This is a genomic window from Pseudomonas sp. GW101-3H06 (assembly GCF_059424605.1).
Genome location: NZ_JBWKZO010000001.1, coordinates 6,193,944 through 6,249,190, shown reverse-complemented (window position 1 = coordinate 6,249,190; position 55,247 = coordinate 6,193,944). Strand labels below are relative to the sequence as shown.

Below are 55,247 nucleotides of genomic sequence, written 5' to 3'. Positions count from 1 at the left end.
TTGAAGAGTGCGAGGATTTCCAGTTCGGCAACCAACTCAGGGGTAAGCGACATAAGGACTCCAGACTTTCTAGGAATTGGACGACAGCGCCCCTAAGGTGAACCCGCCGGTGCGGCATGTCCAGTGCTCGCGACAGCCTTTTTTCGCCACGGGATGCATTCCCCGGAGTCGGGGTGGTTTTCTGTAGGAGCGAGCTCTGCTCGCGATGGTCTTGAACGATTACGCGTAAAACCAGCTGCACAGTGACGCTTTCGGGTTTTTCGCGAGCGAGTTCGCTCCTGCAGAAGGGCGGGGGTTAGTTCTTTTCCGGCGGCAACTCTGGCAGTGCACGCAGCGCAGCTTCGTACCATTCGGTGTTGAACGCGCGGTCTTCTTCGAGGATCGCGTCGATTTCTACCGCTAATACGTGGGCCATCAAGTTGAGGATTTCCTCGCGCTCATAACCCACCAGCGTCAGCTTGTTGAACGTCGCCTTCGCCGCTGGCGGGTTTTCGCTTTCGATCTGGTTTTCGATGGCTTCGATCAGCGTGTTCTCGGCGAACTCTTCTTCGTCGATGTCGTCTTGGCTGGTGCCGGGGGTTGGCTCGCTCATGGCAGGCTCCTCTAGGAAAGGTGGCCAGTTTACCTGCATTCAGGGCTGTGATGCTGCTGGCGAGAATGCCCCCGAGGTTCTATAACAGGCACTGCCAACCCCTGCATGGCCTGGAGGCTTTGTGATGCTCAAGCTTTATGGATTTTCTGTCAGCAACTACTACAACATGGTCAAGCTGGCGTTACTGGAAAAAGGACTGCCATTCGAAGAAGTGCCGTTTTATGCCGGCCAGACTCCCGAGGCGCTGGCGATCAGCCCCCGTGGCAAAGTACCGGTGCTGGGCGTCGAGCAAGGTTTCATCAATGAAACCAGCGTGATCCTCGAGTACCTCGAGCAAAGCCAGAAAGGCACACCACTGCTGCCGGGTGATCCCTTTGAGCGGGCGCAGGTGTTGGCGCTGGCCAAGGAGATCGAGCTGTATATCGAACTGCCGGCTCGCGCCTGTTATTCCGAAGCGTTTTTCGGCATGACGCTACCGGATGCGATCAAGGAAAAAACCAAAGCCGAGCTGCTGCTGGGGATTGCATCCCTGGGTCGGCACGGCAAGTTCAGCCCTTACGTGGCGGGCGACAGTCTGAGCGTGGCGGATCTGTACTTTCTGTATAGCGTGCCGCTGGCCTGTGGGGTGGCGAAGAAGCTGTTTGATATCGATCTGTTGGCGGAGCTGCCCGCAGCCAGGGAATTGCTGGATCGTCTGGGGGACAACGCAAATGTCCAACGGATTGCGGCGGATCGGGAAGCGGCGATGCCAGCGTTCATGGCGATGGTCGCGTCCAAGAAGTAGAGTCTTACAGCATTTTGAAGTCAGTCTTCGCGAGCCGGCTTGCTCCCACATTGGATTGTGTCTACACATCTAACCCTGTGGGAGCGAGCCTGCTCGCGAAGCTTTTAGCGGCTTGCGAGTAAAGCCTGGCCGCGTGCTACAGCAGCCTTCACTTGTACTGGAGCCGTACCGCCGATGTGGTTGCGGGCATTGACCGAACCTTCCAGTGTCAGCACGGCGAACACGTCCTGATCGATCTGGTCGCTGAACTTGCGCAGTTCTTCCAGGCTCATTTCCGCCAGGTCCTTGCCGGTTTCCACACCGTACTTCACGGCATGGCCGACGATTTCGTGGCAGTCACGGAATGGCAGGCCGCGACGCACCAGGTAGTCGGCCAGGTCGGTGGCGGTGGAGAAACCGCGCAGCGCCGCTTCGCGCATCATGGCGTGCTTGGGCTTGATCGCCGGGATCATGTCGGCAAAGGCCCGCAACGAGTCGCGCAGGGTATCGGCGGCGTCGAACAGCGGTTCCTTGTCTTCCTGGTTGTCCTTGTTGTAGGCCAGCGGCTGGCCTTTCATCAGGGTCAGCAGGCCCATCAGCGCACCGAACACACGACCGGTCTTGCCGCGCACCAGCTCCGGAACGTCCGGGTTTTTCTTTTGCGGCATGATCGAGCTGCCGGTGCAGAAGCGGTCCGGCAGATCGATGAACTGGAACTGCGCACTGGTCCAAAGCACCAGTTCCTCGGAGAAGCGCGACAGGTGCATCATCGCGATGCTCGCAGCCGAGCAGAATTCGATGGCGAAGTCGCGATCGGACACGTTGTCCAGAGAGTTGCCGCCGACCGCGTCGAAGCCCAGCAGTTGGGCGGTGTATTCGCGGTCGATCGGGTAGGTGGTGCCGGCCAATGCGGCGCTGCCCAGTGGCATGCGGTTGGTGCGCTTGCGGCAGTCGACCAGGCGTTCATAGTCGCGGCTGAGCATTTCGAACCAGGCCAGCATGTGGTGCCCGAAGGTCACCGGCTGCGCGGTTTGCAGGTGGGTGAAGCCAGGCATGATGCTGGCGGCTTCACGCTCGGCCTGCTCCAGCAAGCCTTTTTGCAGACGGGTGATTTCGCCCAGGATCAGGTCGATCTCGTCGCGCAGCCACAGGCGGATGTCGGTGGCGACCTGGTCGTTGCGGCTGCGGCCGGTGTGTAGCTTTTTACCGGTTACGCCGATGCGGTCGGTCAGGCGCGCCTCGATGTTCATGTGCACGTCTTCGAGGTCGACGCGCCAGTCGAACTGGCCAGCCTCGATTTCACCCTGGATGGTCTTCAGGCCATCGGTGATGCTGTCGCGCTCGGCATCGGTCAGCACGCCGACCTTGGCCAGCATGGTGGCGTGGGCGATCGAGCCCATGATGTCGTGGCGATACAGGCGCTGGTCGAAGGTGACGGAGGCGGTGAAGCGGGCGACGAAGGCGTCGACGGGTTCACTGAAGCGGCCGCCCCAGGACTGATTGGTCTTGTCAGTGCTCATGAATTCGCTCGTATCGGCTGAAGAAAGATGGCGTTAAAGCTGCCGCGGATAATAACAGGGTTGCCAAGCCTGTCGCTGACACTGGTCGACTGGTTTTTTCAGGCTGTAAGCCATGCGCTGGGCAAGTCTTGAGGGAATTGCACAATATTTTTCAATTGAGCAATAACGTCCCGGCAACCGTCTACAGTTGGACAGTAGGATCAGCGCACTTCTCGGTGCACACGCTGACTATAAGAAGAGGGGTGTTCATATTGCGTATCAGCAAACCCTGTGGCGATGTGTCGCCAATGCGGGCCTGGGCCGCCAATCGCCCGGCAGATGAAAATTTAGCCGTCGGACCAGCGGCACTTTTTGACGCTCGCGCTAGTCTTAGCGTGGATCGCGGTGACGGACGTCACTTCACCTGTCTACGCTATCCTTGTGCGAGACTCACGCAGGAATCCAGCGCAATATGAATGTCCTGATCGTTGATGACGACCCCCTTGCCCGCGAGCGCCTGAGCCGAATGGTTGGTGATCTCGAGGGATACAGTGTCCTGGAGCCAAGCGCCACGAACGGCGAAGAAGCACTGGCACTGATCGACAGCCACAAGCCGGATATCGTTCTGCTCGATATTCGCATGCCAGGCCTCGACGGCCTGCAAGTGGCCGCGCGATTGTGCGAGCGCGAAACCCCACCCGCCGTGGTGTTCTGCACAGGTTCCGATGAATTTGCCGTGGAAGCCTTACAGGCCAGCGCCGTAGGTTATCTGGTGAAACCGGTGAGAACTGAACATTTACATGACGCATTAAAAAAAGCCGAACGCCCCAATCGCGTCCAACTCTCGGCCCTGACCCGTCCGGCCGCCGAAAGTGGCAGTGGCCCTCGCAGCCATATCAGCGCCCGCACCCGAAAGGGGATCGAGCTGATTCCGCTGGATCAGGTGGTCTATTTTATCGCCGATCACAAATACGTGACCTTGCGCCACGAAGCCGGCGAAGTGTTGCTTGATGAACCGCTCAAGGCCCTCGAAGACGAATTTGGTGACCGTTTCGTGCGCATCCACCGCAATGCATTGGTCGCGCGCGAGCGCATCGAGCGCTTGCAACGAACGCCTCTGGGGCATTTCCAGCTGTTCCTCAAAGGCCTGAACGGCGATGCATTGATTGTCAGTAGGCGCCATGTGGCCGGCGTACGGAAAATGATGCAACAGCTTTGATTCGCTGATCACAGGCGGATTTCACACCCGATTGCCGGAGATCCGGGGCCAGGGAGGCCGAGTAGTTTCTGATACAAGTCAAAGTGGATTTGGCTGAGCTGTTATTATCTGCCGTATCTATTCAGTACGGATTGATCCATGTCCTCTCGCCAGATCCGCATCGCCACCCGCAAAAGTGCTCTCGCCCTGTGGCAGGCCGAATACGTCAAAGCCCGTCTGGAAGAGGCTCATCCGGGCCTGCTCGTGACGCTGGTCCCGATGGTCAGTCGTGGCGACAAGCTGCTCGACTCGCCGTTGTCGAAAATCGGCGGCAAGGGCCTGTTCGTCAAAGAACTGGAAACCGCGCTGCTGGAAAACGAAGCCGATATCGCCGTGCACTCCATGAAAGACGTGCCGATGGACTTCCCGCAAGGCCTGGGCCTGTTCTGTATCTGCGAGCGCGAAGACCCGCGTGATGCATTCGTCTCCAATACCTATGCCAGCCTTGAGGCGTTGCCGCCCGGCAGCATCGTCGGTACCTCTAGCCTGCGCCGTCAGGCCCAGTTGCTGACTCGTCGTCCGGACCTGGAAATTCGTTTCCTGCGCGGCAACGTCAATACGCGCCTGGCCAAGCTCGATGCCGGCGAATACGACGCTATTATCCTCGCGTCCGCCGGTTTGATCCGGCTGGGATTTGAGGATCGCATCACCTCGGCCATCAGTGTCGACGACAGTCTGCCGGCCGGTGGCCAGGGCGCGGTGGGGATCGAGTGCCGCAGTGCTGACAGTGAAATCCACGCGTTGCTGGCACCACTGCATCACCAGGACACCGCCACCCGTGTGACCGCCGAACGTGCCCTTAACAAACACTTGAATGGCGGCTGCCAAGTGCCGATCGCCTGCTACGCCGTGCTTGAGGGCGAGCAGGTCTGGTTGCGTGGCCTGGTGGGTGATCCAAGTGGCGGTCTGTTGCTCAGCGCCCAGGCACGTGCGCCGCGTGGCGATGCCGAAGCCCTGGGTGTGCGCGTGGCCGAAGACCTGTTGAGCCAAGGTGCCGCTGACATTCTGAAAGCGGTCTATGGCGAGGCGGGTCACGAGTGACAGGCTGGCGCCTGCTACTGACGCGTCCGGCGGATGAGTCGGCGGTGCTGAGTGGTCTCTTGGCCGAACAGGGGATTTTCAGTAGCAGCTTGCCGCTTTTGGACATCGTGCCGATCCCCGCCTCTGACACAATGCGTGACGTGATCCGAGGCCTGGATCGCTATTGTGCCTTGATCGTGGTCAGCAAGCCCGCCGCACGGATCGGCATCGAACTGCTCGACCGGTATTGCTCGCAAACACCGCGCGTGAAGTGGTTCAGCGTCGGCGCGGCGACGGCGCAGATTCTTCAGGATCGCGGCTTGGACGTGAGCTTCCCGGAGGAAGGCGATGACAGCGAAGCCTTGCTTGAGCTGGCGAATTTGCGCGAGGCTGTCGCGCGGCCTGATCCGCGTGTGCTGATCCTGCGCGGGGAGGGTGGTCGCGAGTGGCTGGCTGAGCGCTTGCGAGAGCGAGGTGCTAGTGTCGAGTATCTGGAGTTGTACCGCCGCGAGCTGCCGCCATACCCGCCGGCAGCGCTGTCGGAACTGATCGAAGCGGAACGCCTGAATGCGCTGGTGGTCAGCAGTGGACAGGGTTTTGAGCACCTGCATCAATTGGCTGGCGATGCCTGGCCGCAGTTGGCGCGGATGCCGTTGTTTGTACCAAGCCCCAGGGTCGCCGAGCTGGCACGTGCCGCCGGGGCCCTGACAGTTGTGGATTGCCGTGGCGCCAGCGCCGCGGCTTTGCTAACGGCGCTACGGGAGCATCCCGTGCCCGTTCTCTAATGCAAAGGATGGATACGTGAGCGAAACAGCCTTGCCTAAAGATGACGTCCGGCCAGTGCTCGATGCACCAGCCGATGCTCCTGTTGATGAAGTGCCGCCGCCACGTGATGCGGTACAGCGCCGAGGCAATGGGCTGGCAATCGTCGCGCTGCTGCTGGGTGCTGCCGGTGTCGCGGTAGGTGGTTGGGGTGCCTGGCAGGTGCGTCATCTGCAAGCGACCAATCAGCAGCACTTGAGACAGGTGCAAGCGTTGAGCGACGAGGCGCAAAGCCTGAAACTCAATGAGCAGCGCCTTAGCGCGCGCCTGGAACAATTGCCCGGCGCCGATGTACTGGAAGAGCGCAGTCGTCTGGTGGTTCAACTGCAGGGCGATCAGCAGCGACTCAATCAGCGTCTGGAAACCGTCCTCGGGGCCAGCCGCAAGGACTGGCGCCTGGCTGAAGCCGAGCACTTACTGCGTCTGGCCAGCCTGCGCCTGTCTGCGTTGCAGGACATCAGCAGTGCCCAGGCCCTGGTCCAGGGTGCCGACGAAATTCTCCGCGAACAAAATGACCCCGGTGCCTTCGCCGCTCGCGAACAGGTGGCGAAAACCCTGGTGGCCTTGCGCAGCACCGAACAGCCGGATCGCACCGGGCTGTTCCTGCGCCTGGGTGCGCTGCGCGATCAGGTGGTCGGTCTCACCGAGCTGGCCCCCGAGTACAAGGACCGTGGCGAATCCCTGCTGGGCCTGACCGCCGACGGCGACGGCGCCAGCCGCTGGGCGCAATGGTGGGATCAGATCTCGCGCTACATCCGTATCGATTTCAACGCCGATAAAAATGTCCGTCCGTTGCTCGCCGGGCAGAGCCTGAGCCAAGTGCGTCTGGCACTGAGTCTGGCACTGGAGCAGGCGCAATGGGCTGCGCTCAATGGCCAGGCGGCGGTTTACAGCCAGGCGCTGGACGAGGCACGGGACGTGCTCAAGGGCAACTTCAACCCGGACAACCCGCAGAGCAAAGTGATGCTTGAACAGGTGGCCGAGCTGAGCAAGCAGCCTGTCACGGTGGTAACTCCGGATCTGACCGGTACGCTGAGCGCGGTTCAAGGGTATCTGGAGCGGCGCAATGTCAACGCCGAAGACTCGATCAAACCGCTGGCCAAGCCTGCTGCGAACGCCGCACAGGAGGCCACGCCATGAAGCGCCTGTATGTGATCGTGTTTCTGGCCATTGCCGCCGCGGCGGCGCTGGGGTTGGCGATTGCCGAGCATTCCGGTTACGTGTTGATTGCCTATAAAAGCTTTCGCTTCGAGTCGAGCCTGTGGGCGACACTGGCGCTGGTCGCCGTACTCTGGCTAGTGTTCTGGGGCATCAAGGCGTTGATCGAGTTGGTGACGACGTCCGGCGGTGTGGTCAATCCGTGGTCACGGCGCAACCGCAGTCGCCGGGTACAGGTGGCGATCGAACATGGTCAGCTGGACTTGGCCGAGGGTCGCTGGGCCAGTGCCCAACGTCATCTGCATCGTGCTGCGGAAGCCGAGCGTCAGCCGCTGCTTTATTACCTCGGCGCTGCCCGTGCAGCGAACGAACAAGGGCATTACGAAGAGAGTGACAGCCTGCTGGAACGTGCGCTGGAGCGTCAGCCGCAGGCCGAGTTGGCAATCGCCCTGAACCACGCGCAATTGCAGACCGACCGAGGCGATACCGAAGGTGCCCTGACGACTCTGCAAGCCATGCACGAGCGCCACCCTCATAACGCACAGACCCTGCGCCAGTTGCAGCGCCTGCACCAGCAACGGGGCGACTGGTCGGCAGTGATTCGCCTGTTGCCGGAACTGCGCAAGGACAAAGTCCTGCCGCCGGCGGAACTGGCCGAGCTGGAACGCCGTGCCTGGGGCAAGAATCTTTCCCTGGCGGCACATCAGGAAGCGGACGGGACCGTCGGTTTGCAGTCGCTCAACCGTGCCTGGCAGCAGCTGACTGCGGCTCAGCGGCAGGAGCCGCCATTGGTGCTGGCCTATGCCGAGCAGCTACGGCAACTGGGGGCGCAGGTCGAGGCCGAGGAAGTCTTGCGCACCGCGCTAAAGCGCAGCTATGACAGTCACCTGGCGCGTCTCTACGGGCTGGTTCGTGGCAGTGATCCGGCTCGCCAGTTGCAGCTTGCCGAAAGCTGGCTCAAGGATCATCCCGCCGACCCGAGCTTGCTGCTGACGCTGGGGCGCCTGTGCCTGCAAAGCAGTCTGTGGGGCAAGGCCCGGGACTATCTGGAAAGCAGTCTGCGCGTGCAGCGCAATCCGGAAGCCTGTGCCGAACTGGCGCGGCTGCTGGCGCAGATGGGTGACACCGAGCGTAGCAATCAGCTGTTCCAGGAAGGGTTGGGATTGCTCGATGAGCGCTTGCTGGCAGCGCCGTTGCCGGTACCCGTTCGCGCTTGATTAAGTCCGAGCTTCAACCGATGACCTTGTGGCGAGGGCGCTTGTCGAAGCGCCGCACAGTCCCGCTGGGCTGCAAAGCGGCCCTCATGCCACAACGGATGCACTTCAACGTTGGATTTTTTTACGTCTGATTGCTTCTTCAGCAGAATCCTACAAAGGACTACGCCTGATCCTCCAGATGCTGTCGGGAATTCCCTACACCCCTGTTGAACTGTCCTTGTCAGCCCGTCTTGTAACGCCGGCGCGCTTTCCTCTACCGTAGCCGTCGGTCCTTATTGCTATGGAAAAGCCATGTCTTTGGCCTGCACACGCTCCTTGTTCTTCACGGTTTTCGTTGCGGGCGCCCTGGTTCTGGGCGTGTCCTACTATCTGGAGTATTCGGTCGGCCTCAAGCCTTGCGGTTTATGCCTGTTGCAGCGAATTTGTCTGGCGCTGCTGACAGGTGTCTGCCTGATGGCCGCCGTGCAGGGGCCTGGTCGTCTCGGTTCCTCTCTCTATTGGCTGCTCAGCCTGCTATGCAGTCTGGCAGGTACGGTCACGGCGTGGCGGCAAGTGCTCTTGCAAAGCGATCCGGTGCATCAGCTATCAACCTGTGCACCCAACCTGGTTGAGCTGTTCGCCAGTACGCCGTGGGTCTGTGTTGTGCAGCAGATATTCCAAGGCACCATCGATTGCGGGCAGATCTCCTGGACGCTGTTCGACTTGAGCATCCCGGAGTGGAGTTTGTTGTTCTTCGTTGCGATGTCGATTCTGAGTGTTTATCAGCTGTTGCACCTTATCTGGATCAACGTGCGCAGACCGCTCGGCGGCGACTCGTCGCCCGGGGTCCTGGCGGGCGATTAAACACTTGTATGAACTTTATCGCCTGCGTACCTTGAAGCCACCGTCGTGCGGGCATAATCTGGCCCGCACGTGTCATTGGATTTATGTTGCTCGATGACGCTCTGCCTGGGCGACTCTTGATCATCAGGAGTACGACGGATGTAGAGCAGCATGACCCACAAGGGAAGAGAGAACGCCATGCTCGAAAGTTGTCAGAATGCTCAGGAACGTTGGGGTGGAGTACATCTGCTGATCGATCGCTGGTTGCAGGAGCGTCGAGAACTGATCGGGGCCTATGACGCACTCGGCGCAAAGCCTGAGGCTCTGGGCGATAACCGCAAGCCTTTGCTGGAGTTCTGCGGCGTGCTGGTCGATTACGTGTCTGCCGGCCACTTCGAAATCTATGAACAGCTGACGGGGGAGGCCAAGGCCTTCAACGACAAACGTGGTCTGGAACTCGCCGAGACCCTCTACCCTCGCATCGACGTCATCACCGAGAAACTCCTCGCGTTCAACGATCTATGCGATGAAGGAAAGTGTGTCGCGGAGAAGTTCAAGGAGCTTGGCGGCCTGTTGCACGAACGCTTCGAACTGGAAGACTGCTTGATCGAAGTGCTGCACACCGCTCACAAGGAAACCGATTCGGTCCAGGCCTGAATCGTTCACCGCAAGACCCCGAAACGGTGCGCCAAGGCGCGCCGTTTTTCATTTGCGCGATCAGCTGGTGACGCCGCGTAATTCGACCTCAAACACCAGCGGCGTGAATGGCGCGATCAGGTCACCGGCACCGTCGGCGCCATAGGCTTGTGCCGATGGAATCACCAGGCGCCATTTGGCACCGACCGGCATGTTTTGCAGCGCGATGCGCCAACCATTGATCACGCTATCGAGACTGAACCACTGTGGCTGATTGTTCTGGTCGAATACTGTGCCGTCGGGCAGGCGTCCGACATAAAGCACCTGCACCTTTCCGTTTGGTCCCGCCTTGGCGCCAGTCCCCGGTGTCAACTCTGTCAGCAGGATCCCATCGTCCAGTTCACGAACACCGGGTTTGGCTTTTTCCCCGGCGAGAAAACGTTGCTCGTTTTCCAGAGCGAGTTCGTTTTGCGGTGCAGGTGTTTGCATGGCAATCCGGGCTTCGTGCTCGGTCAGGATCTGTTCGATCTGCTCATCTTTCAGGGCCAGGGGTTTGCCTTGATAAGCTTGCTGCAGACCTTCGACCAGCGCTTTGAGTTGAAGGTCGGGAACCTCCTGACGCAAGCGTTCACCGAGGCTCGCACCCAGGCTGTAAGCGAGATCGTGAGCGTCATTTTCCTGGGTTTTTTCAGCAGCCTGGGCCGCGGAAAAAATCACGCACAGCGATAAAAAAAGGTAGCGCGACATAGGCACTCTCCGACCTGAGATGCGGGCGATTATGCCAGTGAGAATGCGTCCAACGGTGAACTGCTTTTGTTCAAGCGCCGAACATTTTCGATCCGTTGCAACGCAACGCTTTGGATACTGTCAAGATGCCCTAGCGGCGGTAGCAGCAGAGGTCTAGTATGAGCCGCACCCACGTCAGCCAGGAGGTAAACCATGTCGGCCACCAAGAAGCCTGTAAATACCCCGTTGCACTTACTCCAACAACTCTCGGGCAGTTTGCTCGAGCATCTGGAAACCGCTTGTTCCGAAGCCTTGGCTGATGCTGAAAAACTGCTCGCCAAGCTGGAAAAGCAACGCGGAAAAGCGCAGGAAAAATTGCACAAATCCCGCACCAAATTGCAGGACGCTGCAGCTGCCGGAAAGGCCAAGGCACAAGCCAAGGCCAAGGACGGAGTGAAGCAGCTCGAAGACCTGCTTGATGCCCTCAAGGAGCGTCAGTCGGACACTCGCGCCTACATCCTGCAGCTCAAGCGCGACGCTCAAGAAAGCCTGAAACTGGCCCAGGGTGTCGGTCGTGTACAAGAGGCTGTCGGCAAGGCATTGTCCCTGCGTGCGGCCAAGCCTGCTGCGGCTCCTGCCAAGAAAGCCGCTACCAAGCCGGTTGCTGCAAAAGCTCCGGCCAAGTCTGCCGCCAAACCGGTCGTCAAAGCGCCGGTGAAAGCCGCAGCAAAACCTGTGGCGAAAAAACCGGTTGCTGCCAGCGCTGCAAAACCAGCTGCCAGAACTGCCGCCGCCAAACCGGCCGCCAAGCCAGCTGCTGCTAAACCAGCTGCTGCAAAATCGGCTGCAAGAACTGCTGCTAAACCAGCTGCTGCAAAACCAGCTGCAAGAACTGCTGCTGCGAAAAGCGCCGCTGCAAAACCAGCCGCAAAACCCGCTGCGAAAAGCGCCGCTGCGAAACCTGCAGCCAAGCCAGCCGCAAAACCTGTCGCGGCTAAAGCCGTTGCCAAGCCAGCTGCAAAAACAGCCGCTAAACCGGCTGCGAAAACGGCTGCTGCAAAACCTGCGGCCGCCAAGTCAGCCACTGCCGCAAGACCTGCCGCAGCGAAACCAGCCGCCAAGCCAGCGACTGCTGCAAAACCTGCTGCCGCGAAACCTGCCGCTGCAAAACCGGCTGCAAAACCAGTCGCAAAACCGGCTGCAAAACCTGCTGTGAAAAAACCGGCCACTGCCGCCAAGCCGACCCCAGCGCCTGCTGCCAAGCCAGCGACGCCAGCGCCATCTGCTTCGGCTGCTCCTGCGGCTGCACCAACACCAACCACTTCGACAGCCACCTCTGCGCCAACGCCAGTCGCTCCGTCGAACTCCGCCACCACCCCAACCAGCGCTTCCTAAGTGCCGGTCACCGCGACGCGCAGCTCATGCAGCGCGTCGCGGACCGAGGGGGTGACGTTCACTGCCACACCTTCCAGCCAGGCCGATTGATCGCTCACTTCATGCTGCGGCCAATCCTGTGCCGCTCGCTCCAATCGCAACAACAGATGCCGTTCGGCTTCCAGTTCCAAGGCTTTCACTTGTTCGCGCAGCGAGTGCAGCTCGGCATCGCTTGTTGCAGCGGATTTCCATTGCGTGCGTAAAGCGCGTAACGGCTTCACGACATCGGCGTCCCAAGGCTTAATCAGGCTGCGAAGTTGCAGCAAGCGTTGATCATTGCAGGCGACTCCCCGCTGATCCAGCCATGCCCCGCACAACAGCAGGCACACATTGACACCCGCCGATTGCAAGTGCAGACACGCCTGTTCGACACCCGGACGGGCGTAAAGGGCCAGGGAAAAGCTCCACAGGTCAGAGGACATAGTGCTACTCGCGCCAGTTGCGAGCGAAGCTGGTAGACTCCGCCGCCATTATGATTCGACTTCAGAACCTGACTTTACAGCGTGGCCCGCAACGTCTGCTAGAAGACGCCGAGCTGACCCTGCACGCCGGCCAGAAAGCCGGCCTTATCGGTGCCAACGGTGCCGGCAAATCGAGCCTGTTCGCCTTGCTTCGGGGTGAACTGCACCCGGATTCGGGCGACTGCTTCCTGCCGGCCGACTGGCGTATCGCCCACATGCGCCAGGAGGTCGACACCCTCGAACGCCTGGCGGTCGACTACGTGCTCGATGGCGACCTGCGCCTGCGTCAGGTGCAACGCGACCTGGCGGCTGCCGAAGCGGCCCATGACGGTGCCGCACAAGCCCGTCTGCACTCGGAGCTCGATAGCGCCGATGGCTATACTGCTGACGCTCGTGCGCGCAAGCTGCTGGCCGGCCTGGGGTTCACCAACGAGCAAATGGATCGCCAGGTCGGAGATTTCTCCGGTGGCTGGCGGATGCGTCTGAACCTGGCGCAAGCCTTGATGTGTCCCTCCGACCTGCTGCTGCTCGATGAGCCGACCAACCACTTGGACCTCGACGCCATCATCTGGCTCGAAGAATGGCTCAAGAGCTATCCCGGCACCTTGATGCTGATCTCCCACGATCGCGACTTCCTCGATGCCGTGGTCGATCACGTGGCCCACGTCGATCAGCGCAAGATTACCCTGTATCGCGGTGGCTACAGTGCTTTCGAGCGTGCCCGCGCCGAACGCCTGGCCCAGCAACAGCAAGCCTACGAGAAGCAGCAGGCGCAACGTGCGCACATGGAAAGCTACATCGCCCGCTTCAAGGCCCAGGCAACCAAGGCCCGTCAGGCCCAGAGCCGGATCAAGGCGCTGGAGCGGATGGAAGAACTGACCGCGGCCCACGTCGATTCGCCGTTCGATTTCGTCTTTCGCGAATCGCAGAAAATTTCCAGCCCGTTGATTGACCTGTCCGATGCCCGCCTGGGCTACGGCGATAAAACCGTGTTGGAGAAGGTCAAGCTGCAACTGACCCCCGGCGCGCGAATCGGGTTGCTCGGTCCCAACGGTGCCGGTAAATCGACCCTGATCAAGAACCTTGCGGGTGAGCTGGAGCCGCTGGCGGGCCGTTTGACCCGTGGCGAGAACACCGTGGTGGGCTACTTCGCCCAGCATCAGCTCGACTCCCTGGATGCTAAGGCCAGTCCGCTGCTGCACTTGCAGCGACTGGCGCCGACCGAGCGCGAACAGACCTTGCGCGACTTCCTCGGCGGTTTCGACTTCCGTGGTGCGCGGATCGACGAACCGGTGTTGAATTTCTCCGGTGGCGAGAAGGCGCGACTGGCGCTGGCGTTGATCGCCTGGGACCGACCGAACCTGTTGCTGCTCGACGAGCCGACCAACCACCTGGACCTGGAAATGCGCCTGGCGTTGACCATGGCCCTGCAGGAGTTCAGCGGTGCGGTTCTGGTGGTCTCCCACGACCGTCACCTGCTCAAAAGCACCACCGATAACTTCTTCCTGGTGGCGGACGGCAAGGTCGAAGAGTTCGACGGCGACCTCGAAGACTACACCCGTTGGCTGGTGGACTACCGTCAGCGCAATGCGCCGGTCAGCAACACCCCGGTCAACCCGGACAAGACCGACAAGAAGGCCCAGCGCCAGGCTGCGGCTGCTCTGCGCCAGCAACTGGCTCCCCACAAGCGCGAAGCGGAAAAGCTTGAGGCCGAACTGGGCAAGCTGCACGAGAAGCTGGCGAAAATCGATGTCAGCCTCGGCGACAGCGATATCTACGAACCGGCGCGCAAGAACGAGTTGCGTGATCTGCTGGCCGAACAGGCCAGGTTGAAGGTGCGTGAGGCAGAACTGGAAGAGGCCTGGATGCAAGCCCTGGAACTGCTGGAAAGCATGCAGGCGGAGTTGGAGGCGCTGTCCTGATGGACGCCTTCAAGTTGCCGCTGCCGCCGATGTGGGCCGAGCCGATCTGGCTCGGCGTGCAAATCCTGCTGATTCTGCTGGCCGGTTACATAGCCCAGCGTTTTGTCGCCAAGTGCCTGACCCGACTGGGCGAGCGCTACCCGTTTCCGCCGCAATTGCTGATGCCGCTGCGCGGCGGTCTGCGTTGGCTGATCATGGGCAGCGCGCTGATTTTCGTGCTGGAACGCCTCGGAGTGTCAGCCACGGTGCTCTGGACGGCATTATCCGGGTTTGTCGCGGTCGCTGCGGTGGCGTTTTTCGCCATGTGGAGCGTGCTCTCCAATTTGCTCTGCGCGATCCTGATTTTTACCGTCGGCCCGTTCCGCCTCGGCGATGTGGTCGAATTGGTGGACACCACCGACAAGCCTGGCGTGAAAGGCCGGGTCGTGGCGATCAACCTGCTGTACACCACGCTGATCGAGGCCGAAGAGCTCGGGACCGGCAGTGCCATGGTGCAAGTGCCTAACAGTCTGTTCTTCCAGCGCTCGGTGCGGCGTTGGCGTGGAACTGATGTGTTTCCTTCGAGCGGGTTCGAAAAGTAAGCCTTCTGGCGTCTGGCACACCGCTTTCGCGAGCCTGCTCGCGAAGAGACCCTCAAGCCGGCAGCATTGCTCGGCAACCGCAACATCCGGCAAAAAAAATGATAGTCATCCGCCCAAAGCCGCATTAGCTTAGATGTCTGTCACGAGTCTGAGTCGAGGTGTCCAATGGAGCTTCAAACATGGCTGGCGTTCTTTGCCGCCTGTTGGGTGATCAGTTTGTCTCCTGGCGCCGGCGCCATTGCGTCGATGTCCAGCGGTCTGCAATACGGTTTCTGGCGTGGTTACTGGAACGCGTTGGGCCTGCAATTGGGCCTAGCAGTACAAATTGCCATTGTCGGTGCCGGTGTGGGGGCGATTCTCACGGCGTCGGCCACCGCTTTCTATGCAATCAAATGGTTCGGTGTGGCGTACCTGGTCTATCTTGCGATCAAGCAATGGCGAGCGCTGCCCAGCGACATGAGCGATGACGCGGCCATCCGCCAGATCGGCAAGCCGATAGCCCTGGTTTTCCGTGGCTTTCTGGTGAACATCAGCAACCCGAAGGCCCTGATCTTCATGCTTGCGGTGTTGCCGCAGTTCATCGACCCGCACGCCCCCCTGCTGATCCAGTATGTAATCATCGGCGTGACCATGATCTTCGTCGATCTGATCGTTATGGCCGGCTACACCGGGCTGGCCTCCAAGGTGCTGCGACTGTTGCGTACGCCCAAGCAGCAAAAACGCATGAACCGCACGTTTGCCGGGCTGTTCATTGGCGCGGCGGCCTTCATGGCGACCCTGCGCAAAGCCGCGGTGTAAACCTTCAGTGTCTGATCCTGAAACAGGTTTGTACCTGTGTCACTCTCAAAACGCCCGATGCGCCGCATCGGGCGTTTTGTATTTCAGCGACAGATGCGGTTGCTCGTTGTTATAGATCTGCACCGACTCGTCCACCCTCCGGGTGGCATCAAAATCCTTGGGACGATGCAGTGATAACTCGTCATTCGATGATCCACTGGCGCTTTAGTGGTTCGCCTGGAAGGCGGGAGTGATACGCAATCCACAACAAAGCTTGAGTGAAAGTCATTGGGAGTGAACAATATGTTACTTCGTGTTTCCAATTGAGATTCATTCATGATTGCCCCGTCCCGATTCCTGGCCTGGCTGATGGTGCCTGTCTTTGCCTTATGCAGTTTCAAGCTGCTGGCCGACACGGTGGAAGGCGCTCCGCAAGCCCTGCATTTACTCGACTATATCGGCGCGGATTACCCGCAAGCGGTGCAAGCAGGCAAGGTCGTCAACGAGTCCGAGTACCGCGAGCAGCTGGAATTCGTCCAGGCGCTGCAAGGCATGGTGGCCGCCATGCCGGCCAACCCTGAGAAGGCCGGTCTGGAAAAGGGCATCAACACGCTGCGCAATGCGATCGCTGCGCGTCAGGATGGCGTAGATGTTGCCCGTCAGGCGCGGCAACTGGGTGCAAAACTGGCCGTGGCCTATGAAGTCAGCCAGGCGCCGATCATTACCCCGGACCCGACCCGGGGCGCACCGCTGTACGCACAGCACTGTTCAGTGTGCCACGGCGATGCCGGGGCGGGTGATGGCCCGGCGGGCGTCGGACTGACACCGCCTCCGGCCAACCTGCGCGATCACGCGCGCCTGGATCACTTGAGCCTCTACGCGATCTACAACACCCTGGGCCTCGGAGTTGAAGGCACCGACATGCCAGCCTTCGCCGATCAACTGGACGATCGCCAGCGTTGGGACCTGGCCACTTACATCGCCAGCTTCAGCGCCGATCCGGCGACCGCCAGCAACGACAAGGTCTACAACATTGCCGATCTGGCCCGTCAGACTCCGGCCGAAGTACAGGCCGCCGATGGCCCACAAGCCGCGGCGACCTTCCGCGCGCAACGGGCGCAGCCGCCACAGGTCAAGCGTGGCCCGGCGCAGTTGCTCGACTACACAGCGGCGACCCTGGACAAGAGCGTTGCAGCCTACCGTGCCGGTGACCACGATCAGGCGTATGACTTGTCGGTGGCGGCGTACCTGGAAGGCTTCGAACTGGTCGAAAGCTCTCTGGATAACGTTGACGCCAACGTGCGCAAGGACACGGAAAAGTCACTGATGGCCTACCGTCAGTCGTTGCAGGACGGTTTGCCGCTGGAGCAGGTCGAGCAGCGTCTGGAGGCGGCCAAGGTTAAATTGAAGACCTCTGCCAGTCTGTTGGGCAGCGATGGTTTGAGCTGGTCCCTGAGCTACATTTCCGGCCTGTTGATTCTGTTGCGCGAAGGGCTGGAAGCGATTCTGGTGCTGGCGGCGATCCTCGCCTTCCTGCGCAACACCGGCCAGCAATCGGCGGTGCGCAGTGTCAACGTCGGTTGGGGCCTGGCGCTGTTGGCCGGCCTGGGGACCTGGGCGTTGGCAGCCTATGTAATCGACGTCAGTGGTTCTCAGCGTGAATTGCTGGAAGGCGCGACGGCGTTGTTCGCCAGCGTCATGGTGCTGTGGCTGGGCGTGTGGATGCACGACCGTCGCCATGCCGCGGCCTGGCAGGATTACATCAAGAGCAGCCTGGTGGGCGGCGGTGGGCGTTTCGGTTTTGCGATCCTGGCGTTCTTCTCGGTGTATCGCGAGCTGTTTGAAGTGATTCTGTTCTACGAGACTCTGTGGTTGCAGGCTGGTCCTGCGGGCCACGACGCGGTGCTGGCCGGCGGTGCGACGGCGCTGGTGCTGTTGGTGGGGTTGGCGTGGGTGATCCTGCGCGGCTCGGCGAAACTGCCGTTGACGTTGTTCTTCAGCATCAACGCCGGTCTGCTGTGCGCATTGTCGGTGGTGTTCGCCGGGCATGGCGTGAAGGCGCTGCAGGAAGCCGGGATCTTCGGAACACGACCGGTGCCGTTCTTTGATTTCGACTGGCTGGGGATACATGCGGATGCTTATTCGCTGAGTGCTCAGGCGGTGGCGATCCTTGCGATCATTGTGCTGTATGGCCGCAGTCGTGTGGCCGAGAAGCAGCGGGTGACGGCTTAACAGCATTCGCTTCGCTCACATTCGCGAGCAGGCTCGCTCCCACGGGATTGTGTATAACTTGTGGGGACGAGCCTGCTTGCGAAGCTTTTTAGAGAGGAAGACCTGATGCGTGTCTGGATCGATGCCGACGCCTGCCCCCGGGCGGCCAAGGATCTGGTGGTGAAATTCGCCCTCAAGCGCCAGTTCGAAGTGGTGCTGGTGGCCGGCCAGCCGCAGAGCAAACCGGGCCTGGCGCTGGTAAAGCTGATCGTGGTGCCGAGCGGACCGGATGCCGCCGACGACTACCTGGTGGAACACGCCGTGCCCGGTGAGTTGGTGATCTGCAGCGATGTGCCGCTGGCCGACCGCCTGGTGAAAAAGGGCGTTGCGGCGTTGGATCCCCGGGGCAAGGAGTTCGATGCGCAGAACATGGGCGACCGGCTGGCGGTGCGCAACCTGTTCACCGACTTGCGAGAACAAGGGCAGATGAGTGGCGGACCGGCGCCGTTTGGCGAGCGTGAGAAGCAGGCGTTTGCCAATGCGCTGGATCGGATTTTGACCAGGCTGAACCGCAAACCCTGAGCTATGCCAAGAACCCTGTGGGAGCGGGTTTGCTCGCTCCCACATTAGATTAGTGTCAGGCGTCGTTTTCGTGGGTCAATTCGAGTACGCGGTCGACCAGTTTATTGATGCCTGACGCGGCTTCACTGATCGATTGAGCCAGCATATACGCCGGGGTGCTCACCAGTTTGCGCGCCTTGTCTTCGACGATGTCGCTCACCCCACACTCTTTGTGAGTGGCGCCCATCTTGTTCAACGCAGCTGCAGTGTCGGCGTCATTACCGATGGTGCAGGTCACGCCCGGACCGTAGATCTTCGCCGCCAGGGCCGGCGAGATGCAGATCAGGCCAACCGGTTTGCCGGCCTCGGCAAAGGCTTCGGTCAAGGCCAGGACATCCGGTTGCACGGTGCAGCCGGTGCCTTCGACGGCGAAGTTGGAGAGGTTCTTGGCCGATCCGAAACCGCCGGGAATGATCAGGGCATCGAATTCTTCAGCGTCAGCTTCGCGGATGTCCTTGATCTCGCCGCGGGCAATGCGCGCCGACTCCACCAACACGTTGCGCGACTCGGGCATTTCTTCGCCGGTCAGGTGATTGATCACATGCAGCTGCGCGATATTCGGTGCGAAACACTGCACCTGCGCGCCGCGCTGGTCCAGGCGCAGCAGGGTAATCACGCTTTCGTAGATCTCGGCGCCGTCGTACACACCACAACCGGAAAGGATCACTGCAACTTTTTTGCTCATGGGCTTTTCTCCAGATTCATGGCGTTAAATGTCCACTAATTTGTCACTCGTTGCCATAGGGTTAATTCGCGGCTAAACATAGGATCTGTCCTACAGATTCCGATCAGGGCGCGTCATGGACTTCATTTTGTATGCGGTGCCGTTTTTCTTTGTGCTGATTGCCGTCGAGCTGCTGGCCGACCGCTGGCGCGGGGTCAGCAACTATCGGGTGGCGGATGCGATCAACAGCATCAGCACCGGGGTGTTGTCGACCACCACGGGCCTGCTGACCAAAGGGGTGGGTCTGGTGACCTACGCTTTTGCCCTCAAGCACCTGGCGCTGTTCGAGCTCTCGGCTGATAGTGTGTGGGTCTGGCTGTTCGCCTTTGTCTTTTATGATTTTTGCTACTACTGGCTGCACCGCATGGGCCACGAGCGCAACATCCTCTGGGCCGCGCATTTGGTGCATCACCAGAGCGAGGATTACAACCTTTCCACCGCCCTGCGCCAGACCAGCACCGGGTTTCTGTTGAGCTGGATCTTCTACCTGCCGATGGCCGTGGCCGGCGTGCCATTGGCGGTGTTCATCAGTGTCGCCGCGCTGAACCTGCTGTACCAGTTCTGGGTGCATACCCGGCACATTCCCAAGCTCGGCTGGTTCGAGTGGTTCTTTGTCACGCCATCCAATCATCGGGCCCACCACGCACAGAACGCTCTCTACATGGATCGCAACTACGGCGGGGTGTTCATTATTTGGGACCGTCTGTTCGGCTCGTTCCAGGAAGAGGACGACAACGAGCCAGTGATTTTCGGCGTGACCACCCCACTGGCAAGCTGGAATCCGTTATGGGCGAACGTGCAGTTCTACGCGCAGTTGTGGGCGGATGCGCGGCGTGCCGAAAGCACCTGGGACAAGCTGCGGATCTGGTTCATGCGCACCGGCTGGCGACCGGCGGATGTGGCGGCCAAGTACCCGATGAGCAAACCGGACTTGAGTCAGTTCCGCAAATTCGAGGTACCACTGGATGGCCGTCAGCTGTGGTACGTGGCGTTGCAGTTCTGCGTTTACATCGCGCTGGGCAGCTACTTGATGAATCTGGAACCACAGCTGTCGACTTCCGCGCTGGTGCTGGGCTGGGGCGCGTTGGCGCTGGGTTTGTTCGTGCTGGGCGTGGCCCTGGAGAATCGCCCGTGGGCGTTGAAGCTGGAGCTGCTGCGACTGGCGGCGAATGTGCCGCTGGTGTGGCTGGCGCCGGTGGTGGGGCTATGGCCGGCCAGCGCGGTGGGCTGGGTCGGCCTGCTCAGTTACAGCCTGCTCAGTGCTATCGGTCTCTATTGCTGTAGAAACCGTTTTACTCGGCTGGCGTCTTAGGATCGCCAGTACTGGCGCGTTCAGCTTTCAGGGCCTGTTCATCGGCATAGACCTGTTTGGCCAGACGCGCATTCTTGAAGCGTCGGCGAAGCCACAGGCCCAGGCCCAGGACCAGCAGGCCGCCGAGCACCCACAGTTCGTACTTCTTGATGCTGCCGAGCATGCCTTCGAGTACCGCGCCGAAGTGGTAGGCCGCCGCGGCCAGCGCAGTGGCCCAGATCGCCGCGCCAATGCCGTTGAGCAGCAGATAACGGCCCGGTGGATAGCCTGACAGACCGATCGCCACCGGCATTACCGTACGCAGGCCATAGACAAAGCGGAAGCTCAAGACCCAGATGTCCGGGTGCTTGCGGATATGTTCCAGCGCCCGATCACCCATCAGTTGCCAGCGGGGTTTGCGCGCCAGCAGCTTGCGCCCGTGCTTGCGTCCCAGGAAGTACCACAGCTGATCGCCGGCATAACTGCCGAAGAACGCCACGACCACCACCAGGTTGATGTCCATGTATCCACGGAACGCGAGGAAGCCTGCGAGCACCAGAATGGTTTCGCCTTCGAAGAACGTGCCGAGAAACAGGGCAAAATAGCCGAAGTCATGCAGAAATTGTTGGAGCATTGTCTGGGTGCTGGCGAAATGAACGCGCAGCCTAACCCTTCGTACACATTCAGGAAAGTGTCCAAATGTGTCTCGACGTGAACATTTCCTACAAGGACAATGGAATGCGGCTACGTGTCACAGGGTGCGCACAACTGTAATGTGTTCGTCATAATGGCCGCTTATAACTGTCACGCTCGCCCGTCTGCGCGGGCTCAGGAGTCTGCCGTGAGTTTTACCCCTGCCCACCGTTTGTTCCCTGCAACCCGTCTGCGTCGCAACCGTCGTGACGATTTCTCGCGTCGGCTGGTCCGTGAAAATGTGTTGACTGTCGATGACCTGATCCTGCCGGTTTTCGTGCTCGACGGTGAAAACCGCCGTGAAGCGGTGGCTTCGATGCCGGGTGTCGAACGCCTGACCATCGATCTGTTGCTGGAAGAAGCGGCCAAGTGGGTCGAGCTGGGGATTCCGGCGCTGGCGCTGTTCCCGGTCACGCCGCCGGAGCTCAAGTCGCTGGACGCCGCCGAAGCCTGGAACCCCGAGGGTATTGCCCAGCGTGCCACCCGTGCCCTGCGCGCGCAGTTTCCTGAGCTGGGGGTGATCACCGACGTCGCGCTGGACCCGTTCACCACCCACGGACAGGACGGCATTCTCGACGAAGAAGGCTATGTGCAGAACGACATCACCGTCGACGCGCTGGTCAAACAAGCCCTGTCCCATGCCGAAGCCGGCGCTCAGGTCGTTGCGCCGTCGGACATGATGGATGGCCGCATCCAGGCGATCCGTGAAGCCCTCGAATTGGCCGGTCACGTCAACGTGCGGATCATGGCTTACTCGGCGAAGTACGCCAGTGCCTATTACGGCCCGTTCCGCGATGCGGTCGGTTCGGCACTGAACCTGGGCAAGGCCAACAAGGCCTCCTATCAGATGGACCCGGCCAACAGCAACGAAGCCTTGCACGAAGTGGCGGCTGACTTGTCAGAAGGTGCGGACATGGTCATGGTCAAGCCAGGCATGCCGTATCTGGACATCCTCTGCCGGGTCAAAGAAGAATTCAAAGTGCCGACTTTTGTTTATCAAGTCAGCGGCGAATACGCCATGCACATGGCGGCGATCCAGAATGGCTGGTTGAGCGAAGGGGTTATCCTCGAATCCCTGACCGCTTTTAAACGTGCAGGCGCTGATGGCATCCTGACCTACTTTGCCGTTCGTGCAGCTCAATTGTTACGAGAGCAGAAATAGCCCTCCCAGGAACATTCGATGAATACCGAAGGACTCACTGAAGTTGCCGTACAAGACGCTCAACCCGTGGTCGAGCAAGTCGTCGAAACCCCGCCGGAGCTGGAGCCTGCTCCACCCGCGGTGGTGACCGAACCCGCGCTGGCGGCGCCGGCGATTGCCATTCCCGGCCTGGATGACAGCAGCCTGTACATCCATCGCGAGCTCTCGCAACTGCAGTTCAACATCCGCGTGCTGGAACAGGCACTGGACGAGTCCTACCCGTTGCTGGAACGCTTGAAGTTCCTGCTGATTTTCTCCAGCAACCTGGACGAGTTCTTCGAGATTCGTGTCGCCGGCCTCAAGAAGCAGATCACCTTCGCCCGCGAACAGGCCGGCGCCGATGGCCTGCAACCGCACCAGGCACTGGCCCGCATCAGCGAATTGGTGCACGGTCACGTTGACCGTCAATACGCGATCCTCAACGATATTCTGTTGCCGGAGCTGGAAAAACATCAGGTCCGCTTCATCCGTCGCCGCCATTGGACGACCAAGCTCAAAACCTGGGTCCGCCGGTATTTCCGCGATGAAATCGCCCCGATCATCACCCCGATCGGCCTGGACCCGACGCACCCGTTCCCGCTGCTGGTGAACAAGAGCCTGAACTTCATCGTCGAGCTCGAGGGCATCGATGCCTTCGGTCGCGATTCCGGTCTGGCGATTATCCCGGCGCCGCGCTTGCTGCCGCGGATCATCAAAGTGCCGGAAGAAGTCGGCGGCGCTGGCGACAACTACGTGTTCCTGTCGTCGATGATCCATGCTCACGCCGACGACCTGTTCCAGGGCATGAAGGTAAAAGGCTGCTACCAGTTCCGCCTGACCCGAAACGCCGACCTGGCGCTGGATTCCGAGGACGTCGAAGACCTGGCCCGCGCCCTGCGCGGCGAGTTGTTCTCCCGTCGCTATGGCGACGCGGTGCGTCTGGAAGTGGCCGACACGTGCCCGAAGCACCTGTCGGATTATCTGCTCAAGCAATTCAACCTGAGCGAGACCGAGCTGTATCAGGTCAACGGCCCGGTGAACCTGACGCGGCTGTTCAGCATCACCGGCCTGGACAGCCAGCGCGAGCTGCAATACACGCCGTTCACCCCGCAGATCCCGAAACTGCTACAGAACAGCGAAAACATTTTCAGCGTGATCAGCAAGCAGGACATCCTGCTGCTGCACCCATTCGAGTCGTTCACCCCGGTGGTCGACCTGCTGCGCCAGGCCGCCAAGGACCCACACGTTCTGGCGGTGCGCCAGACCCTGTACCGCTCCGGCGCCAACTCGGAAATCGTCGATGCGCTGGTGGATGCGGCGCGAAACGGCAAGGAAGTCACCGCGGTGATCGAATTGCGCGCGCGGTTCGATGAGGAGTCCAACCTGCAACTGGCCAGCCGTCTGCAAGCGGCCGGTGCAGTGGTGATCTACGGCGTGGTCGGCTTCAAGACCCACGCCAAGATGATGCTGATCCTGCGTCGCGAGGCCGGTGAGATTGTGCGGTACGCGCATTTGGGCACAGGCAACTACCACGCCGGCAACGCCCGTCTGTACACCGACTACAGCCTGCTGACGTCCGATGACGCCTTGTGCGAAGACGTCGGCAAACTGTTCAGCCAGTTGATCGGCATGGGCAAGACGCTGCGCATGAAAAAGCTGCTGCACGCGCCGTTCACCCTGAAGAAGGGCATGCTCGACATGATTGCCCGCGAGACCCAGTTCGCCCTCGACGGCAAGCCGGCGCACATCATTGCCAAATTCAACTCGCTGACCGATCCGAAGATCATTCGTGCGTTGTACAAGGCCAGTCAGTCAGGCGTGCGCATTGACCTCGTGGTGCGTGGCATGTGCTGCCTGCGGCCGGGCATTGCCGGGGTTTCCCACAACATCCATGTGCGCTCGATCATCGGTCGCTTCCTGGAACACACTCGGGTCTTCTACTTCCTCAATGGCGGCGAGGAGCAGATGTTCCTTTCCAGCGCCGACTGGATGGAGCGCAACCTCGACAAACGCGTCGAGACTTGCTTCCCGGTGGAAGGCAAGAAGCTGATCATGCGGGTCAAGAAGGAGCTGGAGCTGTATCTCACCGATAACACCCACAGCTGGACCTTGCAGTCAGACGGTCGCTACATCCGCAACACGCCGACCGGCAACCAGAACCCGCGCAGTGCCCAGGCTACTTTGCTGGAGCGGTTGGGTAGTCCGATCCTCACCGTTCGCTGACGCCAGGAACCTGAGGGAGCAAGCAGGCTCGCTCCCTCATGAATCGCACGCACAAAAAAGGCCTTCCGCAGAAGGCCTTTTTCAGTTTCAGCGCACGTTCAGCACGATATCGACACGAGTGAGCCATTCCGCTTCGTTGGCGAAGTCGGCCTGGGTCAGTTGGTTCTCGTCCAGCCAGTTTTCCGGGAACACCACTTCCAGGCTGTTGCCATGGGCGTTCAGTTCCACCTGGGGCATTTGCTGGGTGCCGCGGATGTGGTGGAACAGGATCGCGAAGCGCAGCAACACGCACAGGCGAATCAGCTTGATGCCGTCTTCGTCGAATTCGGCGAACTTGTCCTTGGGAATGTTGCGGCGGTGGCCACGCACAAGCAGCGCGAGCATCAGCTGGTCTTCACGGGAGAAGCCGGCGAGGTCCGAGTGCTCGATCAGGTAGGCGCCGTGCTTGTGGTACTGATAGTGAGCGATGTCCAGGCCCACTTCATGGACCTTGGCCGCCCAGCCCAGACGTTCGCGCCAGACACCGTCTTCATCTTCCAGATCCCAATCCTTGGCCACCTGATCGAAGGCATGCAGGGCTTTGCGTTCCACCCGGGCGGCTTGTTCCAGGTCGACGTGGTAACGCTCCATCAGCGAGCTGAGGGTGCGTTCACGCACGTCTTCATGGTGATGGCGGCCCAGCAGGTCGTAGAGCACGCCTTCGCGCAGTGCACCTTCGCAGTGGTCCATGCGTTGCAGTTCGAGGGCGTCGAAGATGGCTTCGAGAATCGCCAGGCCCGCCGGGAAAATCGCCCGGCGGTCAGGCTTGATGCCTTCGAAGTCGATTTTTTCGACATCGCCAAGTTTGATCAGCTTGCGCTTGAGCCAGGCCAGCCCTTCGGCATTCACTTCGCCGGCACCATGACCGCCAGCCTTCAGCGCCAGACCGATGGCGCGAATGGTGCCCGAGGAGCCGATGGCTTCATCCCAGGTCAGGCGGTGCAGGGCGTGTTCGATGCTCATGATCTCCAGGCGGGCCGCCGTGTATGCCTGGGCATAGCGTGCCGGGGTGATCTTGCCGTCCTTGAAGTAGCGTTGGGTGAAGCTCACGCAGCCCATTTGCAGGCTTTCGCGCAGCAGTGGTTCAAAGCGCTGGCCGATGATGAACTCGGTACTGCCGCCGCCAATGTCGGCCACCAGGCGCTTGCCAGGGGTGTCGGCGAGGGTGTGGGACACACCGAGGTAGATCAGGCGCGCTTCTTCTCGACCGGAGATGACTTCGACCGGGTGGCCGAGGATTTCTTCGGCGCGGCGGATGAATTCGGCGCGGTTGCGGGCTTCACGCAGGGCGTTGGTGCCGACGATCCGCACGGCGCCCAGGGGCATACCGTTGATCAGTTGGGCGAAGCGCTTCAGGCAATCGAGCCCGCGCTGCATGGATTCTTCGCTGAGCTGGCGCTCTTCGTTGATGCCGGCGGCCAGCTGAACCTTCTCCCCGAGACGCTCGAGAATACGGATTTCACCGTTCTGGGCCTTGGCCACGACCATGTGAAAGCTGTTGGAGCCCAGGTCGATTGCGGCGATCAGGGACAGATTCTTGGCTTGGGATTGCGGCATGGTCAGGGGGTCTCGGTCGTTAACCTCGACATCGTGCCACGATCAAAGGCTGGCGCCAACGCGTAGGAGCTGCCGAAGGTGCGATCTTTTACCGCGGGGCAGATTTGCGGTGCTGACGCTGGCCTCTTCGCGGGCTTGCCCGCGAAGGCGGCCTTACAGCCACTGAAGATCTTTCAGACAGCCGCTTCCACTGTCCCAATGAAGTTCGCCAACTCCGTCGTCTGCGGGTTGGCAAACAACACTTTCGGATCCCCCACCTCATGCACCAGCCCTTGATGCATGAACACCAACTTATCCCCAACCTCCCGGGCAAAGCGCATTTCATGGGTGACCATGATCAATGTCATACCTTCCTTGGCCAGTTGCCGCACCACGCTCAGCACTTCGTTGACCAGTTCCGGGTCCAGGGCCGAGGTGATTTCATCGCACAGCAACACTTTCGGCGACATTGCCAGGGCCCGGGCAATCGCCACGCGCTGTTGCTGCCCACCGGACAATCGGTCGGGGAAGGCATCGAACTTCTCGCCCAGGCCAACCCGCTCCAGCATCTGCCGTGCCCGTTCGGCGGCCTGGGCTTTCGGGACTTTCTGCACCACTTGTGGCGCGAGCATCACGTTCTCGCCCACCGTCAGGTGCGGGAACAGATTGAACTGCTGGAACACCATCCCGACTTTCTGCCGCAGGCTGCGCAGGTCGGCGCGGGCGGCATCGAGGTATTCGCCGTCGACCTCGATGACGCCGTCGTTGATCGATTCCAGGCCGTTGAGCGTGCGCAGCAAGGTCGACTTGCCCGAGCCGCTTCGTCCGATGATCGCTACCACCTGGCCTTCCTCGACGCTCAGGTCGATGCCTTTGAGCACATGATGATCGCCGTAGTACTTATGCAGGGCGGAAATTCTAAGCAGAGGCATGCAGTCTCCTTTCCAGGTAGCGCGCACTGAGGGATAGGGGGTAACAGAGCAGGAAGTAACCGAGGGCCACGAGGCCGTAGACCATGAAGGGTTCGAACGTCGCGTTGGCGAGCATGCCGCCGGTCTTGGTCAATTCGGTGAAGCCGATGATCGAGGTCACGGCGGTGCCTTTGACCACTTGCACCGAGAATCCTACGGTCGGCGCCACCGCGATACGCAAGGCCTGCGGCAGGATCACGTAGCGCAGTTGCTCCAGCGGGTTCAGCGCCAGGCTCGACGAGGCCTCCCACTGGCCGTTGGGGATCGACTCGACGCAACCGCGCCAGATCTCCGCCAGATATGCGCTGGTGAACAGCGTCAAAGCGATCGCCGCCGCCATCCACGGCGAAATCTCCATCCCGGCCAGCGCCACGCCGAAGAACACCAGGAACAACTGCATCAACAGCGGAGTGCCCTGGAACAGTTCGATGTAAGTGCGCGCGAAGCTGCGAGGCAGGGATTTTTTCGAGATGCGCATGACCATGATCAGCAAACCGATCAGCCCGCCGCCGATGAATGCCACCAACGACAGCGCCAGCGTCCACTGCAAGCCCGTGAGCAAATTGCGCACGATGTCCCAGAAGGTGAAATCGCTCATCGGCTGCTCCTCGCTATGAAACGCTGGCCGATCCAGTTCAGCAATTGGCGGATAAGCAGGGCCATGCACAGGTAGAGCAGTGTGGTCAGGGCGTAGGTTTCAAAGGCGCGGAAGTTGCGCGATTGAATGAAGTTGGCGGCGAAGCTCAACTCTTCGGTGGCGATCTGCGAACACACCGCCGAGCCGAGCATGACGATGATGATCTGGCTGCTCAGGGCCGGCCAGACCTTGCCCAGCGCGGGCAGCAGCACCACATGGCGGAAGGCTTCGAAGCGCGTCATCGCCAAAGCCGCGGCGGCCTCCAGTTGGCCTCGGGGGATCGCCTGAATGCCGGCGCGGATGATTTCTGTGGAATAAGCCCCCAGGTTGATCACCATTGCCAGCACCGCTGCCTGCCATTCGGAGATCTGCACGCCCAGGGACGGCAGGCCGAAAAAGATGAAAAACAACTGCACCAGAAACGGTGTGTTGCGGATCAATTCCACGTACACCGCGAAAACTCCGGCGAACGGGCGAATGTTCCACGCCCGCACCAGCGCCCCGACGATGCCCAGGCCCACCCCCAGCACTGCGCCGATGGCCGTCAGCTCAAGGGTGAACAGCGCTCCGCGCAACAGCAGGTCGGTATTGTGCACCACGGGCAAGAAATCGAACTGATAAGCCATAGCGTGTCTCCAGCGCGCCGAATCAAAGGTCGGCCGGCAGCGGTTCTTTCAACCAGGTCAGGGCATTTTTCTCCAGCGCGCCATCGCTTTTGGCGCTGACGAGGATCTGGTTGACCTTGTCCAGCAACGCCGGCTCGTTCTTGTTCACGCCCACGTAGACCGGCGAATCCTTGAGCTTCACTTTCAGCGCCGGCACGCGTTTGGGGCTTTTCTCGCTGATCGCGACCATCACCACGTTGCCGCTGGCGATCAGATCAACCTGGCCGGCCAGGTAAGCGGCGATAGTCGAGTTGTTGTCTTCGAAGCGCTTGATGGTTACGCCCTCGGGGGCGACCTTGGTCAGCTCAATGTCTTCGATGGCGCCGCGAGTGACGCTGATGGTTTTGCCCTTGAGGTCGTCCAGGCTTTTTACGTCGGCGTCTGGCGGGCCGAACACGGCGAGGTAGAACGGAGCGTAGGCCCGGGAGAAGTCGATGACTTTTTCCCGCTCGGGGTTCTTGCCCAGGCTGGAGATCACCAGGTCGACCTTGCCGGTGGTGAGGAACGGGATGCGGTTGGTGCTGTTGACCGGGGTCAGTTCAAGTTTGACCTTGAGCTGGTCAGCCAGCAGTTTCGCGGTATCGATGTCCAGGCCGCGGGGCTTCATGTCCGGGCCGACCGAACCGAAGGGCGGGAAATCCTGAGGCACGGCGACCTTGAGGACGCCGCGGTTGACCACATCCTCCAGACCGTCGGCGTGGGCGGGTGCCTGGCTCAGCATCAGGCTGGCAAACAGGGCAGCGAGGAGGGCGCTGTAACGCTGGGTCATGGCAAATCTCCGAATCGGCGAGGAGTGATTTCTGCGATTCGACAGAGCACGGGCCATGCCAATCTGTGGGAAAGAGCTCGGCAGGCCCCGGTTTCAAAGGCTTTGTTCGGTCTTACTGGTCTGAACAGTCAGGTCTAATTTCGCACTTCGATAGCGCATCGACAGCGACCACCGAACCCCCATGGGGCACGACTTGCCGGACGCCGCGAATAGCTTTACAACTGACCGCACATTGGCCTGGCTCGTCTGGAAAACCATGAACTCGATCTCCCGCGCCGTACCTGAAGTGGCGCTGCAAGCCATCCGCAAGCTGATCACCGAGCAAGGCTTCGGCCCGGGCGATGCCTTGCCCTCGCAACGGGACCTGGCGCTGCAATTGGGGGTCAGTCGGGCGTCGTTGCGCGAGGCGTTGTCGTCGCTCAGTGCGCTGGGCGTCATCAGCATCCAGCCGGGCAAAGGTGTTTTCGTGCAGTCGCCGGTGGATCTGCCGCGAGGCGAGGCGACACCCGGTTGGCCGTTCGCGGCGCAGGCGTCGCCGTTGGATATTTTCCAGTTGCGCTATGCACTGGAGGGGTTTGCCGCGGGGTTGGCTGCCGTGACGTTGAGCACCGATGAGCTCGATGCGCTGGAAGACAATGTCGCCGCCATGCGTGGCGAACTGAAGGCTGGCGACTTCGAAGCCGCGGCGCGCCTGGACTTCGAATTCCACCGGCGCATTTTGCTGGCCAGCGGCAATCAGGCGATGCTGAGCATCCTGACCGCCAGCGCCGACATCTTCCTGGAAAGCCAGAAGCTACCGTTCATCCGGGCTGAAAGGGCCATGGAAACATGGCAGGAACACCGCAAAATCCTTCGCGCACTGGCTCGCCGGGCCTCTGGCGCTGCGCAGAAGGCCATGCACGAACACGTACGCAATGCGGCGCTGCGCACTGGAATCGCCTTCGTCGCTCCCGCCACGGCGTGACCTGGGCTATACCCAAACTCATGGACCACCATAGCGAGACTCAATCAACTGCGGCTTCCTGAACACGGGAAGGGCAGCTATGATGGGCCACGTTTTTTTGCTTACAACCCTGGAGAATTCCATGAGCAGCGATCTTATCAAACACGTTAGCGACGCTAGCTTCGAGGCCGACGTACTCAAGGCTGAAGGCGCTGTACTGGTCGACTACTGGGCTGAGTGGTGCGGCCCTTGCAAAATGATCGCTCCTGTTCTGGACGAGATTGCCGAGACCTACAAAGGCAAGCTGACCGTTGCCAAACTGAACATCGACGAAAACCAGGAAACCCCGGCCAAGCATGGCGTGCGTGGTATCCCGACCCTGATGCTGTTCAAGAACGGCAACGTTGAAGCGACCAAGGTCGGCGCACTGTCGAAGTCGCAACTGGCGGCGTTCCTCGACGCCAACATCTAAGCGTCGTTGTAACCTGTCAACCAAAAGGCCCCGCAATTAGCGGGGCCTTTTCGTTATTGAGGGCTAGACGCTCCGAAACTCAGGTGATACATTCGGCCCCGCACTGGTTTCTCCATTGCCCCCTGCTAGCCGTCGCCGACGCTCTCCTTTTCGAATAAGTACGCGATCCTGTCGCCTTCTCCGCGGCGCGGCCTCATTAAGCCAAAAGCTTAATTTCCCCCCTCCATAAATGATTACGTCATTCCTATATGAATCTGACTGAACTCAAGCAAAAGCCGATTACCGAACTGCTCGAATTGGCCGAACAGATGGGCATAGAAAATATGGCCCGTTCGCGCAAGCAGGACGTGATTTTCTCCCTGCTCAAGAAGCACGCGAAAAGCGGCGAGGAAATCTCCGGTGATGGCGTGCTGGAGATTCTCCAGGACGGCTTCGGCTTCCTGCGCTCCGCTGACGCTTCCTATCTCGCCGGCCCGGACGATATCTACGTCTCGCCGAGCCAGATCCGCCGCTTCAACTTGCGCACCGGTGACACCATCGTTGGCAAGATCCGCCCTCCAAAGGAAGGCGAGCGTTATTTCGCGCTGCTCAAGGTCGACACAATCAACTTCGACCGTCCGGAAAACGCGAAAAACAAGATTCTCTTCGAGAACCTGACCCCGCTGTTCCCGACCGTGCGCATGAAGATGGAAGCCGGCAACGGTTCCACCGAAGACTTGACCGGTCGAGTGATCGACCTGTGCGCCCCGATCGGCAAAGGCCAGCGCGGTCTGATCGTTGCACCGCCGAAAGCGGGCAAGACGATCATGCTGCAGAACATCGCCGCGAACATTGCGCGTAACAACCCTGAAGTTCATCTGATCGTGCTGCTGATCGACGAGCGTCCGGAAGAAGTAACCGAAATGCAGCGCACCGTGCGCGGCGAAGTGGTTGCCTCGACGTTCGACGAGCCGCCAACCCGCCACGTGCAGGTTGCCGAAATGGTGATCGAGAAGGCCAAGCGCCTGGTTGAACACAAGAAGGACGTGGTGATCCTGCTCGACTCCATCACCCGTCTGGCCCGTGCCTACAACACCGTGATCCCGAGCTCCGGCAAGGTACTGACCGGTGGTGTCGATGCCCACGCCCTGGAAAAACCGAAGCGTTTCTTCGGCGCAGCGCGGAACATCGAAGAAGGCGGCTCGCTGACCATTATCGCCACCGCGCTGGTTGAAACCGGCTCGAAGATGGACGAAGTGATCTACGAGGAATTCAAAGGCACCGGCAACATGGAGCTGCCTCTGGATCGCCGCATCGCTGAAAAACGCGTCTTCCCGGCCATCAACATCAACCGTTCCGGCACCCGCCGTGAAGAGTTGCTGACTGCCGACGACGAGTTGCAGCGCATGTGGATTCTGCGCAAGCTGCTGCACCCGATGGACGAAGTCGCTGCCATCGAATTCCTGGTCGACAAGCTGAAAACGACCAAGACCAACGATGAGTTCTTCCTGTCGATGAAGCGCAAGTAAGTCGATAGTCCAGCCAGAAGCCGGGGAAACCCGGCTTTTTGCTATCTGAATTTTGATGATCTGGCAGTTCGTTGTTCTGAACCGCGGGGTTCGGCGCTAAACTGCCTGCCCCCGAACGCCACGGCCAACACGAGGCTCACGCATGCAGTATCGCGACTTGCGCGACTTTATCAGCGGGCTGGAAAAGCGCGGTGAACTCAAGCGCATCCAGGTTCCGGTGTCCCCAGTACTCGAAATGACCGAGGTCTGCGATCGCACCTTGCGCGCCAAGGGTCCGGCCCTGCTTTTCGAGAAACCCACCGGTTTTGACATCCCCGTTCTCGGCAACCTGTTCGGTACCCCCGAGCGTGTTGCATTGGGCATGGGCGCCGAAGCGGTCAGCGAGCTGCGCGAGATCGGCAAGTTGCTGGCGTTCCTCAAGGAGCCCGAGCCGCCGAAGGGCCTCAAAGACGCCTGGTCCAAGCTGCCGATCTTCCGCAAGATCATCTCGATGGCGCCCAAAGTCGTCAAAGACGCGATCTGTCAGGAAGTAGTCATCGAAGGCGACGACGTCGATTTGGCGAAGTTGCCGGTGCAGACCTGCTGGCCGGGCGACGTCGCGCCGCTGATCACCTGGGGGCTGACCGTCACCAAGGGGCCGAACAAGGACCGCCAGAACCTGGGCATCTACCGGCAGCAGGTGATTGGCCGCAACAAAGTCATCATGCGCTGGCTGAGCCATCGTGGTGGTGCGCTGGATTACCGCGAGTGGTGCGAGAAGCATCCCGGCCAGCCGTTCCCGGTCTCCGTGGCGCTGGGTGCCGATCCCGCGACCATTCTTGGGGCCGTCACCCCGGTGCCGGACAGCCTCTCCGAATACGCCTTCGCCGGTTTGCTGCGTGGTAATCGCACCGAACTGGTGAAATGTCGCGGCAACGACCTGCAAGTACCGGCCACCGCCGAGATCATCCTTGAAGGTGTGATCCACCCGGGCGAGATGGCCGATGAAGGTCCGTACGGCGACCACACCGGTTACTACAATGAAGTCGACAGCTTCCCGGTGTTCACGGTCGAGCGCATTACCCATCGCATCAAGCCGATTTATCACAGCACCTATACGGGGCGACCACCGGATGAGCCGGCCATTCTCGGCGTGGCGCTCAACGAAGTGTTCGTGCCCATCCTGCAGAAGCAGTTTCCGGAAATCACCGACTTCTACCTGCCGCCCGAAGGCTGTTCGTACCGTATGGCCGTCGTGACCATGAAGAAGTCGTATCCGGGGCATGCCAAGCGGGTAATGCTCGGTGTCTGGTCGTTTTTGCGACAGTTCATGTACACCAAGTTCGTTATCGTCACTGATGACGATATCAACGCGCGGGACTGGAACGATGTGATCTGGGCCATCACCACGCGCATGGACCCCAAGCGCGACACGGTAATGATCGAGAACACGCCGATCGACTACCTCGACTTCGCCTCGCCGGTCTCCGGCCTGGGCTCGAAGATGGGCCTCGATGCCACGCATAAGTGGCCCGGCGAAACCACGCGCGAATGGGGTCGGGTGATCGTCAAGGACGACGCCGTGACCCAGCGGATCGATGCCATCTGGAATCAGTTAGGAATAGATTGATGCGTGTAACCTTGCAGCCCTCCGGAGCAGTGCTGGATATCTTGCCCGGCGAGCGGATTCTCGATGGCGCACGGCGTCTGGGCTATGAATGTCCGCAAAGCTGTCGCAACGGCAATTGCCACGTGTGCGCCGCGTTGCTGGTCGAAGGCAGTGTCGAACAGGCCGGGCATGTGCGTGACCATGGCGAGTTCTACACTTGCATAGCAGAGCCGCTGGAAGACTGCATCGTGTTGTGGGATGGCGTGCTCGCGCTGGGAGAATTGCCGGTGCGCAGTCTGTCGTGTCAGGTCACCAGTTGCACCGAGGTCGGTGGTGATACCTGGCGGGTGCGGCTGCGGGCGCCGGCCGGCAAGCCGCCACGCTACCACGCCGGACAGTACCTGATGATCCACCGGGAGAACGGCGAAAAATCGTCCTTTTCCCTGGCCTCGGCGCCTTCGGGCGGGCGTGACCTGGAAATACACGTGCTGGCGCGCGAGGCCAGTGCACAAAATTTGATCAAGCAGCTGCAGCGAGACACCCTGGTGCGAATCGACATGCCGTTCGGTGATGCACACCTGGCCGAGTTGCCGGACGGTCCATTGGTGTTGATCGCCGCGGGCACCGGCATGGGCCAGATTCATGGCCTGATCGAACATTGCCGCGCGACCGGCTTCAAACATCCGGTTCATCTGTATTGGGGCGTGCGTCGCCCTGAAGACTTCTATGAAGTCGAACATTGGGATGAGTGGCTGAAACTGCCCAATTTGTTCCTGCACAAAGTCGTCAGCGATCAATGCGTCTGGAAAGGGCGTTGCGGCATGTTGCATGAAGCGGTATGCGAAGACTTTACCGACCTCAAGGCCTTGCACGTGTATGCCAGCGGTTCGCCGGCGATGGTCTACGGCACGCTGGATGCGCTGGTCGAGGCGGGGATGGATGCGCACCAGATGCGCGCCGATGTGTTTGCGTACGCGCCGCGCTCTTGAGCCGCGCTCATCTGTTATAACTCCCTATATAGCCTATCGGTATTTATAAAATAAGATAAATATCGGTAGGTTATATGTTATTCATGTAATTAATTAAGAGTCTTGCCAAGGCACTTCAATTACTTGAAAACGTATGTGCCTTATTGCTGTAGCGGTGCGTTCTATTTAGTAACTGTTTATTCGCGGGGAGCTGAACGCTATTCGCCATGAGCGCCATTGAATCTTCGATTTTGAACCTGGCTTACCCGCCGCGGCTCGACCTGGGGCCGCAGCTCACCCATGAACAATTGCTCAGCTCGATGCAATCGACCATGGCGCGCCACAAGGGCGGGCCGGTGTGGCTATTCGCTTACGGATCGCTGATCTGGCGCCCGGAGTGCACAGCGGTCGAGCGAGTGCGCGGGCGTGTGCATGGCTACCATCGCGGTTTGTACCTGTGGTCCCACGAACATCGCGGCACCCCGGAAATGCCCGGGCTGGTGTTCGGCCTGGATCGCGGCGGCTCTTGCAGCGGATTCGCCTATCGCTTGCCGGAAGAACAACTGGACGCTTCGTTGTATGCGCTGTGGAAGCGCGAGATGCCTTTTCCATCCTACCGCCCGCACTGGCTCAACTGCCGGCTTGAAGACGGCAATCAGGTTCAGGCCTTGGGATTTGTTCTGGAGCGGCACCTGCCCAGCTACGCAGGCAACTTGCCGGATCACGTGTTGAGCCACGTGTTCGAAAACGCTTGCGGGCGTTACGGCACCACTCGCGATTATGTCGAGCAGACCGCCCACGCCCTGCGAAGCCACGCCATGCCAGACCGAAATCTGGAGGCGCGGCTCAAGCGCTGCAAATCTAAGGTTGATCAGGCGATCGCTTCGCGGCTCTGACTGGCAACTTGCTTGTGCCACAGCGTTGGCGCAAGGAAAGCCATTGCCAGCAGGCAGGCACCGATCAACAGAACGAAACCGCCGTCCCAGCCGAAATGGTCCACGGTGTAGCCCATCGCTGCACTGGCCGCGACCGAACCACCCAGGTAGCCGAACAGACCGGTGAAGCCGGCAGCCGTACCGGCGGCTTTCTTCGGTGCCAGTTCCAGCGCTTGCAGGCCGATCAGCATCACCGGGCCATAGATCAGGAAACCGATGGAAACCAGCGCGATCATGTCGACCGTCGGGTTGCCGGCCGGGTTGAGCCAGTACACCAGTGTCGCCACGGTCACCAGCGCCATGAACACCATACCGGTCAGGCCACGGTTGCCACGGAAGATCTTGTCCGACATCCAGCCGCACAGCAACGTGCCCGGAATACCGGCCCACTCGTAGAAGAAGTACGCCCACGACGTCTTGTCCACGGTGAAGCCCTTGGCTTCCTTGAGGTAGGTCGGTGCCCAGTCCAGTACGCCATAGCGCAAAAGGTAGACAAAGACGTTGGCCAGGGCGATGTACCAGAGCATTTTGTTGCGCAGCACGTATTTGACGAAGATTTCCTTGGCGCTGAATTCTTCTTCGTGGCTGGCGTCGTAGCCTTCCGGGTAGTCATTCTTGTACTTCTCGATCGGCGGCAGGCCGACCGATTGCGGGGTGTCGCGCATGGTGATGAAGGCAAACACCGCGACCGCCATGGCCACCGCCGCCGGCACGTAGAACGCCGCGTGCCAGTCGTTGAACAGGCCCATGCCGATCAGGAACAGCGGGCCGATCAAGCCGCCGCCAACGTTGTGTGCCACGTTCCACAGCGACACTACGCCGCCGCGTTCCTTCTGCGACCACCAGTGCACCATGGTCCGCCCACTCGGCGGCCAGCCCATGCCTTGCGCCCAGCCATTGATAAACAGCAGGACGAACATGATGGTCACGCTGGACGTCGCCCAATGCGTAAAACCGAAAATGAACATGACTGCAGCCGAGACCATCAGGCCGAACGGCAGGAAGAAGCGCGGGTTGGAACGGTCGGAAACAATGCCCATCAGGAACTTGGACAAGCCGTAGGCAATGGCGATCGCCGACAACGCCACGCCCAGCTCACCGCGGGTGTAACCCTCTTCGATCAGGTAAGGCATGGCCAGGGAGAAGTTTTTTCGCAGCAGGTAATAACCGGCGTAACCGATGAAGATACCGGCGAAGATCTGCCAGCGCAGGCGTCGGTAGGTGCTGTCTATTTTTTCTTCAGGCAGTGGAGCCTGATGTGCGGCAGGACGAAAGAAAGCAAACATTCAAAAGCTCCAGTTTTCTTGTTTTGACTGCGGATGCGAATATTACAGTTTCGTTACCGAAAATAGCACTGGGTCTCATCGACGAAATAGCGGAAATGTTGGAAGTCGAGCGTTCCTTTATGAACATGTCGCTCAGACATAAATGAAAGACGGTGTAGGAAGGGTTACCTGGTGCCGCAATGAGACGCCTGACGTTTCCGGCGTAGGGCAAGTTTTTGAGAAATGTCCTGCATGGCTACCGGAAGCCATGACCTTCAGCCCAAAGCCTTCAATCTTTACCCTTTTTCCTGCTGCCAGGTCTGGCAATTCAGGTGCGAAGGGGAGCGTTATGCGGTGGGTGGTTTGTGTGGTGCTGTTGCTGGTGTTGTCTGTTGAAAGCAGAGCGGGCGAGGTGTTCCTGATACCGGAATACAACCCCAAGCCGATCTACCCGCCAGCGCTGCAACGGGCCGGGATCATCGGCAATGTCCGGGCCAGGTTTGTGGTCCATGCCGATGGTTCAGTCAGCAAAGTGAGCATTTTGCAAAGCGACCACCCTGATCTGGCCGAGGCGACCCGGGTTGCGGTAGGTCAGTGGCGGTTCAAGCCCTGGACGATCGAGGGGGACAAGCCAGCCGAGCAGGAAGTGATTGCGCCGATGATCTTCGGGTTCGATTCAGCGTTGCCGATTCACCTCAATGAATGGCTCAAGGCGTTGAAATGTCGCGAACTCAACGAAATCACCGTTAACACCCCGGAACACGCCTGGGCTGATACCCCTGCGTTCTATTACACCCGTGCTTATCTATCGAACGCCTTTTCTTCGACAACGTTGCCTAACGAGCGGCGGCTGGCGCTGATAGCCAGAATGAACAGAAAAGTGCCGGTTATTGTCAGGGAGTGCCTGAATAGTCCGGTTTCCAGGTATGTGAGGTTTTTGCCGGAGGAGATTCGCAAGTTGCTTTAGTTTTGTCCGGTCTGGACAGTATCAGCGGCTGTCCAGACCGATTTTGGGGGCGTCAGCGAACCTGCACCACCACCTTACCCACCGCCTTGCGCTGGCCAAGATCATTGATGGCTTGTGCGGCATCACTCAGCGGATACACCTGCGACACCAACGGCTTCAATTTGCCTTCGGCAAACCAGCCAAACAATTGCTGGAAGTTCGCCGCGTTGTCCTGCGGCTGACGCTGGGCAAACGAGCCCCAGAATACGCCGAGCACGGCTGCGCCTTTAAGCAGGGCGAGGTTGACCGGGAGTTCGGGAATGCGGCCACTGGCGAAGCCGACCACCAGCAGGCGGCCGTTCCAGGCGATGGCGCGGATGGCCTGGTCGAACAGGTCGCCGCCCACCGGATCGTAGATCACGTCGGCGCCCTGGCCATCGGTCAGGCGCTTGATTTCATCCTTGAGGCTGGTTTCGCTGTAGTTGATCAGTTCATCGGCACCTGCAGCCTTGGCCACCGCCAGTTTTTCGGCGCTGCTGGCGGCGGCGATCACCCGGGCACCCATGGCTTTGCCGATTTCCACCGCCGCAAGGCCGACACCACCAGAGGCGCCAAGTACCAGCAGGGTTTCACCGGGTTGCAGGTTGCCGCGCTGCTTGAGCGCGTGCATCGAGGTGCCGTAGGTCATGCTGAAGGCGGCGGCGGTATTGAAGTCCATGGACGGCGGGATCGGCAGCACGTTGTAGCCCGGCACTGCGACCTGTTCGGCAAAGCTGCCCCAGCCCGTCAGGGCCATGACCCGGTCGCCGACTTTCAGGTGGCTGACTTTTTCGCCCACTGCGCTGACCACGCCGGCCGCTTCGCCGCCCGGGGAAAACGGGAAGGGCGGTTTGAACTGGTACTTGCCCTCGATGATCAGCGTGTCCGGGAAATTCACCCCGGCGGCGTGCACGTCCAGCAGGATTTCGTTCTTCTTCGCGACAGGACTGGCGACGTCTTCCAGCACCAGCGATTCGGCAGGGCCGAAGGCTTTGCACAGCACGGCTTTCATCAGGGCTATTCCTTTGGGAGTGATGGCCGATAAGTGTAGGTGTGTGAGTCAACGGGTCAACGAGCATGCCCGACCCTGATAGTCAGCCATAAGCTTGTGCTTGAACGACGGGTCGTTATGCTAGGCCGCAAACCGGATAAGGAGTGAATTGTGAAAGCGTGGATCATGTTGATGCTGGCCCTGTCCCTGCCTGTGGCAGCGGTGGCCGAAGAAGCCAAAGAAGGTGAAGCCCCGAAGGTCAATTACATCACCCTGAGCCCGCCGTTCGTGGGCAACTATGGGTTGGATGGCTCGCCAAAACTCAAGGTCTACAAGGCCGATGTGGCGTTGCGTGTGACGGGCGACGAGGCGACCAAGGCGGTCAAGGCCAACGAGCCGTTGATTCGTAATCAGCTGGTGGCGCTGTTTGCCCAGCAGACCACCGAGACGATGAACAACGTCGAGGCCAAGGAGAAGCTGCGTCAGGAAGCGCTGAAGCAGACCCAGCAAGTCATGAATGATGAGACCGGCAAACCGGTGGTTGAGGATCTGTTGTTCAACAACCTGATCATTCAATAAGCCTTTTGCTGTCCGGGTGGGCCTCATCGCGAGCTAGCCTGCCCTCATAGAGACTGCGACTCAGTCCTCAGGACGCCAGGCTCTTGCGAAACCGCATCAGCGCAATGGTAAAGAACAGCAGGCCGATGGCGCTTAATGCCAGCAAGTCCGGCCAGACGACATCGATGCCAGCGTCGCGAAACAGTATCGCGGCGCTGAGGCTGACGAAGTGTGTCGATGGCGAGCCCTGCATCACCCATTGCAGCCATTGCGGCATGCTGTCGAGGGGCGTACTGCCCCCGGAAAGCAGCAACATCGGGATAATCACCGGAATCGCCAACAAGCCGAACTGCGGTGTCGAGCGAGCGAGGGTCGCGAGGAAGATTCCCAGCGCCGTGCTGGCGAACAGATAAACCGCCGTTACCAGCAGGAAAAAGCCCATGGAGCCGGCCAGCGGCACGCCAAGGGCGCCTTTGACAATCACTTCCAGCGACACCCAGGTGCACAGCACCACCACCAGCATATTGCTCCAGACTTTCGCCAGCATGATTTCCAGTGCCGTCAGCGGCAGTACCAGCAAATGGTCGAGGGTGCCGTGCTCGCGTTCACGCAGCAGTGCTGTACCCGTCAGGATGATGGCCAGGATCGTGATGTTGTTGACGATCTGAATCACCGCCAGGAACCAGCCCCCCTCCAGGTTGGTATTGAACAACGCTCGTGTCGTCAGCAGCACGGGTGTCTGGCTCGCGGCATCGCCCTGGCCGCTGTAGGTCAGCAACTCGCGCTGGAAAATCCTCCCGATATAGCCTGCACCCATGAACGCCTGGCTCATGGCGGTGGCGTCAACGTTGACCTGCACGGCCGGCTGGTGGCCACCTAATAGATCGGCCTGAAAATTGACGGGCACATTGATCACAAAGGTGTACCGCCCGCTGTCCAGCACCTCGTCCAATTGATCGTAAGGCAGCGGCACCGGTGGTTGGAATTCCGGTGGCCGCAAGACCTGGGCCAGTTGGCGTGACAGGGGGCTGTGATCTTCATCGACCATGGCCACGCTGGCGTTGTGCACGCCGATCACCGAGCCTGCGGCCGGCATGTAGATCGCCACTGTAAAGGCGTAAAACAGGAACAGCAGCAACACACTGTCATGTCGCAGGCTTGTAAGTTCCTTGAGGCCGAGTCGCAGGATGTGCGCAAGCTTGTGCATCAGACCTCCTGCTTTTTCAGCATGGCCAGGCTGAGCCCGGTGAACCCGAGAAAGAATCCGAACAGTGCCAGGCACTGTGGCCACAACTGCCGGATATCCAAGGCCTTGGTAAAGGTGCCGACAGCGATATCGAGAAAATAGCCTGCCGGAAACAGCATCCCCATGACCGCGGCCGCACCGTCGAGGGACGACCGCGGCACGATCAAGCCGGAAAACTGAATGGTCGGCAGGCTGGTGATGATCATGGTGCCGAGAATCGCGGCGATCTGGGTTCGGGTGAATGCCGAAATCAACAGGCCCATGCTGGTGGTCGCCAGCACGTAGAGCAATCCGCCGAAGGCCAGGGTCAATGCGCTGCCCTTGAAGGGGACGCCGAACAGCCAGCGATTCATGGCTGTCAGCACGGCAAGGTTGATCAGACTGACGGCCAGATACGGGACTTGTTTGCCTAACAGGAACTCCATGCGGGTCAGCGGTGTGGCGTAGAAGTTGGTGATCGAGCCCAGTTCCTTCTCCCGCACGATGCCCAGCGCCGTCAGCATGGCCGGGATGAATGCCAGGATCAGTGCCATCACTCCGGGGCCAATGGCGTTGACGCTGACCACATCCTGGTTGTAGCGGAAGCGGGTTTCGAGTTTGGCTGGCGCTTGCCGGGGCGGCACGGGACTGGACTGATCCGCCAATTGCTCCAGGTTGGCCTGGTGTACCGCTTCTACATAATTGCGGCTGGTTTCTGCGCGAAACGGCATCCCGCCGTCGAGCCAGGCCGCCACCGTGGGTTGGCGACCGGCGAACAGATCCCGGCCAAATCCGGGAGGGATCTCCAGCGCCAGTTTGATTTCCGAGCGCTGCAATCGTCGATGCAGCTGCGCCGGATCGACTATCGGGGGCTGCTCCTCGAAGTAACGGGAACCGCGAAAGGCCTCCAAATACACCCGGCTTTGCGGGGTCTGGTCCTGGTCGTAGACCGCGAAGGCGAGTTTTTCCACGTCCAGGGAAATGCCGTAGCCGAAAATCACCATCATGAGCATCGCCCCGAGCAGTGCGAAGGCCAGGCGTACTCTATCGCGCAGCAGTTCCTTGCCTTCACGGCTCGCCAGTGCGCGCAGCCGCCCGACACTGAAGCGGCGGTCAACCATCGATGGGGTGGGGGCGAGCGTCGTGTCGGCGGGTGTTGGTGGCGCCGCGGGTTCGACCGGGCTCTGGGCCTGTTCCAGGCAGGTGACGAACGCGGCCTCAAGTGTCTGGCCGCCGAACTGCTGTTGCAGCACCGACGGGGTGTCACAGGCCAGTACTTTGCCTGCGTGCATCAATGAGATGCGATCGCAACGCTGGGCTTCGTTCATGAAGTGGGTGGACAGGAAGATCGTCACGCCCTGTTCACGGGACAGCTCGATCAGCAGTCGCCAGAAATCGTCCCGCGCCGCCGGGTCGACGCCGGAGGTGGGTTCGTCGAGGATCAGCACTTCCGGGCGATGCAGCACGGCCACCGCCAGGGATAACCGTTGGCGCAGACCCAGTGGCAATGCACCGGACGGCTGATGGGCGACGCTGGCGAGGCTGAAGCGCTGGATCAGTTCATCGATGCGCCGCGCACTGTCGGCCTGGGGTAGATCGAACAGTCTCGCATGCAAGTCCAGGTTCTGCCGCACGCTGAGTTCGCCATAGAGCGAGAAACTCTGAGACATGAAGCCGACGCGCTTGCGGGTGGCCAGATCCTTGGCGTTCACCGGGTTACCCAACAGCGTGGCGCTGCCTTCGCTGGCCGGGATCAACCCTGTAAGCACTTTCATGGTAGTGGTCTTGCCGCAACCGTTGGAACCCAGAAACCCGAAGATCTCTCCGCGGCCGATGGCGAAGCTGACCTTGTCCACTGCCGTGAAATCACCGAAGCGCAGGGTCAGGTCATGGGCTTGGATAGCGATGTCGGCAGTAGCGTTGGTTCGGGAAGGGATCACTAGCGGCTGGTGGTCATGGCCGGTGTCGCCCTGAAAGTGGGTGAAGGCTTGATCGAGCTTGCCGCTGGGGGTTACCGCCCGCAGCTCGTGGCTCAACCCGGCGGCGATCAGCTTGCCGCCATCGAGCATCAGGCAGTGTTCGAATTGTTCGGCCTCTTCCATGTACGCAGTGGCGACCAGTAGTGTCAGTTGCGGGCGTTGGCGCCGGACGTCATCTATCAACTCCCAGAAATGCCGTCGGGACAAGGGATCCACACCGGTGGTCGGTTCATCGAGGATCAACAGGTCCGGTTCATGGATCAGTGCGCAACAGAGGCCGAGCTTCTGTTTCATTCCGCCCGACAGCTTGCCGGCCGGGCGCTCGGCAAATCGCAGTAGATCAGTGGCCAGCAGCAGGCTGTGCATGCGCTGATTGCTTTGTGCCCTGGACAGCCCGAACAGTGTGGCGAAGAAGTGAATGTTTTCGCGGATCGACAGGTCAGGGTAGAGGTTGCCACCCAGGCCTTGAGGCATGAACGCGATCCGCGAGTAGAGGCTGTTGCGGTGCCGCCGTTCCTGGATCGAGCCACCGAGCACTTCCAGTTGGCCTTCCTGTAGCGTTTTCACACCAGCGATCAATCCCAGCAAACTGGATTTGCCGGCGCCATCCGGGCCAATCAATCCACACCGGGTACCGGTGGGTAGACTGAGCGTGATGTCGGTCAATGCATGCCGTTCGCCATAGCGGTGCTGAAGGCGAGTGGCATGCAGTGCCAGGCCGGTCATTGAAGATTGGCCGGCCAGTCAATGGGAGCGGTGCGCACGTAGCCATTGCCGGGCATCCCCGGTTTAGCCTGGGGCACGGCGCTGGGGTGGGTCAGGTGTAGCTTGACCCGAAACACCAGCTTCTGACGTTCGTCGCGGGTCTCGACTTCTTTGGGCGTGAACTGCGACTTGGCCGCCACGAAACTGATTTTTGCCGGCAGCGGCTGGTCGGGCAGGGCGTCCAGCAGGATCCGCGCTTCATCACCGACCGCCAGGCGTCCGGCGATGGATGCGGAAAGATAGAGGTTCATGTATTGGTCGTTCGGGTCAATCAGCAGTAACACTCGCCCTCCGGCACCGAGTACTTCTCCGGGTTCGGCCATGCGAAGCTGAATGATCCCGTCGATGGGCGCCCGCAAACTGCTGTCGTCGATTTCGCTGTTTAACTGAGCCACTTGCGCCTGTGCCGCGCCAATGGCGGCGCCGACGGCGGACACCTGGGCGCGGGCCGCAGTAACAGCCGCATTGGCGGTGTCGAAGCGTGACTGCTGTTGGTCGATGATCTGGCCGCTGGCGAAACCTCGATTGAACAACGCCTGGGAGCGTTTGAGCTCTTGCTGGGCAAGCAGTTGCTCGCTCTGGCGCAGTTTCACATTGGCCTGGGCTGCGGAAAGATTTTCCCGGGCGCGTATCACTTCGGCTTCAGCCTGGTTGCGCTGGGCTTCGAGGGTTCGGGTGTCCATGCGGGCCAACAATTGACCCTGGGTTACCTTGTCGCCTTCGTCCACCAACACTTCAGCCAATCGACCAGGTGTTTTGCTGGCGATCTGCACCTCAGTGGCTTCAAGTCGACCATTGCCGACATGCAACCCTTCGGGCAGCCGGTTGACGGTCGACCGCCAATAACCGAACCCTCCGGCGGCCAACAGCACAGCCCCCAGTAAAAAAACGAAGAAAAGCGAAGAACGGCTGTGCGTCGACATGTCGGCATCCTGCGTCTATAGCGTCCCAGTTTGGCAGGAACTCGCTTGAGCACATTGATGATAGTCAACTGAGGGCCAAGCCTGACCGGATAGCAAGGTAAGCCTGAGTGACCGGGTCGTGCATTATTTAGCGCAGACCAAGCACCGCCGCCCATTGCTCGGTGGTTACCGGCATCACTGACAACCGCGAGCCTTTCTGTACCAGTGGCATTTCGGCCAGCGCCGCTTGCTGTTTTAGATAATCCAGCTTCAACACCCTGGAAAACGTCTCCACATGCGCGACATCAATCGCGCTCCAGGCATTTTTCTCTGCGGTGGCCTTCGGATCGTAGTAATGGCTTTCAGGCTCCAGCGCTGTCGGGTCTGGATACGCGGCTTCGACAATCTTGCCGATCCCGGCGATGCCCGGCTCGGGGCAACTGGAGTGATAGAAGAAGAACTCGTCCCCCACTGCCATGGACCGTAGAAAATTCCGCGCCTGATAGTTGCGAACCCCGTCCCAGCGCGCTTTGCCGAGTTTTTCCAGACCTTTGATCGAGAGTTCGTCGGGCTCGGATTTCATCAGCCAATAGGCCATGGTTTGGCTCCTTGCGAGGTGTGTGGACAGGTTGTTCGGCAATTTTATGACAAACCGACAGTCGGTTGACGCCAGCATTTGCGTGCCGGTTCACGTTGTCGCAAAATGCCGGCCTTTAAAGCTTGACGCTGCTGCACGGCCTACAAACGGAAACCGCTGCTGTCATCGTGTTGATATGCCTTTGGGGGGCAATCGATGAAACGCAAACCGGATTTACTATGGATTTTGGTTATTTTGTTCGGCCTTGGCGTCGTGACCACTGGCTATGCCCAAAGCCTGTGGAGCAACAAGACCGATGCGCCAATCGAGGTCTCGGCGTTGCAGCAACAGTCGACAGCCTTCAAGCGCTGATCCTGTTTTTTCGACGCCACTGAGGGTAGTGGCGTCTAGCGTGCGCCGTACCAGGCCTTGTCCGTTACCGTTCCGTGCAACGGCACATCCCAGCTCGCCTGAGCCAGTCGCCCCACCTTCTGACATTCATGGGCCAGCCCCAGCAGCGTCGGCTTGCGCCAGTCATTTCGGCGCGCCAGGTAGGCCAGGCTTCGATCATAGAAACCGCCGCCCATGCCCAGGCGCCCGCCGACATCATCAAAACCCACCAACGGTAACAACACCAGATCCAACGCCCAGACTTTACGTTGCCGGGCAAGGTTGTGCCTGGGTTCGAGAATGCGAAAACGGTTGGGTGTGAGTTTTTCGCCGGGCCGGATGCGCTGGAACACCATCTTGGTTCGCGGCCAGGCGCTGAGTACCGGCAGATAGGTGGCCTTGCCCCGACGCTGGGCGGCACGCAGCAGCAGGCGTGGATCGATTTCACCGTCGGTGGGCAGATAAAGGGAGATGTGTTTGGCGCGGCGAAACAGCGGTTGCTGGGCCAATTGCTTGTACAGCCCGCGAGCCGCCTGGCGCTGCTGACTGGGTGTCAGGGCGCGGCGGGCCTTGCGCAGCATGCGTCGAAGTTGCGGGCGGGGAAGCAGCGCAGGTTCGTTCATGAATTCCGGCTTCAGTAGTACAGATACATGAAGCGTACCCGTAAAAAAGCCGATGCCGGTATAAAAACCGGCATCGGCTGGAATCAGGCTCCCCGAATGTGCCGCTGTCGACTTAGCCCTTGAACCCGAGAGTTCAAGGTGGAAGACGCAGTAGGCTTTAAGGCTTTCCGTCTAGCGGACATGCACACCAGCCCAACGTGCGACCTCCAGGGTATAGCAAATCGGCTCAGGGACGTCGTCAACTGGCAAGCACCCCAGGGAGTGAAAAGAGTATACCGCAAGCGGTAGCGCGAATCAGCCTTTGGTGACGTCCGGATCGGTGGCGAGCACCAGATCGACGCGATCGAGCAGGTCGCGTACCTGCTCGCGGGTCGAGCCGCTGGCCTGGATATCCGGGCGTTCTTCCTTGTGCAGCAAGTCGTGGGTGATGTTCAACGCGGCCATGACGGCGATGCGGTCGGCGCCGATGACTTTGCCGCTGCTGCGGATTTCGCGCATTTTGCCGTCCAGGTAACGGGCGGCGCTCACCAGGTTGCTGCGTTCTTCCTGGGGGCAGATGATCGAATATTCTTTGTCGAGGATCTGCACGGTGACGCTATTGCTTGAACTCATGAGTCTTGCTCCAGGGCCTTGAGGCGCGAAATCATCGATTCGACCTTACGCCGGGCGATTTCGTTTTTTTCAATGAGGTGAGCGCGTTCCTCGCGCCAGGTCTTTTCCTGAGCTAGTAAGAGTGCGTTTTGACTCTTAAGTTGCTCGACTCGCGTAATCAGCAGTTCGAGTCTGGCCATCAGCGCTTGCAGGTCGGTGTCTTCCATTTTGTCCACTGAGTTTGTCTGACGGGGTAGCTGGCGGACAGCCTTTAATAGTCTTGGCGAGTCTGTCGATGTAGGATACAAGGCCTTCATTCTAGACATAGCGCCGTCTGGCGCCTAGCTGCCCATGCCCATTCAGAATTCTCCGTACCAAGCCTTCGCCACCCTGCTGACTTCCAGCGGTCATCCTGTCTCGCCTGCCGAACTGCACGGCCTGTTGCTCGGCCGCAGCTGCGCCGGCGCCGGTTTCGATGCCGAGGGCTGGTTGATCGACGCCGCCGAGTTGCTCGAAAGCGAGCCACAGGACAGCGTTCGCGCTGCCCTGATCGGCCTGCAAGAGATGGTCAAGGGCGAACTCACCGGCGAAGACGTGACCGTCGTCCTGTTGCTGCCGACCGACGACGCCCCGCTGGCCGAACGCGCCGTGGCGCTGGGTCAATGGTGCCAGGGCTTCCTCAGCGGTTTCGGTCTGAACTGCCGTGACAGCAGCATGCTGAGCACCGAGGCCACCGAAGTGTTGCAGGATCTGGCCGCCATTTCCCAGGTCCAGGACGCTCTGGAAGAGTCCGAAGACGGCGAAACCGACTATATGGAAGTCATGGAATACCTGCGCGTCGCGCCGCTGCTGCTGTTCTCCGAAACCAGGAAAGCGAACGAACCGGCGGCTGCCAAGCCGTCGTTGCACTAATCGAAGACAGGGAACGCCATCTGCCCATGATCCATATCCCGAAAGCGGAATACAGCCGTCGCCGCAAGGCCCTGATGGCGCAGATGGAACCCAACAGCATCGCTATCCTTCCCGCCGCCGCGGTGGCCATTCGCAACCGTGACGTCGAACACGTCTACCGTCAGGACAGTGACTTCCAGTACCTCAGCGGTTTCCCCGAGCCCCAGGCCGTGCTGGTCTTGATGCCGGGGCGTCTGCACGGCGAATACATTTTGTTCTGCCGCGAGCGCAACGCCGAGCGGGAGCTGTGGGACGGCCTGCGTGCCGGCCAGGAAGGCGCGATTCGCGATTTCGGCGCCGATGACGCTTTCCCGATCACGGACATCGACGACATCCTGCCCGGCTTGATCGAAGGCCGTGACCGGGTGTATTCGGCCATGGGCAGCAACCCGGAATTCGACCGCCACCTGATGGACTGGATCAACGTGATCCGCTCCAAGGCGAACCTCGGTGCCCAGCCACCGAACGAATTCGTTGCCCTGGATCATCTGCTTCACGACATGCGCCTGTATAAATCGGCGGCAGAAGTGAAAGTGATGCGCGAGGCCGCACGGATTTCCGCCCAGGCCCACGTGCGCGCAATGCAGGCCAGCCGTGCCGGTTTGCACGAGTACAGCCTGGAAGCCGAGCTCGATTACGAGTTCCGCAAGGGCGGGGCGAAGATGCCGGCCTATGGCTCGATCGTCGCGGCAGGGCGTAATAGTTGCATCCTGCATTACCAGCAGAATGACGCCGTGCTCAAGGACGGGGACCTGGTGTTGATCGACGCCGGCTGCGAGATTGACTGTTACGCCAGTGACATCACCCGTACCTGGCCGGTCAATGGCAAGTATTCCGCGGAGCAGAAAGCGATCTACGAACTGGTGCTGGCTGCCCAGGAAGCCGCATTTGCCGAAATCGCTCCGAACAAACACTGGAATCAGGCCCACGAGGCGACGGTTCGGGTGATAACCGGCGGTCTGGTTGAGTTGGGACTGTTGCAAGGCGACGTCGACGAGTTGATCGCCGGCGAAGCCTACAAAGCGTTTTACATGCACCGCGCCGGGCACTGGTTGGGCATGGATGTACATGACGTGGGCGAGTACAAGGTCGGCGGCGAATGGCGCGTGCTGGAAGTCGGCATGGCCCTGACCGTGGAGCCGGGGATCTACATTGCACCGGACAACAAGCACGTTGCGAAGAAATGGCGCGGCATTGGTGTGCGCATTGAGGACGATGTCGTGGTCACCAAAAGCGGTTGTGAAATCCTCACCAAAGGCGTACCGAAAACAGTCGCGGAGATCGAGGCCTTGATGGCGCAAGCACGGACACAAGCGGCATGAATCGGGTCAATCTGGCGATTATCGGCGGCGGCCTGGTGGGCGCCAGCCTGGCGATGGCGTTGCAGGCCGGGGCCAAGGCCCGCGGCTGGAAGATCGTGCTGATCGAGCCGTTCGCACCCGGCGACACGTACCAGCCGAGCTACGACGCGCGTTCCACGGCATTGTCCTTTGGCGCGCGACAGATTTATCAGCGGTTGGGCGTCTGGCAGGAGATCTCCCGCCGTGCCGAACCGATCAAGCAGATTCACGTTTCCGACCGGGGACGTTTTTCCACGGCGCGGCTGTCGGCGATGGAAGAAGGCGTCCCGGCGCTGGGTTATGTGGTGGAAAACGCGTGGCTTGGCCAATGTCTGTGGCAAGGCTTGGACAAGGACGTGATCAGTTGGCGCTGCCCGGCGGAAGTCACGCGCATGGAGCCGCTCACCGACGGCTATCGCCTGACGCTCAATGACGAAACCACACTGGATTGCGATCTGGCGGTACTCGCCGACGGCGGCCGTTCCAACCTTCGCGAGCAGCTGGGCATCGGCATCAAGACGCGTCCCTACAACCAGAGCGCGCTGATCGCCAACATCACCCCGAGCGAAGCCCATAACGGCATGGCCTTCGAGCGGTTCACCGACGATGGCCCGATGGCCTTGCTGCCGCTGCCGGACAATCGCTGTGCCTTGGTCTGGACTCGCCTGGGAATGGACGCACAACGCCTGGCCGCCCTCGATGAACGCGATTTCCTCAGTGAGTTGCAGGGTGTGTTCGGCTATCGCCTCGGCACATTGAAGCAGGTCGGCGCCCGGCACCTTTATCCGCTGTCGCTGGTGGAGGCCGAAGAGCAGGTGCGACCGCATCTGGCGATTCTCGGCAACGCCGCTCACAGCCTGCACCCGATTGCCGGTCAGGGTTTCAACCTGTCCCTGCGCGATGCCCAGGCGCTGGCCGATGCGCTGCTCGCCAGCGAACAGGCACTGGGGGACTTCGCGACCTTGCAGGCCTATCGCGAACACCAGCGCCTGGATCAGAACCTGACCGTCGGCTTTTCCGATCAGGTCACGCGTTTGTTCGGCAGCACGCAGCCATTGGTTTCGCTGGGGCGCAATCTCGGTCTGCTTGGCCTCGATCTATTGCCGCCAGCCAAGCGCTGGTTCGCCCGACAGGCCATGGGGCTGGGTACGCGTCCTGATGTTTAGCCCGACGATCCTTCGGCAGACGGCCGATGGCCAAAAATACCTGCCGCAATTGCAGGTCGATATTCACGACGGCGCCGGCAACCGGGTGGCGCGTGGCGGAAAAACCCTTTACGTGCGGCTCAAGCCGCAAGCGAGACAGGCTTAAAGCATGGAAATGCGCGCAGATCTGCTGATTGTCGGGGCCGGAATGGTCGGCAGCGCCCTGGCGCTGGCGTTGCAGGACAGTGGGCTGGAAGTCCTGCTGCTGGACGGCAGCCCCTTGAGCGTCAAGCCGTTTGATGCCCAGGCGCCGTTTGAACCCCGGGTGAGTGCCTTGTCCATCGCCAGTCAGCGGATTCTCGAACGCCTTGGGGTCTGGGACGGTATTGCCGGTCGACGCAGCAGCCCATACAGCGACATGCAGGTCTGGGATGGCAGCGGCACCGGGCATATCCACTTTTCGGCGGGCAGTGTCCACGCTGATGTACTGGGCCACATTGTCGAGAATCGGGTGGTACAGGATGCCTTGCTCGACCGCTTGCACGACTGCGATCTTGGCCTGCTCGCCAACGCACGCCTGGAACAAATGCGCCGCTCCGGCGATGACTGGCTGCTGACCCTGGCCGATGGCCGCACCTTGCGCGCGCCCCTGGTGATCGCGGCGGATGGTGCCAACTCAGCGGTTCGGCGCCTGACCGGCGTCGCGACACGGGAGTGGGATTATCTGCACCACGCCATCGTCACCAGCGTGCGCTGCTCGAAACCCCATCAAATGACCGCCTGGCAACGCTTTACCGATAACGGCCCGTTGGCGTTCCTGCCGCTGGCGCGTGATGGCCGGCAGGATTGGTGTTCGATCGTCTGGTCGACCACGCCAGGCGAAGCCGAACGCCTGATGGCACTGGATGACGAAGGTTTTTGTCGCGAGCTGGAGCGAGCCTTCGAAGGACAGCTGGGCAGCGTACTCAACGCTGACCCGCGCCTGTGTGTGCCGCTACGTCAGCGTCATGCCAAGCGTTACGTGGCTGAAGGCCTGGCGCTGATCGGCGATGCGGCGCACACCATTCACCCGTTGGCCGGGCAGGGCGTGAATCTCGGGTTCCTCGATGCTGCCGTATTGGCCGAGGTGCTGCAGCAGGCGGCCGCCCGCGGTGAGCGTCTGGCGGATGTGAAGGTGCTCAGCCGTTACGAGCGTCGACGCATGCCTCACAACCTGGCCCTGATGGCGGCGATGGAAGGTTTCGAGCGCTTGTTCCAGGCTGATCCGTTGCCGGTGCGCTGGTTGCGTAATACCGGATTGAAAATAGTCGACCGGATGCCCGAGGCCAAGTCGTTGTTCGTGCGTGAGGCGCTGGGGTTGACCGGGGATTTGCCGGCACTTGCCAAGGCCTGAGATTCTCTTTGACGCTGATGGCCTCTTCGCGAGCAGGCTCGCTCCCACCATGGAGTGCATTTCAACTGTGGGCGAGCTTGCTCGCGAAGGCGGGGCACATTCACCCCCCAGCTCTGGTTGTGCAACATCTGGTAACGCCTCCACAAACTGTTCGATTGAGAAGGCAAATGTGAGTCCTTATCATTTGTTCTCAATTTTTCAATCGAGAGAGCGCTCCCATGTTGGCACCGAAGCGTCTACTGACCGCACTGGCCCTGACTCTGATCGGCAGCACCGCCGCCCAGGCCGCCGACGAGGTGGTGGTCTACTCCTCGCGTATCGACGAGCTGATCAAACCGGTCTTCGATGCCTACACCGCTAAAACCGGTGTGCAGGTGAAGTTCATCACCGACAAGGAAGCGCCGCTGATGCAGCGGATCAAGGCCGAGGGCGAGAACGCCACCGCTGACCTGTTGCTGACTGTCGATGCCGGTAACCTCTGGCAAGCCGAGCAAATGGGCATCCTCCAGCCCTTCACCTCGAAAACCATCGATGCCAACATCCCGGTGCAGTACCGTGCCGCCTCTCACGCCTGGACCGGCCTGAGCCTGCGGGCACGGACCATTGCCTACTCCACTGACCGGGTGAAGCCGGGTGAGCTGACCACTTACGAAGCGCTGGCCGACAAGAACTGGGAAGGTCGCCTGTGCCTGCGCACGGCGAAGAAGGTCTACAACCAGTCCCTGACCGCCACCATGATCGAAGTCCATGGCGCCGAGAAAACCGAGAAGATCCTCAAGGGCTGGGTCAACAACCTGTCCACTGACGTGTTCTCCGACGACGTTGCGGTACTGGAGGCCATCAGTGCCGGTCAGTGTGATGTCGGCATCGTCAACACTTACTACTACGGCCGCCTGCACAAGCAGAAGCCTGACCTGCCGGTGAAGCTGTTCTGGCCGAACCAGGCGGATCGTGGCGTGCACGTCAACCTTTCGGGCATCGGTCTGACCAAACACGCGCCGCACCCGGAAGCGGCCAAGGCTCTGGTGGAATGGATGACCACGCCTCAAGCGCAGAAAATCTTCGCTGACGTGAACCAGGAGTTCCCGGCCAACCCTGCCGTTCAGCCATCTGCCGAAGTCGCGGCCTGGGGCAAGTTCGTAGCCGACACCCTGCCTGTCGAAGTCGCGGGCAAGCGCCAGGCCGAAGCGATTCGCATGATGGATCGAGCTGGCTGGAACTGAGTTGCCCGATATACTGCGCCCCGCTTATGCGGGGCGTTTGTTTTTTTGTGGCGCGCCTCTGACACTGTAGGAGCGGCCGGTCGACGCTCCTACAGTGTCGATCTCATCCATTAGATAGTAGAGAACCCAACCCGTGGCCCACCCTGCACAACGCCGCTGGTACCCCTTGGTCTTCGCCATCGCTGCGCTGGTCCTGCTGCCACTGAGTGTGTTGCTGCTTTCCTGGCAATCCATCGATCAACAGATCTGGTCCCACCTGTGGGACACGCAGATGCCGCGTCTGCTGGGTAACACCCTGACCCTGGTGGTTGGCGTCGGTGTGGGGGTGACGATCCTCGGTGTAAGCCTGGCCTGGCTCACCAGCCTCTGTGAATTCCCCGGCAGGCGTTGGCTGGATTGGGCCTTGATGCTGCCCTTTGCAATTCCGGCCTACGTACTGGCGTTCGTTTTCGTCGGTTTGCTGGATTTTTCCGGTCCCGTGCAAACCCTGTTGCGCGAGTGGTTCGGCACAAACCTGCGTTTGCCGCGCGTGCGTTCCACGGGCGGGGTGATTCTGGTTCTGGTGCTGGTGTTCTATCCGTACGTTTACCTGCTGGCGCGTACCGCGTTCCTCGCTCAGGGCAAAGGCCTGATGGAGGCCGCGCGAGTGCTGGGGCAATCGCCATGGCAGGCATTCTGGCGGGTGGCCATGCCCATGGCGCGTCCCGCCATCGGCGCTGGCGTGGCGTTGGCGCTGATGGAAACCCTGGCGGATTTTGGCGCGGTGTCGGTGTTCAACTTCGACACGTTCACTACCGCGATCTACAAGACCTGGTACGGGTTTTTCAGCCTTTCCACCGCTGCACAACTGGCCAGCCTGTTATTGCTGGTGGTGATGGTGGTGCTGTACGGCGAGCGGCGAGCGCGCGGGGCCAATCGGGCGAGCAATGAACGGCCACGGGTCAAGGCGTTGTACCACTTGCATGGCATCAAAGCGTTGTTGGCCACGGGGTGGTGCGCTCTGGTGTTCGCCTGCGCCTTTGTCATTCCGGTGCTGCAACTGTTGGCGTGGTTCTGGCAACGTGGGCGCTTCGATCTGGATGAGCGTTACAACGGCTTGATTCTCCACACCCTGTACCTGGGCGCGATGGCTGCGTTGATCACCGTTGGTGTTGCGCTGATATTGGCATTTGCCCGGCGCCTGGCGCCGACCCAAGGGATCCGCGCCGGGGTCAGCCTGGCCAATCTTGGCTACGCCTTGCCCGGTTCAGTGCTGGCGGTATCGATCATGCTGGCGTTCAGTTACCTGGACCGCGAACTGGTGATCCCGCTCTCCGGCTGGCTCGGTGGCGCCGGCAAACCACTGCTGCTGGGCAGTCTGTCGGCGCTGCTGCTGGCCTACCTGGTACGATTCATCGCCGTGGCTTACGGGCCGCTGGAGAGCAGTCTGGCGCGTATACGGCCATCTTTGCCCGAAGCGGCACGTAGCCTTGGCGTCAGCGGGCCACGACTGTTTTTCAAAGTGTATCTGCCCTTGTTGCTGCCCGGCTCGTTGAGCGCAGCGCTGCTGGTGTTCGTCGATGTGCTCAAGGAAATGCCCGCAACCCTGCTGATGCGCCCGTTTGGCTGGGACACACTGGCCGTGCGGATCTTCGAAATGACCAGTGAGGGCGAGTGGGCGAGGGCGTCTTTGCCGGCACTGACCCTGGTTTTGGTCGGACTGCTACCGGTCATCGGATTGATTCGACGTTCGGCCCATCAAAACAGCTAGGTGTCAGTCCTACACCTTGCGGCTACAATGCGCGGCATTCGGTGCGGTCTGTCTGACAGACAAGGCAGTAGAAGTCGGCTGTAGGCCTTTTGTTTCAAGGCTTTCACTCGATACAGCACTCGCCCGCACCTTCGCCACGCCCGGAAGGAGAAACCCATGGGACAGCGTACGCCTCTGTATGACCTTCATCTCGCCCTCGGCGCGAAGATGGTCGATTTTGGCGGTTGGGATATGCCTCTGCATTACGGATCGCAGGTCGAGGAGCACCATGAGGTGCGCCGTGATTGCGGTGTTTTCGATGTATCCCACATGACCGTTATCGATGTCGACGGCCCCCAGGCCAAGGCCTGGTTGCAGCATTTGCTGGCCAATGACGTCGAGCGCCTGCACAGCTCCGGCCGCGCGTTGTACAGCACCATGCTCAACGAGCGCGGCGGCATCGTCGACGACATGATCGTCTACCGCCTCGATGACGGTTATCGTCTGGTGGTCAATGCTTCAACCCGCGATCAGGACATGGCCTGGATGCAGGCCCATCTTGACGGCTTCGATGTGCAGCTCAGCGAACGTTCCGAGTTGGCGATGCTGGCGATTCAAGGCCCTCACGCCCGGCAGAAGGTTGCTGAATTGGTGACCCAGTCCCGCGGCAACCTGATCCAGCTGCTCAAACCCTTCGAAGGACAGCCCGATGGTGACTGGTTCATCGCGCGCACCGGTTACACCGGTGAAGACGGTCTGGAAATCATCCTGCCGGCCGATCAGGCGCCGGGGTTTTTCAACGATCTGGTGGGGGCGGGTATCTCTCCGATCGGCCTGGGCGCGCGGGATACCTTGCGGGTCGAGGCCGGCATGAACCTGTATGGCCGGGATATTCATCAAGACGTTTCACCGCTGGCCTCCAACATGGCCTGGAGCATTGCCTGGGAACCGGC

The 55,247-nt window shown here is 60.5% G+C and carries 54 protein-coding genes, 1 other RNA gene and 3 pseudogenes (2 of these 58 cut by a window edge); 35 read left to right on the top strand and 23 right to left on the bottom strand.

What is annotated here, in order from left to right; translation table 11 throughout:
• Positions 1-53, bottom strand: the beginning of a protein-coding gene (locus tag AC07ZE_RS28855) for a TIGR02647 family protein (protein ID WP_095196231.1). 193 nt of this gene lie to the left of the window's left edge; the window shows 53 of its 246 coding nt (coding positions 1-53); the start codon lies at positions 51-53; its stop codon lies beyond the left edge, outside the window.
• 242 nt (positions 54-295) lie between these two features.
• Positions 296-592, bottom strand: coding sequence for a hypothetical protein (locus tag AC07ZE_RS28850; RefSeq protein ID WP_207267712.1), 297 nt, complete (start codon positions 590-592; stop codon positions 296-298).
• A gap of 124 nt (positions 593-716) precedes the next feature.
• Between AC07ZE_RS28850 and AC07ZE_RS28845 the strand changes: the two genes are divergently transcribed.
• Positions 717-1,376 (top strand): glutathione S-transferase family protein, encoded by a 660-nt coding sequence (locus AC07ZE_RS28845; RefSeq protein WP_207267711.1) that lies wholly within the window; start codon positions 717-719, stop codon positions 1,374-1,376.
• Positions 1,377-1,480: 104 nt separating this feature from the next.
• Here AC07ZE_RS28845 and argH read toward each other — a convergent pair whose 3' ends face one another.
• Entirely contained in the window at positions 1,481-2,875 is a 1,395-nt protein-coding gene (gene argH, locus AC07ZE_RS28840) for an argininosuccinate lyase (RefSeq protein WP_207267710.1), read from the bottom strand.
• 338 nt (positions 2,876-3,213) lie between these two features.
• Here argH and AC07ZE_RS28835 point away from each other — a divergent pair.
• The 8 genes and pseudogenes from AC07ZE_RS28835 to rsd form a co-directional block, all read left to right on the top strand.
• Positions 3,214-3,330: pseudogene (locus AC07ZE_RS28835) on the top strand (sensor histidine kinase); the annotation flags it as partial.
• Positions 3,327-4,073: a LytR/AlgR family response regulator transcription factor gene (locus AC07ZE_RS28830; protein ID WP_207267709.1), complete on the top strand. Its 747-nt coding sequence runs from the start codon at positions 3,327-3,329 to the stop codon at positions 4,071-4,073. The pseudogene AC07ZE_RS28835 and the gene AC07ZE_RS28830, both read left to right, overlap by 4 nt.
• Positions 4,074-4,211: 138 nt before the next feature.
• Positions 4,212-5,153, top strand: a complete 942-nt coding sequence (gene hemC, locus AC07ZE_RS28825) for a hydroxymethylbilane synthase (RefSeq protein WP_207267708.1) — start codon at positions 4,212-4,214, stop codon at positions 5,151-5,153.
• Complete coding sequence (locus AC07ZE_RS28820) at positions 5,150-5,917, top strand: uroporphyrinogen-III synthase (protein WP_207267707.1); 768 nt, start codon at positions 5,150-5,152, stop codon at positions 5,915-5,917. The genes hemC and AC07ZE_RS28820 overlap by 4 nt, the downstream gene beginning before the upstream one ends.
• A gap of 16 nt (positions 5,918-5,933) precedes the next feature.
• Positions 5,934-7,094 carry a uroporphyrinogen-III C-methyltransferase gene (locus tag AC07ZE_RS28815; RefSeq protein WP_207267706.1) on the top strand — a complete coding sequence of 387 codons (1,161 nt, stop codon included), beginning with the start codon at positions 5,934-5,936 and terminating at the stop codon, positions 7,092-7,094.
• Positions 7,091-8,329: a heme biosynthesis protein HemY gene (locus AC07ZE_RS28810; RefSeq protein WP_207267705.1), complete on the top strand. Its 1,239-nt coding sequence runs from the start codon at positions 7,091-7,093 to the stop codon at positions 8,327-8,329. The genes AC07ZE_RS28815 and AC07ZE_RS28810 overlap by 4 nt, the downstream gene beginning before the upstream one ends.
• Before the next feature lie 291 nt (positions 8,330-8,620).
• A complete protein-coding gene (locus AC07ZE_RS28805; RefSeq protein ID WP_207267704.1) occupies positions 8,621-9,172 on the top strand; it encodes a disulfide bond formation protein B in 552 nt (183 codons plus the stop codon).
• 177 nt (positions 9,173-9,349) lie between these two features.
• Positions 9,350-9,808 (top strand): sigma D regulator, encoded by a 459-nt coding sequence (gene rsd, locus AC07ZE_RS28800; RefSeq protein WP_095196242.1) that lies wholly within the window; start codon positions 9,350-9,352, stop codon positions 9,806-9,808.
• A 60-nt stretch (positions 9,809-9,868) separates the two neighbouring features.
• Here the strand turns inward: rsd and AC07ZE_RS28795 are convergent, their stop codons facing one another.
• A complete protein-coding gene (locus tag AC07ZE_RS28795; RefSeq protein ID WP_207267703.1) occupies positions 9,869-10,534 on the bottom strand; it encodes an FKBP-type peptidyl-prolyl cis-trans isomerase in 666 nt (221 codons plus the stop codon).
• 192 nt (positions 10,535-10,726) lie between these two features.
• Here AC07ZE_RS28795 and AC07ZE_RS28790 point away from each other — a divergent pair, with 192 nt between their 5' ends.
• A complete protein-coding gene (locus AC07ZE_RS28790) occupies positions 10,727-11,908 on the top strand; it encodes an AlgP family protein (protein ID WP_207267702.1) in 1,182 nt (393 codons plus the stop codon).
• Here AC07ZE_RS28790 and AC07ZE_RS28785 read toward each other — a convergent pair.
• The gene (locus tag AC07ZE_RS28785; RefSeq protein WP_207267701.1) at positions 11,905-12,369 is read right to left on the bottom strand and encodes a TIGR02444 family protein; all 465 of its coding nucleotides are present in this window, start codon (positions 12,367-12,369) and stop codon (positions 11,905-11,907) included. The two genes, AC07ZE_RS28790 and AC07ZE_RS28785, sit on opposite strands and share 4 nt — an antisense overlap.
• A gap of 50 nt (positions 12,370-12,419) precedes the next feature.
• Between AC07ZE_RS28785 and AC07ZE_RS28780 the strand changes: the two genes are divergently transcribed.
• The 3 genes from AC07ZE_RS28780 (at position 12,420) to AC07ZE_RS28770 (ending at position 15,709) form a co-directional block, all read left to right on the top strand.
• Positions 12,420-14,330, top strand: coding sequence for an ATP-binding cassette domain-containing protein (locus AC07ZE_RS28780; protein ID WP_207267700.1), 1,911 nt, complete (start codon positions 12,420-12,422; stop codon positions 14,328-14,330).
• Positions 14,330-14,911 carry a mechanosensitive ion channel family protein gene (locus tag AC07ZE_RS28775; RefSeq protein WP_095196247.1) on the top strand — a complete coding sequence of 194 codons (582 nt, stop codon included), beginning with the start codon at positions 14,330-14,332 and terminating at the stop codon, positions 14,909-14,911. Before AC07ZE_RS28780 ends, AC07ZE_RS28775 begins: the two co-directional genes overlap by 1 nt.
• Positions 14,912-15,076: 165 nt before the next feature.
• Positions 15,077-15,709 carry a LysE family transporter gene (locus AC07ZE_RS28770; RefSeq protein ID WP_207267699.1) on the top strand — a complete coding sequence of 211 codons (633 nt, stop codon included), beginning with the start codon at positions 15,077-15,079 and terminating at the stop codon, positions 15,707-15,709.
• 45 nt (positions 15,710-15,754) lie between these two features.
• Here the strand turns inward: AC07ZE_RS28770 and AC07ZE_RS28765 are convergent.
• Positions 15,755-15,889 (bottom strand): annotated as a pseudogene (locus tag AC07ZE_RS28765) (IS3 family transposase); the annotation flags it as partial.
• Between the two features lie 135 nt (positions 15,890-16,024).
• Here AC07ZE_RS28765 and AC07ZE_RS28760 point away from each other — a divergent pair.
• Positions 16,025-17,920, top strand: coding sequence for an FTR1 family protein (locus tag AC07ZE_RS28760; RefSeq protein WP_207267698.1), 1,896 nt, complete (start codon positions 16,025-16,027; stop codon positions 17,918-17,920).
• Between the two features lie 105 nt (positions 17,921-18,025).
• On the top strand, positions 18,026-18,481 hold the full coding sequence (locus tag AC07ZE_RS28755; RefSeq protein ID WP_137807225.1) for a YaiI/YqxD family protein: 456 nt from the start codon (positions 18,026-18,028) through the stop codon (positions 18,479-18,481).
• A 55-nt stretch (positions 18,482-18,536) separates the two neighbouring features.
• Here the strand turns inward: AC07ZE_RS28755 and elbB are convergent, their stop codons facing one another.
• A complete protein-coding gene (gene elbB, locus AC07ZE_RS28750; protein WP_137807226.1) occupies positions 18,537-19,205 on the bottom strand; it encodes an isoprenoid biosynthesis glyoxalase ElbB in 669 nt (222 codons plus the stop codon).
• A gap of 115 nt (positions 19,206-19,320) precedes the next feature.
• Between elbB and AC07ZE_RS28745 the strand changes: the two genes are divergently transcribed.
• On the top strand, positions 19,321-20,556 hold the full coding sequence (locus AC07ZE_RS28745; protein WP_207267697.1) for a sterol desaturase family protein: 1,236 nt from the start codon (positions 19,321-19,323) through the stop codon (positions 20,554-20,556).
• Here the strand turns inward: AC07ZE_RS28745 and AC07ZE_RS28740 are convergent.
• Positions 20,537-21,169, bottom strand: coding sequence for a DedA family protein (locus AC07ZE_RS28740; protein ID WP_095196253.1), 633 nt, complete (start codon positions 21,167-21,169; stop codon positions 20,537-20,539). The two genes, AC07ZE_RS28745 and AC07ZE_RS28740, sit on opposite strands and share 20 nt — an antisense overlap.
• Positions 21,170-21,376: 207 nt before the next feature.
• Between AC07ZE_RS28740 and hemB the strand changes: the two genes are divergently transcribed.
• Positions 21,377-22,390, top strand: a complete 1,014-nt coding sequence (hemB, locus tag AC07ZE_RS28735) for a porphobilinogen synthase (protein ID WP_207267696.1) — start codon at positions 21,377-21,379, stop codon at positions 22,388-22,390.
• 18 nt (positions 22,391-22,408) lie between these two features.
• Positions 22,409-24,631 (top strand): polyphosphate kinase 1, encoded by a 2,223-nt coding sequence (gene ppk1, locus AC07ZE_RS28730; RefSeq protein WP_207267695.1) that lies wholly within the window; start codon positions 22,409-22,411, stop codon positions 24,629-24,631.
• An 87-nt stretch (positions 24,632-24,718) separates the two neighbouring features.
• Here the strand turns inward: ppk1 and ppx are convergent, their stop codons facing one another.
• The 5 genes from ppx to AC07ZE_RS28705 form a co-directional block, all read right to left on the bottom strand.
• A complete protein-coding gene (ppx, locus tag AC07ZE_RS28725) occupies positions 24,719-26,227 on the bottom strand; it encodes an exopolyphosphatase (protein ID WP_207267694.1) in 1,509 nt (502 codons plus the stop codon).
• Between the two features lie 173 nt (positions 26,228-26,400).
• The gene (locus AC07ZE_RS28720; protein WP_207267693.1) at positions 26,401-27,138 is read right to left on the bottom strand and encodes an amino acid ABC transporter ATP-binding protein; all 738 of its coding nucleotides are present in this window, start codon (positions 27,136-27,138) and stop codon (positions 26,401-26,403) included.
• Positions 27,125-27,775 (bottom strand): amino acid ABC transporter permease, encoded by a 651-nt coding sequence (locus AC07ZE_RS28715; protein WP_207267692.1) that lies wholly within the window; start codon positions 27,773-27,775, stop codon positions 27,125-27,127. Before AC07ZE_RS28715 ends, AC07ZE_RS28720 begins: the two co-directional genes overlap by 14 nt.
• Positions 27,772-28,440 carry an amino acid ABC transporter permease gene (locus tag AC07ZE_RS28710; protein ID WP_207267691.1) on the bottom strand — a complete coding sequence of 223 codons (669 nt, stop codon included), beginning with the start codon at positions 28,438-28,440 and terminating at the stop codon, positions 27,772-27,774. The genes AC07ZE_RS28715 and AC07ZE_RS28710 overlap by 4 nt, the downstream gene beginning before the upstream one ends.
• A 22-nt stretch (positions 28,441-28,462) precedes the next feature.
• Positions 28,463-29,248, bottom strand: a complete 786-nt coding sequence (locus tag AC07ZE_RS28705) for a transporter substrate-binding domain-containing protein (protein ID WP_207267690.1) — start codon at positions 29,246-29,248, stop codon at positions 28,463-28,465.
• Between the two features lie 256 nt (positions 29,249-29,504).
• Here AC07ZE_RS28705 and AC07ZE_RS28700 point away from each other — a divergent pair, with 256 nt between their 5' ends.
• The 6 genes from AC07ZE_RS28700 (at position 29,505) to AC07ZE_RS28675 (ending at position 35,623) form a co-directional block, all read left to right on the top strand.
• A complete protein-coding gene (locus AC07ZE_RS28700; RefSeq protein ID WP_095196261.1) occupies positions 29,505-30,212 on the top strand; it encodes a FadR/GntR family transcriptional regulator in 708 nt (235 codons plus the stop codon).
• A gap of 121 nt (positions 30,213-30,333) precedes the next feature.
• Positions 30,334-30,663 (top strand): thioredoxin TrxA, encoded by a 330-nt coding sequence (gene trxA, locus AC07ZE_RS28695; protein WP_003206727.1) that lies wholly within the window; start codon positions 30,334-30,336, stop codon positions 30,661-30,663.
• 248 nt (positions 30,664-30,911) lie between these two features.
• The gene (gene rho / locus AC07ZE_RS28690) at positions 30,912-32,171 is read left to right on the top strand and encodes a transcription termination factor Rho (RefSeq protein WP_003206716.1); all 1,260 of its coding nucleotides are present in this window, start codon (positions 30,912-30,914) and stop codon (positions 32,169-32,171) included.
• A 142-nt stretch (positions 32,172-32,313) separates the two neighbouring features.
• Positions 32,314-33,780, top strand: a complete 1,467-nt coding sequence (ubiD, locus tag AC07ZE_RS28685) for a 4-hydroxy-3-polyprenylbenzoate decarboxylase (protein ID WP_095196262.1) — start codon at positions 32,314-32,316, stop codon at positions 33,778-33,780.
• Positions 33,780-34,748 (top strand): CDP-6-deoxy-delta-3,4-glucoseen reductase, encoded by a 969-nt coding sequence (locus tag AC07ZE_RS28680; protein ID WP_207267689.1) that lies wholly within the window; start codon positions 33,780-33,782, stop codon positions 34,746-34,748. The genes ubiD and AC07ZE_RS28680 overlap by 1 nt, the downstream gene beginning before the upstream one ends.
• A gap of 206 nt (positions 34,749-34,954) precedes the next feature.
• Complete coding sequence (locus AC07ZE_RS28675) at positions 34,955-35,623, top strand: gamma-glutamylcyclotransferase (RefSeq protein WP_095196264.1); 669 nt, start codon at positions 34,955-34,957, stop codon at positions 35,621-35,623.
• Here AC07ZE_RS28675 and glpT read toward each other — a convergent pair.
• Entirely contained in the window at positions 35,599-36,948 is a 1,350-nt protein-coding gene (glpT, locus tag AC07ZE_RS28670; RefSeq protein ID WP_095196265.1) for a glycerol-3-phosphate transporter, read from the bottom strand. The two genes, AC07ZE_RS28675 and glpT, sit on opposite strands and share 25 nt — an antisense overlap.
• Before the next feature lie 328 nt (positions 36,949-37,276).
• On the opposite strand from glpT, the gene AC07ZE_RS28665 reads away from it, so the two are divergent.
• Positions 37,277-37,894, top strand: a complete 618-nt coding sequence (locus AC07ZE_RS28665) for an energy transducer TonB (protein ID WP_207267905.1) — start codon at positions 37,277-37,279, stop codon at positions 37,892-37,894.
• 52 nt (positions 37,895-37,946) lie between these two features.
• On the opposite strand, the gene AC07ZE_RS28660 is transcribed toward AC07ZE_RS28665, so the two are convergent.
• Positions 37,947-38,924, bottom strand: a complete 978-nt coding sequence (locus AC07ZE_RS28660; RefSeq protein ID WP_095196267.1) for an NADPH:quinone oxidoreductase family protein — start codon at positions 38,922-38,924, stop codon at positions 37,947-37,949.
• Between the two features lie 150 nt (positions 38,925-39,074).
• Here AC07ZE_RS28660 and AC07ZE_RS28655 point away from each other — a divergent pair, with 150 nt between their 5' ends.
• Complete coding sequence (locus tag AC07ZE_RS28655; protein ID WP_207267688.1) at positions 39,075-39,482, top strand: flagellar basal body-associated protein FliL; 408 nt, start codon at positions 39,075-39,077, stop codon at positions 39,480-39,482.
• Positions 39,483-39,549: 67 nt separating this feature from the next.
• Here the strand turns inward: AC07ZE_RS28655 and AC07ZE_RS28650 are convergent, their stop codons facing one another.
• The 4 genes from AC07ZE_RS28650 to AC07ZE_RS28635 all read right to left on the bottom strand — a co-directional run bounded on the left by AC07ZE_RS28650 (position 39,550) and on the right by AC07ZE_RS28635 (position 44,930).
• Positions 39,550-40,668, bottom strand: a complete 1,119-nt coding sequence (locus AC07ZE_RS28650) for an ABC transporter permease (protein ID WP_207267687.1) — start codon at positions 40,666-40,668, stop codon at positions 39,550-39,552.
• Positions 40,668-43,391, bottom strand: a complete 2,724-nt coding sequence (rbbA, locus tag AC07ZE_RS28645) for a ribosome-associated ATPase/putative transporter RbbA (protein ID WP_207267686.1) — start codon at positions 43,389-43,391, stop codon at positions 40,668-40,670. Before rbbA ends, AC07ZE_RS28650 begins: the two co-directional genes overlap by 1 nt.
• Positions 43,388-44,353 carry an HlyD family secretion protein gene (locus AC07ZE_RS28640; protein ID WP_207267685.1) on the bottom strand — a complete coding sequence of 322 codons (966 nt, stop codon included), beginning with the start codon at positions 44,351-44,353 and terminating at the stop codon, positions 43,388-43,390. The genes rbbA and AC07ZE_RS28640 overlap by 4 nt, the downstream gene beginning before the upstream one ends.
• Positions 44,354-44,480: 127 nt before the next feature.
• Positions 44,481-44,930, bottom strand: a complete 450-nt coding sequence (locus tag AC07ZE_RS28635; RefSeq protein ID WP_207267684.1) for an EVE domain-containing protein — start codon at positions 44,928-44,930, stop codon at positions 44,481-44,483.
• A gap of 195 nt (positions 44,931-45,125) precedes the next feature.
• Between AC07ZE_RS28635 and AC07ZE_RS28630 the strand changes: the two genes are divergently transcribed.
• On the top strand, positions 45,126-45,281 hold the full coding sequence (locus AC07ZE_RS28630) for a hypothetical protein (protein WP_095196270.1): 156 nt from the start codon (positions 45,126-45,128) through the stop codon (positions 45,279-45,281).
• A gap of 35 nt (positions 45,282-45,316) precedes the next feature.
• Here AC07ZE_RS28630 and AC07ZE_RS28625 read toward each other — a convergent pair whose 3' ends face one another.
• The 4 genes from AC07ZE_RS28625 to AC07ZE_RS28610 form a co-directional block, all read right to left on the bottom strand.
• Positions 45,317-45,922 (bottom strand): 5-formyltetrahydrofolate cyclo-ligase, encoded by a 606-nt coding sequence (locus tag AC07ZE_RS28625; protein WP_207267683.1) that lies wholly within the window; start codon positions 45,920-45,922, stop codon positions 45,317-45,319.
• An 85-nt stretch (positions 45,923-46,007) separates the two neighbouring features.
• Positions 46,008-46,186: non-coding RNA, 6S RNA (gene ssrS / locus AC07ZE_RS28620), on the bottom strand.
• A 30-nt stretch (positions 46,187-46,216) separates the two neighbouring features.
• A complete protein-coding gene (locus AC07ZE_RS28615; protein WP_008055229.1) occupies positions 46,217-46,534 on the bottom strand; it encodes a cell division protein ZapA in 318 nt (105 codons plus the stop codon).
• Positions 46,531-46,740 (bottom strand): TIGR02449 family protein, encoded by a 210-nt coding sequence (locus tag AC07ZE_RS28610; RefSeq protein ID WP_007940359.1) that lies wholly within the window; start codon positions 46,738-46,740, stop codon positions 46,531-46,533. Before AC07ZE_RS28610 ends, AC07ZE_RS28615 begins: the two co-directional genes overlap by 4 nt.
• Before the next feature lie 124 nt (positions 46,741-46,864).
• Here AC07ZE_RS28610 and AC07ZE_RS28605 point away from each other — a divergent pair, with 124 nt between their 5' ends.
• From AC07ZE_RS28605 to gcvT, 8 genes and pseudogenes are all read left to right on the top strand, one after another.
• Positions 46,865-47,425 (top strand): YecA/YgfB family protein, encoded by a 561-nt coding sequence (locus AC07ZE_RS28605; protein ID WP_207267682.1) that lies wholly within the window; start codon positions 46,865-46,867, stop codon positions 47,423-47,425.
• A 26-nt stretch (positions 47,426-47,451) separates the two neighbouring features.
• Positions 47,452-48,786, top strand: a complete 1,335-nt coding sequence (gene pepP, locus AC07ZE_RS28600; protein ID WP_207267681.1) for a Xaa-Pro aminopeptidase — start codon at positions 47,452-47,454, stop codon at positions 48,784-48,786.
• Positions 48,783-49,970, top strand: coding sequence for a 2-octaprenyl-6-methoxyphenyl hydroxylase (ubiH, locus tag AC07ZE_RS28595; RefSeq protein ID WP_207267680.1), 1,188 nt, complete (start codon positions 48,783-48,785; stop codon positions 49,968-49,970). The genes pepP and ubiH overlap by 4 nt, the downstream gene beginning before the upstream one ends.
• Positions 49,971-49,977: 7 nt before the next feature.
• Positions 49,978-50,115 (top strand): annotated as a pseudogene (locus AC07ZE_RS28590) (tetrameric acyl-CoA thioesterase); the annotation flags it as partial.
• Positions 50,116-50,124: 9 nt separating this feature from the next.
• Positions 50,125-51,342 (top strand): 2-octaprenyl-3-methyl-6-methoxy-1,4-benzoquinol hydroxylase, encoded by a 1,218-nt coding sequence (locus AC07ZE_RS28585; RefSeq protein ID WP_207267904.1) that lies wholly within the window; start codon positions 50,125-50,127, stop codon positions 51,340-51,342.
• A 218-nt stretch (positions 51,343-51,560) separates the two neighbouring features.
• Complete coding sequence (locus AC07ZE_RS28580) at positions 51,561-52,565, top strand: extracellular solute-binding protein (protein ID WP_207267679.1); 1,005 nt, start codon at positions 51,561-51,563, stop codon at positions 52,563-52,565.
• Positions 52,566-52,698: 133 nt separating this feature from the next.
• Entirely contained in the window at positions 52,699-54,315 is a 1,617-nt protein-coding gene (locus tag AC07ZE_RS28575) for an ABC transporter permease (RefSeq protein ID WP_207267678.1), read from the top strand.
• Between the two features lie 156 nt (positions 54,316-54,471).
• A protein-coding gene (gene gcvT / locus AC07ZE_RS28570) for a glycine cleavage system aminomethyltransferase GcvT (protein ID WP_207267677.1) crosses the window boundary here: on the top strand, positions 54,472-55,247 show its 5' portion. The gene runs 307 nt beyond the window's last position; only the first 776 of its 1,083 coding nucleotides appear in the window; it begins with the start codon at positions 54,472-54,474; its stop codon lies beyond the right edge, outside the window.

What these genes read in the sequence shown, in the direction of transcription:
- AC07ZE_RS28755 (WP_137807225.1), top strand. Translation starts at nt 18,026, where the DNA reads ATGCGTGTCTGGATCGATGCCGACGCCTGCCCCCGGGCGGCCAAGGAT.
- AC07ZE_RS28805 (WP_207267704.1), top strand. Translation starts at nt 8,621, where the DNA reads ATGTCTTTGGCCTGCACACGCTCCTTGTTCTTCACGGTTTTCGTTGCG.
- AC07ZE_RS28745 (WP_207267697.1), top strand. Translation starts at nt 19,321, where the DNA reads ATGGACTTCATTTTGTATGCGGTGCCGTTTTTCTTTGTGCTGATTGCC.
- AC07ZE_RS28580 (WP_207267679.1), top strand. Translation starts at nt 51,561, where the DNA reads ATGTTGGCACCGAAGCGTCTACTGACCGCACTGGCCCTGACTCTGATC.
- AC07ZE_RS28680 (WP_207267689.1), top strand. Translation starts at nt 33,780, where the DNA reads ATGCGTGTAACCTTGCAGCCCTCCGGAGCAGTGCTGGATATCTTGCCC.
- AC07ZE_RS28665 (WP_207267905.1), top strand. Translation starts at nt 37,277, where the DNA reads ATGCGGTGGGTGGTTTGTGTGGTGCTGTTGCTGGTGTTGTCTGTTGAA.
- rho (WP_003206716.1), top strand. Translation starts at nt 30,912, where the DNA reads ATGAATCTGACTGAACTCAAGCAAAAGCCGATTACCGAACTGCTCGAA.
- trxA (WP_003206727.1), top strand. Translation starts at nt 30,334, where the DNA reads ATGAGCAGCGATCTTATCAAACACGTTAGCGACGCTAGCTTCGAGGCC.
- AC07ZE_RS28740 (WP_095196253.1), bottom strand. Translation starts at nt 21,169, where the DNA reads ATGCTCCAACAATTTCTGCATGACTTCGGCTATTTTGCCCTGTTTCTC.
- elbB (WP_137807226.1), bottom strand. Translation starts at nt 19,205, where the DNA reads ATGAGCAAAAAAGTTGCAGTGATCCTTTCCGGTTGTGGTGTGTACGAC.
- AC07ZE_RS28700 (WP_095196261.1), top strand. Translation starts at nt 29,505, where the DNA reads ATGAACTCGATCTCCCGCGCCGTACCTGAAGTGGCGCTGCAAGCCATC.
- ubiD (WP_095196262.1), top strand. Translation starts at nt 32,314, where the DNA reads ATGCAGTATCGCGACTTGCGCGACTTTATCAGCGGGCTGGAAAAGCGC.
- AC07ZE_RS28610 (WP_007940359.1), bottom strand. Translation starts at nt 46,740, where the DNA reads ATGGAAGACACCGACCTGCAAGCGCTGATGGCCAGACTCGAACTGCTG.
- AC07ZE_RS28785 (WP_207267701.1), bottom strand. Translation starts at nt 12,369, where the DNA reads ATGTCCTCTGACCTGTGGAGCTTTTCCCTGGCCCTTTACGCCCGTCCG.
- pepP (WP_207267681.1), top strand. Translation starts at nt 47,452, where the DNA reads ATGATCCATATCCCGAAAGCGGAATACAGCCGTCGCCGCAAGGCCCTG.
- AC07ZE_RS28605 (WP_207267682.1), top strand. Translation starts at nt 46,865, where the DNA reads ATGCCCATTCAGAATTCTCCGTACCAAGCCTTCGCCACCCTGCTGACT.
- AC07ZE_RS28760 (WP_207267698.1), top strand. Translation starts at nt 16,025, where the DNA reads ATGATTGCCCCGTCCCGATTCCTGGCCTGGCTGATGGTGCCTGTCTTT.
- AC07ZE_RS28775 (WP_095196247.1), top strand. Translation starts at nt 14,330, where the DNA reads ATGGACGCCTTCAAGTTGCCGCTGCCGCCGATGTGGGCCGAGCCGATC.
- hemC (WP_207267708.1), top strand. Translation starts at nt 4,212, where the DNA reads ATGTCCTCTCGCCAGATCCGCATCGCCACCCGCAAAAGTGCTCTCGCC.
- AC07ZE_RS28585 (WP_207267904.1), top strand. Translation starts at nt 50,125, where the DNA reads ATGCGCGCAGATCTGCTGATTGTCGGGGCCGGAATGGTCGGCAGCGCC.
- AC07ZE_RS28710 (WP_207267691.1), bottom strand. Translation starts at nt 28,440, where the DNA reads ATGGCTTATCAGTTCGATTTCTTGCCCGTGGTGCACAATACCGACCTG.
- glpT (WP_095196265.1), bottom strand. Translation starts at nt 36,948, where the DNA reads ATGTTTGCTTTCTTTCGTCCTGCCGCACATCAGGCTCCACTGCCTGAA.
- AC07ZE_RS28780 (WP_207267700.1), top strand. Translation starts at nt 12,420, where the DNA reads ATGATTCGACTTCAGAACCTGACTTTACAGCGTGGCCCGCAACGTCTG.
- AC07ZE_RS28790 (WP_207267702.1), top strand. Translation starts at nt 10,727, where the DNA reads ATGTCGGCCACCAAGAAGCCTGTAAATACCCCGTTGCACTTACTCCAA.
- rbbA (WP_207267686.1), bottom strand. Translation starts at nt 43,391, where the DNA reads ATGACCGGCCTGGCACTGCATGCCACTCGCCTTCAGCACCGCTATGGC.
- ppk1 (WP_207267695.1), top strand. Translation starts at nt 22,409, where the DNA reads ATGAATACCGAAGGACTCACTGAAGTTGCCGTACAAGACGCTCAACCC.
- AC07ZE_RS28675 (WP_095196264.1), top strand. Translation starts at nt 34,955, where the DNA reads ATGAGCGCCATTGAATCTTCGATTTTGAACCTGGCTTACCCGCCGCGG.
- AC07ZE_RS28770 (WP_207267699.1), top strand. Translation starts at nt 15,077, where the DNA reads ATGGAGCTTCAAACATGGCTGGCGTTCTTTGCCGCCTGTTGGGTGATC.
- AC07ZE_RS28660 (WP_095196267.1), bottom strand. Translation starts at nt 38,924, where the DNA reads ATGAAAGCCGTGCTGTGCAAAGCCTTCGGCCCTGCCGAATCGCTGGTG.
- AC07ZE_RS28850 (WP_207267712.1), bottom strand. Translation starts at nt 592, where the DNA reads ATGAGCGAGCCAACCCCCGGCACCAGCCAAGACGACATCGACGAAGAA.
- AC07ZE_RS28720 (WP_207267693.1), bottom strand. Translation starts at nt 27,138, where the DNA reads ATGCCTCTGCTTAGAATTTCCGCCCTGCATAAGTACTACGGCGATCAT.
- AC07ZE_RS28705 (WP_207267690.1), bottom strand. Translation starts at nt 29,248, where the DNA reads ATGACCCAGCGTTACAGCGCCCTCCTCGCTGCCCTGTTTGCCAGCCTG.
- AC07ZE_RS28635 (WP_207267684.1), bottom strand. Translation starts at nt 44,930, where the DNA reads ATGGCCTATTGGCTGATGAAATCCGAGCCCGACGAACTCTCGATCAAA.
- AC07ZE_RS28630 (WP_095196270.1), top strand. Translation starts at nt 45,126, where the DNA reads ATGAAACGCAAACCGGATTTACTATGGATTTTGGTTATTTTGTTCGGC.
- AC07ZE_RS28795 (WP_207267703.1), bottom strand. Translation starts at nt 10,534, where the DNA reads ATGTCGCGCTACCTTTTTTTATCGCTGTGCGTGATTTTTTCCGCGGCC.
- AC07ZE_RS28615 (WP_008055229.1), bottom strand. Translation starts at nt 46,534, where the DNA reads ATGAGTTCAAGCAATAGCGTCACCGTGCAGATCCTCGACAAAGAATAT.
- AC07ZE_RS28650 (WP_207267687.1), bottom strand. Translation starts at nt 40,668, where the DNA reads ATGCACAAGCTTGCGCACATCCTGCGACTCGGCCTCAAGGAACTTACA.
- AC07ZE_RS28810 (WP_207267705.1), top strand. Translation starts at nt 7,091, where the DNA reads ATGAAGCGCCTGTATGTGATCGTGTTTCTGGCCATTGCCGCCGCGGCG.
- argH (WP_207267710.1), bottom strand. Translation starts at nt 2,875, where the DNA reads ATGAGCACTGACAAGACCAATCAGTCCTGGGGCGGCCGCTTCAGTGAA.
- AC07ZE_RS28845 (WP_207267711.1), top strand. Translation starts at nt 717, where the DNA reads ATGCTCAAGCTTTATGGATTTTCTGTCAGCAACTACTACAACATGGTC.
- rsd (WP_095196242.1), top strand. Translation starts at nt 9,350, where the DNA reads ATGCTCGAAAGTTGTCAGAATGCTCAGGAACGTTGGGGTGGAGTACAT.
- AC07ZE_RS28625 (WP_207267683.1), bottom strand. Translation starts at nt 45,922, where the DNA reads ATGAACGAACCTGCGCTGCTTCCCCGCCCGCAACTTCGACGCATGCTG.
- AC07ZE_RS28640 (WP_207267685.1), bottom strand. Translation starts at nt 44,353, where the DNA reads ATGTCGACGCACAGCCGTTCTTCGCTTTTCTTCGTTTTTTTACTGGGG.
- AC07ZE_RS28830 (WP_207267709.1), top strand. Translation starts at nt 3,327, where the DNA reads ATGAATGTCCTGATCGTTGATGACGACCCCCTTGCCCGCGAGCGCCTG.
- AC07ZE_RS28715 (WP_207267692.1), bottom strand. Translation starts at nt 27,775, where the DNA reads ATGAGCGATTTCACCTTCTGGGACATCGTGCGCAATTTGCTCACGGGC.
- ubiH (WP_207267680.1), top strand. Translation starts at nt 48,783, where the DNA reads ATGAATCGGGTCAATCTGGCGATTATCGGCGGCGGCCTGGTGGGCGCC.
- ppx (WP_207267694.1), bottom strand. Translation starts at nt 26,227, where the DNA reads ATGCCGCAATCCCAAGCCAAGAATCTGTCCCTGATCGCCGCAATCGAC.